The 44,292-nt window shown below is 71.0% G+C and carries 33 protein-coding genes; 10 read left to right on the top strand and 23 right to left on the bottom strand.

Translation table 11 applies throughout. The features are described from left to right. The 4 genes from GV126_RS24890 to GV126_RS24875 form a co-directional block, all read right to left on the bottom strand. Positions 1-944: hypothetical protein (locus GV126_RS24890; protein ID WP_201299871.1), on the bottom strand; the 944-nt coding region annotated here is incomplete at its 3' end. A 13-nt stretch (positions 945-957) separates the two neighbouring features. Beyond that, positions 958-1,254, bottom strand: coding sequence for a DUF4193 domain-containing protein (locus GV126_RS24885; protein ID WP_003997302.1), 297 nt, complete (start codon positions 1,252-1,254; stop codon positions 958-960). A 418-nt stretch (positions 1,255-1,672) separates the two neighbouring features. After that, positions 1,673-2,905 (bottom strand): sensor histidine kinase, encoded by a 1,233-nt coding sequence (locus tag GV126_RS24880; RefSeq protein ID WP_159670791.1) that lies wholly within the window; start codon positions 2,903-2,905, stop codon positions 1,673-1,675. Positions 2,906-2,911: 6 nt separating this feature from the next. Then, on the bottom strand, positions 2,912-3,565 hold the full coding sequence (locus GV126_RS24875; protein ID WP_028424348.1) for a response regulator transcription factor: 654 nt from the start codon (positions 3,563-3,565) through the stop codon (positions 2,912-2,914). Between the two features lie 463 nt (positions 3,566-4,028). On the opposite strand from GV126_RS24875, the gene GV126_RS35890 reads away from it, so the two are divergent. Further along, entirely contained in the window at positions 4,029-4,202 is a 174-nt protein-coding gene (locus GV126_RS35890; protein WP_185948182.1) for a hypothetical protein, read from the top strand. 96 nt (positions 4,203-4,298) lie between these two features. On the opposite strand, the gene GV126_RS24870 is transcribed toward GV126_RS35890, so the two are convergent. Together GV126_RS24870 and GV126_RS24865 are read right to left on the bottom strand one after the other, a co-directional pair. Continuing rightward, the gene (locus tag GV126_RS24870; protein WP_159670788.1) at positions 4,299-5,105 is read right to left on the bottom strand and encodes an inositol monophosphatase family protein; all 807 of its coding nucleotides are present in this window, start codon (positions 5,103-5,105) and stop codon (positions 4,299-4,301) included. 8 nt (positions 5,106-5,113) lie between these two features. Continuing rightward, positions 5,114-6,241, bottom strand: coding sequence for a ferrochelatase (locus GV126_RS24865; protein WP_159670785.1), 1,128 nt, complete (start codon positions 6,239-6,241; stop codon positions 5,114-5,116). 126 nt (positions 6,242-6,367) lie between these two features. Between GV126_RS24865 and GV126_RS24860 the strand changes: the two genes are divergently transcribed. Then, positions 6,368-7,606: an MFS transporter gene (locus GV126_RS24860; protein WP_159670782.1), complete on the top strand. Its 1,239-nt coding sequence runs from the start codon at positions 6,368-6,370 to the stop codon at positions 7,604-7,606. Beyond that, a complete protein-coding gene (locus GV126_RS24855) occupies positions 7,566-8,885 on the top strand; it encodes a D-arabinono-1,4-lactone oxidase (RefSeq protein ID WP_159670779.1) in 1,320 nt (439 codons plus the stop codon). Before GV126_RS24860 ends, GV126_RS24855 begins: the two co-directional genes overlap by 41 nt. Here the strand turns inward: GV126_RS24855 and GV126_RS24850 are convergent. Then, positions 8,809-9,786: a hypothetical protein gene (locus GV126_RS24850; RefSeq protein WP_236570096.1), complete on the bottom strand. Its 978-nt coding sequence runs from the start codon at positions 9,784-9,786 to the stop codon at positions 8,809-8,811. The genes GV126_RS24855 and GV126_RS24850 overlap by 77 nt on opposite strands. 491 nt (positions 9,787-10,277) lie before the next feature. On the opposite strand from GV126_RS24850, the gene sepH reads away from it, so the two are divergent. Continuing rightward, positions 10,278-11,300 carry a septation protein SepH gene (gene sepH / locus GV126_RS24845; protein ID WP_159670776.1) on the top strand — a complete coding sequence of 341 codons (1,023 nt, stop codon included), beginning with the start codon at positions 10,278-10,280 and terminating at the stop codon, positions 11,298-11,300. 304 nt (positions 11,301-11,604) lie between these two features. Here the strand turns inward: sepH and GV126_RS24840 are convergent, their stop codons facing one another. Next, positions 11,605-12,456: a sulfurtransferase gene (locus GV126_RS24840; RefSeq protein WP_159670774.1), complete on the bottom strand. Its 852-nt coding sequence runs from the start codon at positions 12,454-12,456 to the stop codon at positions 11,605-11,607. A gap of 331 nt (positions 12,457-12,787) precedes the next feature. Here GV126_RS24840 and GV126_RS24835 point away from each other — a divergent pair, with 331 nt between their 5' ends. Together GV126_RS24835 and GV126_RS24830 are read left to right on the top strand one after the other, a co-directional pair. Then, complete coding sequence (locus GV126_RS24835) at positions 12,788-13,624, top strand: VOC family protein (protein WP_159670771.1); 837 nt, start codon at positions 12,788-12,790, stop codon at positions 13,622-13,624. Between the two features lie 244 nt (positions 13,625-13,868). Next, complete coding sequence (locus GV126_RS24830) at positions 13,869-16,604, top strand: TIR domain-containing protein (protein WP_159670769.1); 2,736 nt, start codon at positions 13,869-13,871, stop codon at positions 16,602-16,604. 39 nt (positions 16,605-16,643) lie between these two features. Here the strand turns inward: GV126_RS24830 and GV126_RS24825 are convergent, their stop codons facing one another. The 5 genes from GV126_RS24825 to GV126_RS24805 all read right to left on the bottom strand — a co-directional run bounded on the left by GV126_RS24825 (position 16,644) and on the right by GV126_RS24805 (position 24,373). Continuing rightward, the gene (locus GV126_RS24825) at positions 16,644-20,159 is read right to left on the bottom strand and encodes a HelD family protein (RefSeq protein WP_159670766.1); all 3,516 of its coding nucleotides are present in this window, start codon (positions 20,157-20,159) and stop codon (positions 16,644-16,646) included. A gap of 162 nt (positions 20,160-20,321) precedes the next feature. Further along, on the bottom strand, positions 20,322-20,750 hold the full coding sequence (locus tag GV126_RS24820) for a hypothetical protein (protein WP_185948185.1): 429 nt from the start codon (positions 20,748-20,750) through the stop codon (positions 20,322-20,324). Beyond that, positions 20,750-23,179, bottom strand: coding sequence for an AAA family ATPase (locus GV126_RS24815; RefSeq protein WP_159670764.1), 2,430 nt, complete (start codon positions 23,177-23,179; stop codon positions 20,750-20,752). The genes GV126_RS24820 and GV126_RS24815 overlap by 1 nt, the downstream gene beginning before the upstream one ends. A 315-nt stretch (positions 23,180-23,494) precedes the next feature. Further along, complete coding sequence (locus GV126_RS24810) at positions 23,495-23,752, bottom strand: hypothetical protein (protein ID WP_159670761.1); 258 nt, start codon at positions 23,750-23,752, stop codon at positions 23,495-23,497. 69 nt (positions 23,753-23,821) lie between these two features. After that, positions 23,822-24,373, bottom strand: a complete 552-nt coding sequence (locus GV126_RS24805) for an ATP-binding protein (RefSeq protein ID WP_159670759.1) — start codon at positions 24,371-24,373, stop codon at positions 23,822-23,824. Positions 24,374-24,521: 148 nt separating this feature from the next. Between GV126_RS24805 and GV126_RS24800 the strand changes: the two genes are divergently transcribed. Then, positions 24,522-25,397, top strand: a complete 876-nt coding sequence (locus GV126_RS24800; protein WP_159674065.1) for a helix-turn-helix domain-containing protein — start codon at positions 24,522-24,524, stop codon at positions 25,395-25,397. Further along, on the top strand, positions 25,394-25,609 hold the full coding sequence (locus tag GV126_RS24795; protein ID WP_159670756.1) for a DUF397 domain-containing protein: 216 nt from the start codon (positions 25,394-25,396) through the stop codon (positions 25,607-25,609). Before GV126_RS24800 ends, GV126_RS24795 begins: the two co-directional genes overlap by 4 nt. Before the next feature lie 125 nt (positions 25,610-25,734). Here the strand turns inward: GV126_RS24795 and GV126_RS24790 are convergent, their stop codons facing one another. From GV126_RS24790 to GV126_RS24770, 5 genes are all read right to left on the bottom strand, one after another. Then, complete coding sequence (locus GV126_RS24790; RefSeq protein ID WP_159670753.1) at positions 25,735-26,574, bottom strand: hypothetical protein; 840 nt, start codon at positions 26,572-26,574, stop codon at positions 25,735-25,737. A gap of 130 nt (positions 26,575-26,704) precedes the next feature. Beyond that, positions 26,705-29,980: a type I restriction endonuclease subunit R gene (locus tag GV126_RS24785; protein ID WP_159670751.1), complete on the bottom strand. Its 3,276-nt coding sequence runs from the start codon at positions 29,978-29,980 to the stop codon at positions 26,705-26,707. Further along, positions 29,977-31,209, bottom strand: coding sequence for a restriction endonuclease subunit S (locus GV126_RS24780; RefSeq protein ID WP_159670748.1), 1,233 nt, complete (start codon positions 31,207-31,209; stop codon positions 29,977-29,979). Before GV126_RS24780 ends, GV126_RS24785 begins: the two co-directional genes overlap by 4 nt. After that, positions 31,202-32,824, bottom strand: a complete 1,623-nt coding sequence (locus GV126_RS24775; protein ID WP_159670746.1) for a class I SAM-dependent DNA methyltransferase — start codon at positions 32,822-32,824, stop codon at positions 31,202-31,204. Before GV126_RS24775 ends, GV126_RS24780 begins: the two co-directional genes overlap by 8 nt. Positions 32,825-32,841: 17 nt before the next feature. Then, positions 32,842-34,983: a hypothetical protein gene (locus GV126_RS24770; RefSeq protein WP_159670743.1), complete on the bottom strand. Its 2,142-nt coding sequence runs from the start codon at positions 34,981-34,983 to the stop codon at positions 32,842-32,844. Positions 34,984-35,217: 234 nt separating this feature from the next. Between GV126_RS24770 and GV126_RS24765 the strand changes: the two genes are divergently transcribed. Next, positions 35,218-35,838: an Rv1352/Rv1906c domain-containing protein gene (locus GV126_RS24765; RefSeq protein WP_236570095.1), complete on the top strand. Its 621-nt coding sequence runs from the start codon at positions 35,218-35,220 to the stop codon at positions 35,836-35,838. A gap of 190 nt (positions 35,839-36,028) precedes the next feature. Next, entirely contained in the window at positions 36,029-36,604 is a 576-nt protein-coding gene (locus tag GV126_RS24760; protein WP_159670741.1) for a ribonuclease H family protein, read from the top strand. Between the two features lie 38 nt (positions 36,605-36,642). On the opposite strand, the gene GV126_RS24755 is transcribed toward GV126_RS24760, so the two are convergent. The 5 genes from GV126_RS24755 to GV126_RS36645 form a co-directional block, all read right to left on the bottom strand. Next, complete coding sequence (locus tag GV126_RS24755) at positions 36,643-40,458, bottom strand: AAA family ATPase (protein ID WP_159670738.1); 3,816 nt, start codon at positions 40,456-40,458, stop codon at positions 36,643-36,645. A gap of 132 nt (positions 40,459-40,590) precedes the next feature. Next, the gene (locus GV126_RS24750; RefSeq protein ID WP_159670736.1) at positions 40,591-41,241 is read right to left on the bottom strand and encodes a thymidine kinase; all 651 of its coding nucleotides are present in this window, start codon (positions 41,239-41,241) and stop codon (positions 40,591-40,593) included. Positions 41,242-41,331: 90 nt separating this feature from the next. Next, positions 41,332-42,522, bottom strand: a complete 1,191-nt coding sequence (locus GV126_RS24745) for an alkaline phosphatase family protein (RefSeq protein ID WP_159670733.1) — start codon at positions 42,520-42,522, stop codon at positions 41,332-41,334. Further along, complete coding sequence (locus tag GV126_RS24740; protein ID WP_159674061.1) at positions 42,522-43,118, bottom strand: DUF5998 family protein; 597 nt, start codon at positions 43,116-43,118, stop codon at positions 42,522-42,524. Before GV126_RS24740 ends, GV126_RS24745 begins: the two co-directional genes overlap by 1 nt. Positions 43,119-43,307: 189 nt before the next feature. Further along, positions 43,308-44,292: acetate--CoA ligase family protein (locus GV126_RS36645; RefSeq protein ID WP_236570094.1), on the bottom strand; the 985-nt coding region annotated here is incomplete at its 5' end.

The raw sequence follows: 44,292 nt of genomic DNA, 5'->3' as shown, positions 1-44,292 counted from the left end.
GGGGTGCCGGGCTCCGGCAGCGGCAGCGGGTTCTCGGGGGTCTCCAGGGCGGGCAGCTCGGGCAGCCTGTCCCAGGGCACCTGGATCTTGCGCAGGTCCTCGCGGACGCGCGCGGCGAGCTTCTTGGTGTCGCGCCGGTTGACGACGGCGCCGACGGCGGCGCCCACCAGGAACGGCATCAGGTGCGGCAGGTCCCGCACCATGCGTTTCATGATCTGCTGGCGCAGCCGGCGTTTCATCTGGCCGCCGAGGGCCGTGTCGAAGGTCGTCGGTTTCAGCCCGTCGATGCCGCGCTCCCCCGACCAGGAGGACAGGGACGCGGCGCTGCGGGCCGCCCGATTCCCGGGGGGCCGTACCCCGTAGACCTCGTGCAGCTCGGCGATCAGTTTCAGTTCGATCGCCGCGATACCGGTGATCTCCGCGGCGAGTTCGGTCGGCATCGCGGGCGGCACGGGCAGCATCGCCGCCGCGCCGACGCCCGCTCCGACGGTGGACGAACCGGCGGCCGCGCCCGCGACGAGCTTGTCCGCGAGTTCCTCGGGGCCCAGGCCCGGGAACTGCCGACGCAGCGTGGCGAGGTCCCGTACGGGGACCCGGGGGGCGATGTCGATGATCCGGTCGGTGAGGTGCCCCAGCGCGGCCCTGGCGCGGCTGGGGGTGCGGTGGACGCCGCTGCGGGTGGCCTCGGCCGCCCGGCTGCGGATCGCCGCCGCTCTGCGCCGGGCTGCGGGCGCGGGCCGTACCGCCGGGGCGGTCGGTTCACCGCGCCCGGGCACCTGGTCGAGCGGGGCCGGTCCCGGCGTTGCTTGCGCATCCGTCCCTTCGGACGGCCGGGACGGTCCCCGCTCGCGGTCACGCGCGCCGTGAGAGCCGTCGAGCGACTCCGGGTGGTCCGCTCCCCTGCGGGGGAAGCGGCGCTTCCAAGGAGGGGTCGAGCCGGTCACGGCCGACCCTGCCTCAGTCGCAGTCGCGGCAGATCGGCTGGCCGTTCTTCTCACGGGCCAGCTGACTGCGGTGGTGCACCAGGAAGCAGCTCATGCAGGTGAACTCGTCCTGCTGCTTGGGCAGCACCCGGACGGCCAGTTCCTCGTTGGAAAGGTCGGCGCCGGGCAGCTCCAGGCCCTCGGCGGCCTCGAACTCGTCGACGTCCACCGAGGAGGTCGACTTGTCGTTGCGCCGGGCCTTCAGCTCTTCAAGGCTGTCCGAGTCGACGTCGTCGTCGGTCTTGCGTGGAGTGTCGTAATCGGTTGCCATGTCGCTCTCCCCCTCTGGGTGTCTGCGGTGTCTCCAGCGCACGTAACGCGTGAGAGGCCGGTCTTGTGCCCGACCCGAGGCGGAGATTTTGCCTCACATCAAGGTCTGTTACTCAATCGACACCCAACCGGACTCCTCAAGAGTGATCGGCTTGGATGGCGATGGGGACCGTACACGGTGCGAACACCGCACTTCAAAGCGGTCTCACCGTGTACTTCCCGTGATCTCGACCCCTGAAAACCCGGACTTTCCCGTCATTTCTCCACGTCTCACGATGACGCAGAGTAGATGGCCGGAAATCCGTGCATGTGATCGATCACACAGGAAGTGGTCGCGACGTCCCACCGGAAATTCCGCGCAGAGCGAACATTCCGGTGCGTCGCCCCCCATGATCTCAGACCGGGCCGGGTGCCCGCGGTCAGACGGGCAGCGTGACGCGCATCACCAGCCCACCGCCCTCGCGGGGTTGGGCCGAGATGTGCCCGCCGTGCGCACGGGCCACCGAGCGCGCGATGGACAGCCCCAGGCCCACGCCCTTGTCGCTGCCCGTGCGCTCGGTGCGCAGCCGCCGGAACGGCTCGAAGAGGTTGTCGATCTCGTACGCCGGCACCACCGGCCCGGTGTTGGTGACCACCAGGACCGCCTGACCGTGCTGCACGTCCGTCGTGACCTCCACCCAGCCCTTCTCCGGCACGTTGTACCGCACCGCGTTCTGGACCAGGTTGAGCGCGATCCGCTCCAGCAGCACGCCGTTGCCCTGGACCACGGCGGGCTTGCGCGTGCCGCGGATCGTCACGTCCTTGGCCTCCGCCTCCGCGTGCACCTGGTCGATGGCCTGGGAGGCCACCTCCGCCAGGTCCACGGGCTTGCGCTCGACGATCTGGTTGTCGCTGCGGGCGAGCAGCAGCAGGCCCTCGACGAGTTGCTCACTGCGCTCGTTGGTGGCCAGCAGCGTCTTGCCGAGCTGCTGCAGCTCCACGGGGGCGTTCGGATCGGACAACTGCACCTCCAGCAGCGTCCGGTTGATCGCCAGCGGGGTGCGCAGCTCGTGGGAGGCGTTGCCGACGAAGCGCTGCTGGGCGGTGAAGGCCCGCTGCAGCCGCTCCAGCATGTCGTCGAAGGTGTCCGCCAGCTCCTTCAGCTCGTCGTCCGGCCCGTCCAGCTCGATGCGCCGGGACAGATCGGAACCGGCCACCGCGCGGGCGGTGCGGGTGATGCGGCCCAGCGGCGACAGGACCCGGCCGGCCATCGCATAGCCGAAGGCGAAGGCGATCACGGCCAGGCCCAGCAGGGCCAGCAGCGATCGGCTCAGCAGGTCGTCCAGGGCGTGCTGGCGCTGCTGGTTCACGCACGCGTTCATCGCGTTGTTGAACTCGCTGGGCGAGGCCTGGTCCGGCAGATTGCAGATGGTGCTGGTGACCTTGCCCTCGACGATCTTGAACGGCAGGTCGCTGCCGGCGTTCAGCGCCTGCGCGGCCAGCAGGTAGATGATCGACAGCAGCAGGATGCCCGCGATCAGGAACATGCCGCCGTACAGCAGCGTCAGCCGTATCCGGATGGTCGGGCGCAGCCACGGGAAGGGCGGCTCCGGCCGGCGCGGATCCCAGGTGGGCTTCGGGGGCGCCTGAGGCGGCGCGGGAGTGGCGGCCACCGGGCATCAGATCCGGTAGCCGGAGCCCGGCACGGTGACGATCACCGGAGGCTCGCCCAGCTTGCGCCGCAGGGTCATCACGGTGACGCGCACCACGTTCGTGAACGGGTCCGTGTTCTCGTCCCAGGCCTTCTCCAGCAGCTGCTCGGCGGAGACCACCGCGCCCTCGCTGCGCATCAGGACCTCCAGCACGGCGAACTCCTTCGGCGCGAGCTGGACCTCCCGGCCGTCGCGGAACACCTCGCGGCGGTTGGGGTCGAGCTTGATCCCGGCACGCTCCAGCACGGGCGGCAGCGGCACGCTGGTGCGCCGGCCCAGGGCCCGCACGCGGGCCGTCAGCTCACTGAACGCGAACGGTTTGGGCAGATAGTCGTCGGCGCCGATCTCCAGTCCCTCGACCCGGTCGCTGACGTCGCCCGAGGCCGTGAGCATCAGCACGCGGGTCGGCATGCCCAGCTCGACGATCTTGCGGCAGACGTCGTCGCCGTGCACCAGCGGGAGGTCGCGGTCGAGGACGACCACGTCGTAGTCGTTGACGCCGATGCGCTCCAGGGCGGCCGCACCGTCGTACACGACGTCGACGGCCATGGCCTCCCGGCGCAGTCCGGTGGCCACCGCATCGGCGAGCAGCTGCTCGTCCTCGACGACGAGTACGCGCACGTCGCTTGTCCTTCCTGTGTCCGCCCGGCGCGGCGCCTTCAGGGCGCACGCGGGCAGGGGTCTGCATGGGTGTGTGTCTTCCATCCTGCCCTTTTCGGCCATAAGTCGGCAGTAAGGCGGGGGGCGGGCGGCCCGCGGGAGCGGCCCCGGACGTTCCCCGCGTCCCCGCCCCGGACGGGAGACCGCCGGGGCGGGGACGCGGGGAATGCCGAATTTTCTCGTGCGGTTGAGGTTTCCGCGGGAGGGAGTGTGGGGAGGACGGCTTTACACCCCGCGATCACGCTCTGCATGTGCCGCACGACCATGCGGTACCCCGCGATCACCCGCAGAGTGGGCGTGGGTGTCCGGCACCGTCGCCGCCCGGCCAGGGCAGCGGCTGGGCACCTACTGGAGACGTGATCGCCCCTTCCGAACGGCACACCCCCGTGCCACCGACCCACGACCCAGGACGAGGGGGCGCAGCATGGACGCATTCACCGCAGGACTTCTGCAGCGCATAAAGGCGACCGAGTCCGACCTGACCCGGGCTCGTGACGAGGGCGACGACTTCCTCGTGGAGGTGGAGCTGGGCGAACTCGACGACCTGCGCCGCCTCGCCGCCGAACACGGTGTGGAAGTCGGCGCGTCCGGCGTCTGACCAGCCTGTGCGGCCGCGCGCACGCGAAACCCCGGCAGATCCAGCTGCCGGGGTTTCGCACGTCCAGGGACCGGCCCGGCGGCCCGGGCGGTCGCCTCAGGCCCCGAAGTCCGCCAGGAGCCGCTGGAGGGGCTCGAAGACGCCGGGGGTGGCCGCGAGCGTCAGCTCCGGGGAGACCGGCCGGCCCGGGTGGCCGCCGGTCAGGGCGCCCGCCTCGCGGGCGATGAGGTCGCCCGCGGTGTAGTCCCAGGGGTTCAGGCCGCGCTCGTAGTAGCCGTCGAGGCGGCCCGCGGCCACGTCGCACAGCTCGATCGCGGCCGATCCGCCGCGCCGGATGTCGCGCACCAGCGGGAGCAGGCGGCGGGCCACCTCGGCCTGCTCGGTGCGGACCTCGGCCACGTAGCTGAAGCCGGTGGCGACGAGGGCCTGGTCCAGGGGCGCGGTGGGGCGGCAGCTCAGCTTGCGCTCGCCGGCCCAGGCGCCGGTGGCCCAGGCGCCGCGGCCGCGCACCGCGTGGAAGGTCTCGCCGCGCATGGGGGCGGCGACGACGCCGACGACGGCCTGGCCGTCCTGCTCGGCGGCGATGGAGACGGCCCAGGTGGGCAGGCCGTACAGGTAGTTCACCGTGCCGTCGAGCGGGTCGATCACCCAGCGGATGCCGCTGGTGCCCTCGAAGGAGGAGCCCTCCTCGCCGAGGAAGCCGTCGTCGGGGCGGCGGTCGGCGATCAGGTCGGTGATCGCCTTCTCGGCGGCGAGGTCCATCTCGGTGACGACATCGACCGGGCTGGACTTGGTGGCGGCCACCGCGAGGTCGGCGGGGCGGCCGTCGCGGAGCAGGTCGCCGGCCCGGCGGGCGGCCTGCAGGGCGAGCTGGAGCAGTTCCGTGTGCAGAGCGTCGGTCACGGGATTCCTCAGGCGTAGGGGCTGTCGGCGCCCGCGGCGGCGGGACGGGGGGCACGGGCCGGGCAGCAGCCGGCCGGGCAGACGTGGTGGCTCGCGCCGAGGGCGCCCAGGGCGCAGGGGGTGACCTGCTGCCCGCGCTCGACGGCGGCGCGCTCCACGATCAGGTCGCGGATGGCGGCGGCGAAGCGGGGGTCGTCGCCGACGGTGGCCGAGCGGCGCACCGGCAGCCCCAGCTCCTCGGCCTTGGCCTTGGCCTCGGTGTCGAGGTCGTAGAGGACCTCCATGTGGTCGGAGACGAAGCCGATGGGCGCCATGACCACCGCGGGGACGCCGGCGGCGTGCCGCTCCTCGAGGTGGTCGCAGATGTCGGGTTCCAGCCAGGGGATGTGCGGGGCGCCGGAGCGGGACTGGTAGACGAGCTGCCAGGGGTGGTCCACGCCCGTGCGCTCGCGGACGGCGTCCGCGATCAGCCGCGCCACGTCCAGGTGCTGGCGGACGTAGGCGCCGCCGTCGCCGTGCTCCTCCACGGGGCCGGAGGTGTCGGCGGCGGAGGTCGGGATGGAGTGGGTGGTGAAGGCGATGTGGGCGCCGTCGCGGACGTCGGCCGGCAGGTCGGCGAGGGAGGCGAGCACACCGTCGATCATGGGCTCGACGAAGCCGGGGTGGTTGAAGTAGTGGCGCAGCTTGTCGATCCGCGGCAGCTCGAGCCCTTCGGCCTCGAGGGTGGCGAGGGCGTCGGCGAGGTTCTCGCGGTACTGGCGGCAGCCCGAGTAGGAGGCGTAGGCGCTGGTGGCCAGGACCAGGATGCGGCGGTGGCCGTCGCGGACCATCTCCCGCAGGGTGTCGGTGAGGTACGGCGCCCAGTTGCGGTTGCCCCAGTAGACCGGCAGGTCCAGGCCGTGGTCGGCGAAGTCCTTGCGCAGGGCGTCCAGCAGGGCGCGGTTCTGGGCGTTGATCGGGCTGACCCCGCCGAACAGGAAGTAGTGCTGCCCCACCTCTTTGAGGCGTTCCTTGGGGATGCCGCGCCCGCGCGTCACGTTCTCCAGGAACGGGACCACGTCGTCCGGCCCCTCCGGGCCGCCGAAGGAGAGCAGGAGCAGGGCGTCGTACGGGGTGACATCGAGCGCGTCTGGCATGTCTCGATCCTGCCATCCGGCACTGACGGGCGAGATCCCGACCCGCATGGGCACGTGCGTCGGGGTCACCTCGGTCGTAAGCTGTATCGGCCCTGTTAGCGCCTTACCGCCCCTCCCGGAGACCCTGTGCCCAGCCCCTACCGCGCCCTGTTCGCCGCCCCCGGCTCCAAGGGCTTCTCCGCCGCGGGGTTCCTCGGCCGGATGCCGCTGTCGATGATGGGCATCGGCGTGGTCACGATGATCTCCCAGCTCACCGGGCGCTACGGGCTGGCGGGCGCGCTGTCGGCGACCATCGCGCTGGCCGCGGCCGCGCTGGGCCCGCAGATATCCCGGCTGGTCGACCAGTACGGGCAGCGCCGGGTGCTGCGGCCGGCCACGCTGGTCGCCCTGGCCGCGGCGGCGGGGCTGCTGCTGGCGGCCTACTTCCACTGGCCGGACTGGGTGCTGTTCGTGTGCGCGGCCGGGATCGGCTCGGTGCCGTCGCTGGGCGCGATGGTCCGGGCCCGCTGGGCGGCGCTGTACCGGGGCACCCCGCAGCTGCACACCGCCTACTCGTTCGAGTCGGTGGTGGACGAGGTCTGCTTCATCTTCGGCCCGATCGTCTCCATCGGGCTGTCCACGGCCTGGTTCCCGGAGGCCGGTCCGCTGCTGGCCGCGTGCTTCCTGGCGGTGGGCGTCTTCTGGCTGACCGCGCAGCGGGCCACCGAGCCCGCGCCGCATCCGCGCGAGCACCACGGCGGCGGCTCGGCGCTGCGAGCGCGCGGGCTGCAGGTGCTGGTGGCCACCTTCGTGGCGACCGGATCGATCTTCGGAGCGGTCGACGTGGTGACGGTGGCCTTCGCCGACGAGCGGGGGCACAAGGGCGCCGCGAGCGTCGTGCTCGCTCTGTACGCGGCGGGGTCGTGCACCGCGGGCGTGCTGTTCGGGCTGCTGCGGCCCCCCGGGCCGCCCGCCCGCCGCTGGCTGCTGGGCATCTGTGCGATGGCCGTGAGTATGATCCCCCTCCTACTGGTCGGAACCCTGCCGTTTCTGGCCGTGGCGCTGTTCGTCGCGGGCCTGTCCGTCGCTCCCACCATGATCACGACGATGGCCCTCGTCGAGGAGCACGTACCACGCGCGCACCTGACCGAGGGCATGACCTGGGTGAGCACCGGGCTCGCGGTCGGGGTGGCGCTGGGGTCGTCGGTGGCCGGATCGGTGATCGACGCGGCCGGCGCGCGGGCCGGGTATGGGGTCCCGGCGGTGTCCGGGGCGGTCGCGGTCGTGGTCGGTTTCCTCGGTTACCGCCGGCTCGGCAGGCCGGCTCCGGGTCGGGGAGGCACCGTTGGGCAGCACAGCGAGCGGGAACAGCGGCACGTGGCGTAACTGGGGCGGGAACGTCACCGCGCGTCCCGCGCGGGAGGTGACACCGGCCTCGGTGGAGGAACTGGCGGCGGCGGTACGCCGCGCCGCCGAGGACGGACTGCGGGTGAAGGCCGTCGGCACGGGCCACTCCTTCACGTCCATAGCCGCCACGGACGGCATGGTGATCCGCCCTCATCTGTTGACCGGGATCCGCGGCATCGACCGCGCGAACATGACGGTCACCGTTGAGGCCGGGACCCCGCTCAAGAGGCTCAACATGGCCTTGGCGCGCGAGGGTCTGTCCCTGACGAACATGGGCGACATCATGGAGCAGACGGTGTCCGGGGCGATCAGCACCGGCACCCACGGCACCGGCCGCGACTCCGCCTCGATCGCCGCCCAGATCAAGGGCCTGGAACTGGTCACGGCGGACGGCTCGGTCCTGACCTGTTCCGAGAAGGAGAACCCGGACGTCTTCGCGGCGGCCCGCATCGGCCTCGGCGCGCTGGGCGTCGTCACGGCGGTCACCTTCGCCGTGGAGCCGGTGTTCCTGCTCACCGCCCGTGAGGAGCCGATGCCGCTGGAGAAGGTGCTCGCGGAGTTCGACGAGCTGTGGGCGGAGAACGAGCACTTCGAGTTCTACTGGTTCCCGCACACCGGCAACACCAACACCAAGCGCAACAACCGCAGCGCCGGCCCGGAGAACCCGGTGGGCCGGTGGGCCGGCTGGTTCGAGGACGAGTTCCTGTCCAACGGCGTGTTCCAGGTGGCCAACTGGGTCGGCCGCGCGGTGCCCGCCACCGTTCCGGCGATCGCCCGGATCTCCAGCCGGGCGCTGTCCGCCCGGACCTACACCGACATCCCGTACAAGGTCTTCACCTCCCCGCGCCGGGTGCGGTTCGTGGAGATGGAGTACGCCGTCCCGCGCGCGGCGCTGCCCGAGGTCCTGCGCGAGCTGAAGGCGATGGTCGACCGTTCCGGGGTGCGGGTGAGCTTCCCGGTGGAGGTGCGCACCGCGCCCGCCGACGACATCACCCTGTCCACCGCCTCCGGCCGCGACAGCGCCTACGTCGCGGTCCACATGTTCCGCGGCACCCCCTACCAGCGGTACTTCACCGCCGCCGAGCGCGTCTTCACCGCGCACGAGGGCCGCCCGCACTGGGGCAAGATCCACACGCGGGACGCGGCGTACTTCTCCGGGATCTATCCGCGCTTCGGCGAGTTCACCGCGCTGCGGGACCGGCTGGACCCTGAGCGCCGCTTCCAGAACGACTACTTGCGGAGGGTGCTGGGGTCGTAGCGGGCGGGACGGGCGCCGGCGTCGTCGGGCCGGTTCCGGTGCCGTCCGTGCCCGCGGTGCCGTCCGTGGCACCGCTGCCGTCCGTCCCCGGTGTCCCGCCGTCGCCGCTCGGGGATCCGTCGCCGCTGGGGTCGGGGGTGGGCGTGGGAGTGGCCGTCGCACCGCCGTCGCGGCCGGCGTCCGGGCTCCGACCCGAGTCCGTGCCCCCGCCCGGTGTGGCCGTCCCGCCCGCGCCGGGGCCGGTCGTGGAACCGTCCGACGGCTGCGGGGTGTCGTCCCCGGAGGGCGTGGAGGACGTGTGGTGGCCGGTCACGACGTTGCCGACGGTGGTGCCGTGGCCGCCGCTGAAGCTGTCGCCCGAGACCAGTTCGTAGACGGTGATGCCGCCCATGGTGACCCCGAAGACCAGGGCCGCCGCGACGACCGGCCGCTTCCAGGCGCGCCTGCGCGTGCGGTACACGGTGGGCTCCGTGTACTCACCCGGTGCCGGCCGGGTCCCGCCGTCGGGGGCCTGGACGAGCGTGGGGGCCTGGGTGGGCGCCTGGGTCGTGGCCGCGGTGCGCCTCATGGTGGCCGTGGGGGTGGGAGCGACGGCGGGCCGCGAGGCCGTCACGGTGCGCAACTGCTCCCCGGTACGCCGGAAGAAGTGCTGGAAGACCGGGCCGCCGCAGGTGGCGATCACACTGACGACGCCGGCCCCGAGGATCGTGCCGTACACACCGAAGTACGAGGCCAGCTTCGCGGCCACCACCGCCGCCAGGGCACTGCCGGCGACCTGGGGCACGTTCAGGTCGATGCGCCGCTTGCGCACCTCCTGTCCTGCGCCCGGCCGTCCCGCGTCCGGCTGTCCCGTGTCCGGCACCGTGCTCGGTGCGTCACCGGTGTCGGGTCTTCCTCGCATTCCCGGACCTTGCCTGCCTTTCTCGTACATGACCATGATCTTCAGGACGTGACCGTCCGACTGCACGAGAAGGGGACGTACGGACGAAACCGTTAGTTCCGTTTCTGGCGATTACGTGAAGTACGCCACGTTCATGATCGAGAAAACGGGTCAGGGACGGCCAAGTCCCACCCCTTGCCAGAAGTTGGGCGGCGCGCCAATCCACGCACGTGGTCCAAATGGAGTACTGTTGCGAGCCCTGGGCCCGGTCTCCCGCCAGGGTGCACGGGACCATGCTGGACCGCTGGGAGGGGGCTGGTTGCACAGGGTGACGGAGTTGGTCACTGAGCGTGGTGAACAGGTAACCGTGCCATAACGGCGATCCAGGGCCCGCGCCCGACACGCCGGGCAACTCGGCAAGGTTGTGGCAGGCTGCACCCGGGCAGGCCACACTCGACAGAGCGGAAGCAGCGACGCACGTGACGTCGGCAGGCACCACCCGGGAGGTCCCCATGCCCGAACTGCGTGTCGTGGCCGTCTCCAATGACGGCACACGGCTGGTGCTGAAGGCTGCGGACTCGACGGAGTACACGCTTCCGATCGACGAACGCCTGCGCGCCGCCGTGCGCGGCGACCGTCCCCGCCTCGGCCAGATCGAGATCGAGGTCGAGAGCCATCTGCGCCCGCGCGACATCCAGGCGCGGATACGAGCAGGCGCGACCGCGGAAGAAGTCGCCCAGATGGCCGGCATCCCCGTGGATCGCGTACGCCGCTTCGAGGGCCCCGTGCTCGCCGAACGCGCCTTCATGGCCGAGCGCGCCCGCAAGACCCCCGTCCGCCGCCCCGGTGAGAACTCCGGTCCGCTGCTCGGCGAGGCCGTCCAGGAACGGCTGATGCTGCGCGGCGCCGAGCGGGACACCGTCCAGTGGGACTCCTGGCGCCGCGACGACGGCACCTGGGAGGTGCTGCTGGTCTACCGGGTCGCGGGCGAACCGCACTCGGCGAGCTGGACCTACGACCCGCCGCGCCGCCTGGTGCAGGCGGTGGACGACGAGGCGCGCGCCCTGATCGGCGAGTCCGACGACCTCGGGGTGCCCGAGCCGACGTTCCCGTTCGTGCCGCGCATCGCCCGGCTGCCGCGCGAACGCACCTTCGATCGGGACCGGGAGCGTCCGTCGCTGCCCTCGCCGGTGTCCGAGCCGTCCGAGGACGGCGCCGGTGAGCGCGACTCGCTGACCAGCCTGCTGGAGGCGGTGCCGAGCTTCCGCGGTGACCTGGTGGTGCCCGAGCGCACGGAGTCCCCGGAGGAGCCCGAGGAGGAAGCGGCGGTGGAGGAGCCGCCGGCCCCCGCGGCCTCGGCCGGGTCGGCCTACGCGGACGTCCTCATGCCCCGTTCCGTCGGCGGGCACCGCGACCGCCTCATCGGGGCCACCGACCGCCAGGCCGAGGCCGACGGCGTCCGCCCCGGCCGCCGGGCCGCGGTCCCGAGCTGGGACGAGATCGTCTTCGGCACCCGGCGCAAGAAGCAGGAGTAGAAGCGGGAGCAGGGCACGAGCGGGAGCAGAGGCGGTACGGCCGTTGCCGTCGTCCGCGGGCCGCTCCCGTCGCTGTCCCACGGGAGCGGCCCGCGTGCCGGCGCGGACCACCGCCCGGACACTGCGGGCCCGGACCGACCGGGACCCGGCTACTGCGGGTGCGGGCCGTCCGCCGTCCGACTACCGCGGATCCGGACGGACCACCTCCCGACTATCGCGGATCCGGACGGAACGCCTTCCAACTACTGCGGGGCCGGACCGTCCACCGCCCGACTACTGCGGGGCCGGACCGACCACCGCCCGACTACTGCGGGTCCGGACCGACCGCCACCGGCCGGGACGGGTCCGAGGACCACTCCGACCAGGAACCGGCGTACAGCGCCGCCGGGATGCCCGCCACGGCCAGGGCCAGCACCTCGTGCGCCGCGGACACGCCCGAGCCGCAGTAGACGCCCACCTGCGCGCCGTCGGTGGCGCCCAGCGCCTTGAACCGCGCCTGCAGTTCGGCCGCGGGCAGGAGCCGGCCGTCCGCGCCGACGTTGTCGGTCGTCGGCGCGGAAACGGCCCCCGGGATGTGGCCGCCGACCCGGTCGATCGGCTCCACCTCTCCGCGGTAGCGCTCCCCCGCGCGCGCGTCGAGCAGCAGCCCCGAGCGCGCCAGCGCGGCGGCCCCGTCGGCGTCCAGCAGCGGCAGTGCGCCCGGTGCCGGGGAGAAGTCGCCCTCGGCGGGCCGGGGCACCTCGGTCTCCAGCGGTCCGTCCCAGGCCGCCAGGCCGCCGTCCAGCACCCGTACGTCGGGGTGCCCCGCCCAGCGCAGCAGCCACCAGGCGCGGGCCGCCGCCCACCCGTGCCCGCCGTCGTAGGTGACGACCGGCCGGGTCGCGCTCACGCCCGCACGGCGCATCGCGGCACCGAACTCCTCGACGTCGGGCAGCGGATGGCGGCCCCTCACGCCCGGTGCCGCGGCCAGCTCCCGGTCGAGGTCGACGAAGACGGCGCCGGGGATGTGCCCGGACGCGTAGGCGGCGCGCCCGTCGAAGGGCGGCTCGCCCGCCGCCTTGGCCACGCTGAGCTGCCAGCGCACGTCGAGCAGCACCGGCGGGTTCGGCCCCGCGAGCGCGCTCGCGAGTTCGGATGCGGAGATGATGGCGTTCATGGCCCCCATCCTTGCGCACGGGGTGGCCGCCGCGTCCAGGTCCGACTACTCTGCTCGGCCGGGCAGCTCCGATCACGACGTGTACGGGATCGGACACGTGCTGTACAGCCGATCGCCATCGATCGGCAAGGGGACCGAAACGGACAGGAAACCGCACACCGGGCATCCTCCGGTCGGACGGCGCTCTGGGCGGCGCGGGCGGGACGGAGACCGCCGGACCGCGGGTTCGGGGCCCGGGGAGCGGAACCGAGGCGGCCACCACGCGGGGCCGGGACGAGCACATGCGGCCGAGAAGGCCGGGACGAGCACAAGGGGCCGAAAGACAGTGACGATGACCGAGGCACCGCAGCCGGCGGACGACAGCGGCGAGGCACACGCGCGGTACACGCCCGGCACACCCTGCTGGGTGAGCCTGATGGTGCACGACGTGGCCGCGGCCCTCGACTTCTACGGGGAGCTGTTCGGCTGGGAGTTCGCACCCGGCCCCGTTCGACTCGGCCCCTACGTACGGGCCCGGCTGGACGGCCGGGAGGTGGCGGGCATCGGCGCCCTGCCGCCGGACCGTCACCTGCCCGTGGCGTGGACGCCGTATCTGGCCTGCGACGACGTGGACCTGGCGGCCGAGGCGGTGCGGCTGAGCGGCGGCACGGTCGGCGTGGGTCCGCTGGACGCGGACGCGGCCGGGCGGCTGGCGATCGGCTCCGACCCCTCGGGCGCGGTCTTCGGCCTGTGGCAGGCCGCGGCGCACCTCGGCACCGCGGTCAGGGGCGTGCCGGGCACCCCGGCCTGGAACGAGCTGCGCACGTTCGAGACGGCGAACGTCGCGAAGTTCTACGCCGGCCTGTTCCGGTACGAGGAACGGCGCTCCGAGGCCGGCGCGGCGGACCGCGTGCCCGGCTCGTCCAGCTCGTCCGGGGATCACGTGACCCTGTGCCTCGACGGCCGCCCGGTCGCCGGCATCCGCGGCCTCGGCTCCACCCTGCCGCGCGAGCGGGGCCCGCACTGGATGACGTACTTCGACGTCACCGACGTAGACGGCACGCTCGACCGCCTGGCGGGCCTCGGCGGCCAGGTCCTCGCCCCGGCCCGGGACACCGAGCGCGGCCGGGTCGCCGTGGTCGCGGACCCGGAGGGGGCCCGGTTCGCCCTGCTGGAGCGGGCGGGCTGACCGGGCGAGCCGACGGGAGCACGGGGCAGCGGCGGCTCGTGGTCGAGCAGGTGCACCCGCTGGTCGTAGCCATGTCGGGTGTGCTGTCGAGCGGCGGTTGCCCCGGCCGGTGGGACACCCTCCGGAGGGCACCGCTTGACCGCTATGCTCAGGCGCGTCGTGACCCGGTTCCGAGGTGGGTGGGCCGCCTCCGCGGAAGCGCTCGGTCCTGGGCGTCGGCGGGAAGAGGACGGGGGCTCACACCGTGGTCGACGTATTCGTCAACTACCGTACGCTCGACAGCGCGTACGTGGCGGCGACCTGTTACGAGTTGCTGAGCGCCGAATTCGGCCCTGAGCGCGTGTTCCGCGACTGCGTCTCCATCCGGCCCGGTGACAGGTACCCCGACGCCATCAGGCAGGCGCTGGAGGAGGCCCGGGTCCTGCTGGTGCTGATCGGCCCCCAGTGGCTCGCCCCCGATCCCTCGGCGCAGGACGGACGGCGTCTGATCGACGACGAGCAGGACTGGGTCCGGCGCGAGATCCGCCGTGCACTGGCCCGCGACATCCCCGTGATCCCCGTGCTGCTCGACGGTGCGCGACTGCCCGGTGAGGAGCAATTGCCGTCGGACATCAGGAAGTTGTTCTGGCATCAGGCGCTGACCGTCGGGCACCGCACGCTCGGTGACGACGTACGGCGGCTCGCGCGACGCATCGAGGAACTGGTACCGGAACTCGGCCGGTCGCTGCCGCCGTCCGGCATCGACGCGGACCCGCGTCCGCAGGCCGGCGCGATCGTGGACGAGGCCGCCCACACCCTGCGGACGCAGGTCCGGGACCGTATCCGCGCCGAGATCGGACGGCGCGAGCTGGAGCGCCCCGTACCCATCCCCGTTCGTTGGTCCGTCACCGAACGCCCCGTACGCACCCGTGCGGCCGCTCTGGACAGCAGTGGCCTGCCCCATGAGGGTGACCTCGCGCACCTCGCCCCGTTGACACAATACTTCCGCGGAGCGGGCCGTCGACAGCTCGTCGTGCTGGGCGCGCCCGGATCGGGCAAGAGTGTCCTCGTTCTGCTGCTCACCGGGGCGCTGCTCGACACGTGGCAGCCCGGCGATCCCGTTCCGGTCCTGCTGCCGCTGTCGACCTGGCGACCGGCGGTCGACCTGCCGGAGTGGATGGCCCAGCGCATCGTTGAACTGAGCCCGCAGCTGCGGCGCCGGTTCGGCAGGTCCATGGCGGCACGGCTGATCAGCGAGCGCAGAGTGCTGGCCGTGCTCGACGGCCTGGACGAGTTGCCGGCCTCCCTGCACGCCAGGGCCGTCAAGGCGATCGAGGCGGCAGCGGCGAAGGACATGCCCCTGGTGCTGACCTGCCGCGCCGACGAGTACGAGACGACGGGGACGCGGACCGGTGAGCGGCTCACCAAGGCCGATGTGGTGGAACTCGCACCGGTGGAGCCGGACGACGCGCTGGACTACCTCACGGCTGCGAGCGCGTCGGGCGACGACCGCTGGGACGAGGTCTTCGCCGTCCTGCGTGACGACCCCCGGCAGGTGCTGGCCGAGGTCCTGTCCTCTCCGCTGATGCTGCATCTGGCGCGAACGGCTTACCAGGCGCAGACCTCAACGCCCCGCAGGTTGCTGGAGTTCCGGACGCGGGCGGCGGTCGAGGCGCATCTGCTGGAGCGCTACCTCCCCACGGTCTACGGTGAGCCGTCCGCGCGCCGTTACGGGGCGGACCGGGCCGCTCGGTACCTGCGCCTCATCGCACGCCAGATGCAACGAGACGGCACGTTCGACTTCGCCTGGTGGCAGATCAATTCCTGGGTCACCGGACCGCTGGTGGGCCTTGCCTTCGGTTGCGTGTGGGGCTGGTTCTTCCACCGGTTGCTCGGTGCGCCGGCGGGCGTGCTGGCCGGAGTCGTGACGGGGCTGGTGACCTTCGGCGCCCATGCGAATGTCCGGTCGGAGCTGAGACAGGTCTACGTCGCGGAGGACGCCCGGTACGGGCCGAGGGCCACGCTTCCCCGCTATCTCGTCATCGGCGTGCTCACCAGCGTCGTGGTGGCCTGTGTGACGGGGTCTTATACACACCTTCCCCCGCCGACCCCCCGCCTGGCACTACGGGGGGATCGTCGGAGTGTCGGCCGGCTTCGCCACGATGCTGGGGTCGGCGTGGGGGTCCTACCAGGTGTCCCGTACGTGGTTCTGGCTCACCCGCCGGCTTCCGCCTCGGCCGATGGCGTTCCTCGACGACGCCCACCGGCGTGGGGTGCTGCGTCAGACCGGGGTGACCCACCAGTTCTTTCACGCCCGGCTCCAGGAACAGCTCAGCGGTGCGGTCCAGCCGTCCACACGGTCGGTCCACGAGGCGTGGAAGGGAACCGGAGCACTGAAGTTCGTCCTCCCCCTCGTGACGAGCGTCAGCCAGATCGTAGTCGCCGCGTTTGGACTCGTGGGGACGGTCGTGTTCTACGTGCATCAAACGACCCAGGTGGAGCTCTACGTGCGCGCCGGGGATCAGCCCGGGATCCGCAGCCACGTGCCGTACTGCCAGAGCCCCGACACGCCGTGCGCCCTCCCCGTCGCTGTCGATACCTGGGTGTGGAACGTCCCGACAGGAGCGACCAGGCACGCGACTCTTGGCCCGGTGGGCGCCGGCAGCGGCCCCGTCGTCCGGTGGGACGGCGAGGTCGGGGCCAGTGGCTGTGCCCAGGCCGCCGTCGAGGTGACGCTACGGATAGGGAACGACGCGACGGCGACGTTCACGCTGCGCGACAGGGGCTCCTGGAAGGTGCCGCTGGACGAAAAGGCGCCTCTGACGCATCCGATCCGGCTGAAGCACCAGACGGTCTCCGTTTCCTTGCGCAGACTGGACGAGCAGCCGTGCGACCTCGCTGTCGAGTGGTCACTGCCCGGAATGGTCAAGGACAGCTTGGAGCCCGTACGCAACCGGCTCGGCATCCCTGTGCCCTCGGCCGCCTCATGAACGCCTCGTGACCGCCTCGGCCGCCGCCGCCCCGGCGGCTCGGCCGGCCGTCACCCCGCCCCGAGGGCCGCCTCCGCCTCGCTGCCTTCCCAGCCGTCCGTGGTGCGCCAGACGACATCGACCGTGAAGACGTCACGGAGGCAGTCGGCGGACCAGGGCTGGGCCGGGGGCTCGCAGAGCACGAGGTAAAGGCGCTCCGCCTTGGTCGGCAGGGTGTGGCCGATCTCCAGAAGCCGGGCGGCACCGGCACGAAGGTCGGCGTGGGAGGTCCGGCCGGAGCCGAGGACCTCGTAGAGGGCGAGGCCGGCGCCGGTGACGCAGCTGACGTCGACGATCGGCGTGGTCTCGGGCTGCAGGTCCGCACGCAGGAGTGCCGCCATCAGCTCATGCCGCACCGCCTCGTGGGTCTTGCAGGTGCGGTCGGCGACGGCGGCGGTTTCCAGGTGCCGGGCGAGGTCCGCGGCCGACTGGACCGTGTGCGGGGTGGGGGACATGCTGTCGGGCTCCTCGGGCTGCGGGCGCTGCGGCTGCTGTTCGGTGGGCTGGGACGGCTCGGGGTCTTGAGGCTGCTCGGTCGACTGGGCCTGTTCGATGCGCTCGTCGTCCTCCGGAAGCGCATCGGCGTGCGCGGGCCGGTGCTCGGGGGCCGGCTCCTCCACCCCGGTCTCCTGCTTCGGCTGCTCCGCGCCGGTGGCGAGTCGCTGGGCCAGCGTCCGCCGTGCTTCCTCCAGGGCGTCGGCCCAGCCGCTGCGGGCCAGCTCGGCACGGAACACCTCCGGATGGAAGGTGGCGGACTTCAGGGCGTGGTTGGTGCTCACCGCCAGGTTCTGCAGTCGGCTGAGGGCCGCATGGTCGGGGCAGCCGAGGACACGCCACACGTCCAGCCAGTCGTGCTGGTCGAGTGTGAGGCAGCGGGTGGCCATGCCCTTCAGTTCCGAGATCCTAGCTCGGCTGGTGCCAAAGATGTCACCCCGGCTCAGTTCCTCGATCACCTCAAGAGCGTCCCGATAACGCCTGAGCATGGTCGGGGACATGGGCAGACGGCCGAAGTCGTCGGCGGTGACGAACGTGGCGTTCGCTGTGTGCCGCAGCACCCACACGTCCAGCTCTGTTCCGACGGCGGGTGCGACGGCATCCTTGCGCACGGCCAGGTAGAGCGGGCGGTCGGCGGCGTGCTCGACGAGGGCCTCGGCCTTGTAGCGGCCGCCGTTGACGGAGACCACCCGCACCCGGAGGTCCGTGCCGATCGCGAGGGGGCGGGCCTTCTCCGGGTCATGGCGATCGCGGGTCATGGTCGGCTCGGTGTGGCCGTCGGTGCCGATCAGGGCTGGCGGCAGAGGAGTGGAGTGCACGATGGTCAGGCTTTGGGTGCTGCGGGTCAGGGCGATGTAGAGCAGGCGTAGTCCAGCCGGTTCGTCACCGGCGATGGCGGACGGTTCGACCACGAGAACATGGTCGAATTCCAGGCCTTTGGCGTGCGAGGCCGGGAGCACCGTGATGGCCTGACGCTCGTCGGCTGCGATGTCGTCCGCCTCGGCGAGCCGGCGGGTGATCTCGTCCGCGGCTTCGAACACATCGGGGACGATGACGGCCACGGACCGCAGACTCTGTCCGTCGGTGGTGCCGATCAGGTCGCGGACGCGGGCGACCGTCTCGCGGGCGAGTGCGTCGGGTCCGGTCTCGACCAGCTGAACGGCCTTGTCACCTGCTGCGCGGACTGCCTGGGGGTAGGGCAGCGTGGGAGCGACCGCTCGGGCCAGCGGCGCGGCGAACCGCATGATCTCGGCCGGCACTCGATAGCTCGTGTTCAACTCGGCCAGGCGGCAGTCCCCGTTGTCGGCGAGCAGCATGCCGAGGCGGTCCCAGTCGGTGTAGGCATGCGGGCCGGTGGCCTGGGCCAGGTCGCCGAGAACGGTCATGGAACCACTCGCCGCGAGACGACGCCGGAGCGACCGCGCCTGCATGGGCGTCAGGTCCTGGGCCTCGTCGATGATGATGTGCCCGTAGTGACGGGGCGTCTCTCCGGTGATGAGGTAGCGGAGTTCTTCCAGGCAGACCCGATCGTCCAGTGTCCACGGTTCCTCGTCCGCCTTGGCCGCGCGGGGGCGGTGCAAGGCCGCCTGCTCGGCCTCGTCGAGGACACCCCCGGCGCAGGCTCGCAGCAGCTGCGGCGAGTCATAAAGGGTGCGCAGGGCTTCCGCTGGGCTGGGGGACGGCCAGATGCGCTCCACCAGGCGTTCGACGCGCCGATTGCGCTCCAGTTCACGGCGGATCGTGTGGTCGCGGCTGCGGCGCGGAGCGACGGCAACGAGTTCCCGCAGCAGCAGGTCGACGACCCGGCCCCGGAACCGGTCGCGGCGCTCGCGGTACGATCCGCCGCCCTGCCGAACCTCCTCCAGGACGGCGGTGATCTCCGAGCGGGCCACCCGCAGGGTCGTGCCGGCGGCCGTGACAGCGAACGCGGGCTCGTCCCCCTCGAAGGAAGGGGCCGTGGTGAGGTCGTCGAGGGCGGCCGGGCGGTAGTCGCCCTCGACGCGCCGCCGCAGCACGGCGGCCATGCGCTCGTCGGACTTCACCAGCCGGGTACGGGCGCTGTCGGTGCCTCGGACGTCGCCGTCCCACAGGCGGGACAGCTGCACGGCGTTGACGTCCCGGGTGCCGAGGGTGGGCAGGACCTGGCCCACGTAATCGAGGAACCTTTGGTGGGGACCGATGACCAGGATGTCCCGCGCATGGAAGTGGTCGTTGTTCACCAGCCATGTCACGCGGTGCAGACCGACCGCGGACTTACCGGTTCCCGGACCGCCCTGGATGACCAGGATCTCGGAGGGAGCGCCGGTGACCAGGGCCATCTGGTCGCGCTGGATCGTCTCGACGATGTCCCGCATGCGGCCGCTGCGCGAGCGCAGGAGGTCCCGCAGAAGCAGCTCGTCGGGCCGCTGGGGCTTGCGCCGCTGGATGTCCGCGATGTCGCCGGGAGTGGGAACCGGTCGACCGGCCGTGTGGCGCCCGGCGTTCTCACCCCGCGTGATCGGTTCGGGCACGTTGGCCGGCTGCTGCGCCGTCCGCGCTCCGGTGCGCGGTCCGGGCACGGTGTTCCGCGCACCGGGCGCGGCCGGGGCCGCAGCGGCGAGCGCGATGTCGTCGGTGTAGTCCTGCACCACACGCTGCGAGCAGATCAGGCGACGCCGCAGCACCACCTCGCCCGGTGCTTCCGGTGACGCGTCGAACCACTTCTTGGCCAGCTCGTTCGTCCAGTTCACGACCACCTGGTCGTGGGCCTCGTCCCAGACCGTGCGCCGCCCGACGTACCAGGTCGCGATCCCTTCGCGCGGATCGCGGGCGTCGACGCGGCCGATGACCAGGCTTTCGCCGCCCAGGCCGTCGTAGGCGGCGGCCTGTTCCTCGGCCTTGATGCGGTTGGCAACGCCGTCCTTTCCGCTGGCCGACGCCTTGGCCACGGATGTGCCGCTCATCCGGGCCAGCCGGGCTTCGTAGCAGTGGTAGGCGAAATCCACCTTCTCCTGCTCGTAGGCGATGACTTCATCGTGCGCGGGCACGCCCATGTGTGGTCCCCTCCCTCGCGGCCCCGGGCCGCATCGGACGCTGCACGTCCGATCTGTTCACAGAATTACCACGCCGTGTGCGTTGCGGGTGGGCGCGGTAGGGCTCTCGCGGTCCCGTGATGCCCGCCCTCACCGCCCACCCGTGTCGCTCCACCGGCCTGCCTACAGGCCCCTTCGCCGGGGGAAACCCCGGACCGCTCCGGGCGCGGCGAGCTCCGTGACCACCGCTTCGACCGCGGTCTGCCAGGCGCGCACCTGAGCGTGGCTCGGCCCGAGTTCGTCGTGGTGGTACTTGCAGCCGGTGCTGAGGCGGTTCCAGAGCGAGCCGGCTCGACGGGCCAGGTCCGGGCCTGCGTAGTGGCGCAGGCAGATCAGCTTCGCCCGCATGCTGCGGACCTGACGGAATCCGGCTTCCTCCGTCGTGAGGGCCGCGTCGACGGCCGCTTCCAGAGCGATCCGCAGAGCGTAGACCGCGCCCCGGTCGTGGCCGGCCGGGGTCGACGGGCCGCCGTCGTCGGCCCGGGTGAGGAGGTGCTCCGCTGTCGCCAGGAGCCCTGCGATCGTGTCGGCGTTCGCGCGGGTGGCGGGCATCAGACGTGTACCTCCGGCTTGCGGATCCGGTCGGCGAGGGCCTCGACCCTCCGGACGAAGGAGACCGGGTCGTCCGGAAGGAACCCGCCGGGGTGGGCGCCCTGCTGGCACTGGTGGATGAGGGTCGTGCTCTCCCTGCCGTACAGGGTGCGCAGACGGTCCCTGACCTCCTCGTCGTCGCGGTCGTCCCCGTCGTCGAAGAGAGCGAGGCCCGCCAGCGGGAGGAGCCGTTCGGTGGCATCGAGGGTGGCCTGCAGCCTCTCGGCGGACCGACCGGTCCGGTTCCTGCGGAGCCAGGCCGCCTCGACGAACGCCGCCGCAAGGGTCTCCCGGCACAGCGCGGGCAGGACGTGACGCAACGCGGTCTCGGGGCAGTCGTCGGTCTTCGCGAGAGCCATGGCCTCGCCGATGGCCTCCTTGACCGGGTCCCTGTCGGACACCACCCTCACCCGGGACTTCTCGCCCCGCTCCACCCTCAGCACGGTCACCGGCAGCCCCTGGCTGCGGAAGGCGCGCGGGAGGCGGGTGTCGTGGGTGAAGACGACCACCTGCCGCTCGCGACCGAGTTCGTCCAGCACCTGGGCCAGTCCGTCGACCTTCGCCGGGTCCATGGACTGCACGGGGTCGTCGATGACGACGAAGCCGAAGGGACTGTCGGCCGCTGCAACGCGAGGCAGGAACAGGGCCAGCGCGAGCGAGTGCAGTTCGCCCTGGCTCATGACGCCGAGCGCGGGAGCCTCGGTGTCGTCGACGGTGACGTCCATGATCAGCTTGCGTACGGTGGCCTTCTCCGTGCCGTGCAGCTTCACGTCCTTCAGGTCGACGCTGCTCTGCTGGCGCAGCTTCTCCCAGATCCGCTGGGTGTGGCCCGCGAAGGCGTCCAGCCTGAGGTCACGGATCTCGGTCGTGAGCTTCTTGATCCAGGTGTGGGCGGCGTTGACGTCCTTCTTGAGCGACGTGACGGCGTCGGCTTCCCGGGAGAGCCGGGTCCACTCGGCCAGCAGGCCGGCGGCCTCACGCCAGCGTTCGTCCATGGCCGCCAGTTCCTCACGCGCGGCCCTGGCCACGGTGTCGCACGCGTCGGTCAGCGTGACCGCCGCCCGGAGTGCGCGGTCGGCAAGGTCGGCCGGGTCGGCGAGGCGCCGGCAGGCGCCCCACTCCCGCCAGGGCTCCGCGAGAACGGCCGGGACCTCCGCCGGCATGTGCACCAGGTCCTGCAGGGTGCGCATCGCGTCCCGCACGTCGGTCTGTGCCTTGCGTACCGCCTCGGCCTCCTGCAGGAGTGCGGTGATCTCCGCCTCGGCGCGCCGGGCCCACTCCTGGTCCAGCACCTGCTGCGCCCCGCAGACCGGGCAGGCCGTGTCGTCGGCGTGGCGGTCACTGTGCGCCAGTGCGGCCTGGAGCAGTTCGGCCCTGCTGTGCGCGTCGGCGGCCGCCGATCCCCTCAGGTCCTCGGCGTCGGCGACGGCCCGCCGCAGCCGGTCCACGGCGATACCGACCCGTTCGAGGTCGGGGCCCTGGGCGTCGGCCTCCAGACGGGCCTGACGCAACCGGCCCGCGTCCGCCGTGGGCACACCGGTGATCAGGGCGTCGAGTACGCCGTAGTCGGGACCGCCCTTGGCTTCCATGGCCACAAGGGCCTTGATCGCCCGGTCGTCGTGACCGACCGCCTCCAGGGCCGCGTGCAGCAGCGGCTTCTTCTCCTTCTCGGCGTTCTGGACCGCCTCCAGTTCCCTCTTCTTGTCCGCCAGGCGTCGCGCGGCGGCGTTGAGGTACTCCAGGCCCAGGATCGCGGCGACGTTGTCGTACATCTCGGTGGGCTTGCCGTTGAGCATGGTGCCCAGATCGACGTACGACAGGAACGGGCGGTAGCTGCGCATCGCCTGCTCCCACCCGGCCTGCTCCAAGGGAACGGTGCCCTGTCCGGGCCGCTTGAGCACGGCCTGCGTGTCGGCGAAGGTGTCACCGGTCCAGGTGCGGGTGAGGGTGCTCGGGGACGGGTCCCCGTCGACGGCCAGCTTGGCCTCGACCACCGTCCGGTCGCCGTGGTGCAGGTTGCGCCAGCGGACGGCGCGGTTCGGGCGCTGCCCGGAGCAGTGGGCGTTGGTTCCGGTGAACAGGGTCTCGACGGCCTCGGCGATGCTCGACTTGCCGGAGCCGTTGCGCCCGATGACGAGGGTGACCCCCGGCTTGGGCCGCAGGTTCAGCCGCGCTTCGGATCCGACGCCGCGGAAGCCGGTGACGGTGACCTTGCCCAGGTAGACGGGTCCCTCGGCGGCGCAGGCGCCCGTCGCGGTGCCGGAGGCGCCGAGTGCCTCACGGATGAGGGCCTTCGCGGGCTCGCTGAGCTTCGTGTCTCCGGCGAGCCGGGCCTCGACGAGCTCGGGCAACGCCAGTGCGTCGCCGGAGGGCTGGTCCATCGCGTCCATGTGGTGTCTCCCGTGGTTCCCGTGATGGTGCGGAAAGGGCGAGCACCGACAGGCTTCGGAGAGCGGCGATGCCGCCGCCGGAGTGCCGCCTGTCGACGGGATGGACCGTAGGAGCCTACGAGAGGGCGGCAGGAAAGAAAGGCCGATAACCCGTGTTATCAGCCCTCCGTTGCTGCCGTTAGATCCGTGCGAGCCGCGGAGCGGGGTGGCCGGGCCGTCGCGTGCCCTGGCGATGACTCGAACCTCAGCTCAGGGATGGAGGTCGATGACGCGCAGAGGTAGCCGTCTCGTCGAGGACGGTGTGCAGCTCGTCGGTCACCGTACCCCCGCCTCACCGAGCCGCCGGTCCAACTCGGCGTCCAGCTCCCCCTGTTCGCTCGCGCTCGGGTCGTAGCCGTTCCACGCCCGCAGAGCGGCGCGTGCCTCCTGGGCGCGGGCCACGCGCTCCTTCGGGGTGAGCAAGGTCTCGGCGAGATGGGAGAGGTAACCCCGCAAGGACATGCCTTCGGAGGCCGCTGTCCGGGCGAGCCGGTCACGGGCTTCGGCGGGGATGCGGGTGGTGGCGTCGGGCATACGGACCTCCTCAGTCGACCCCCGAGGGGACGGCCCCGTCCAGCCGGGGGGCGCGGCGCTTGGGCGAGCTCACGACGGGGACCCGGGCGGGAACGTGTACTCGGCCCACACGGTCTTGCCCGGCCCGTTCGAGCGCGGGTGCCAGTCCCAGCGGGCGGCCAGGTGAGCGACGAGGAGCAGCCCGCGGCCGGTCTCCTCCGCGTCAGCGGGGTCGCACGGCGTGGCGCGTCGGCGAGGCGGGCGTTCGGCGCGGGTGTCGGTGACCTCGACACGGACGGTACGGCCTCCTGGTGCGGTGGGGAGGTCGTGAAGGCGCAGGTGGAAGTCACGGCCGGGGACATGGCCGTGGCGCACGGCGTTCGCCGCGAGCTCGGCGGTGATCAGCACGATCGCCTCGTGCGGGTCGGTGCCGTACGGGATCCCCCAGGCGTCCAGCCGGACGGCGGTCAGACGGCGGGCGAGGCGGGCGCCTCGCGGTGTGGAGGTGAAGCGCATGGCGAAGGTGTGAGCCGGCGGGGCCTGGGTGAGGAAGGCCGAGAGGGCGGCGTCCGTGGCGTTCCTGGTGCTCATGGAGGCGGTGGGATCGACGGGTTGGAAGGGATGCGCGGGTTTCGTCGTCATGCCGACCACGGTCCTGCCGGTCGCGTAGCGTGACCAGTGGTGACGCTACGACAGGGGGCGGCTGTACGCGCGCTGTCGGCGAGTGTAGGAGGCGCGGGCCGTGACGGTTCCCTTGCGGGGGCGTTGCGCCAAGGAGGCGGTGATGCACATGACGGAGCGCGAGGGCGTGGCCCGGGACGGCCGGGAGAACGACGACCGGGTTGCGGGGCGGCGTCCTGAGGACGACGCGGGGCGGGGTGTTGTGGTGGCGTTCGGCCAGACCATGAAGATGCTCCGGCTGCGGGCGGGACTGGACCGTGAGGAGTTCGGCAGGAGGCTCGGGTACTCGGCTTCCACGATCGCCTCGTTCGAGCAGGGGCGACGGATCCCGTCTCTCAGGACGATCGACCAGGCCGATGAGGTGCTGGGGGCGGAGGGGTTGCTGTGCCTGTGGAAGGAGGAGGTGGAGCGGGCTCAGTATCCGGTGTTCTTTCAGGGGATGGCCGCCTTGGAAAAGGAGTGTCTGGAACTGTTGATGTACGACACCCACGTCGTCAACGGCCTGCTCCAGACAGAGGAGTACATGCGGGCTCTGCTCGCCATGCGACGTCCGCCGCTCAATCCTGAGACGGTCGAGCAGCGCGTGACGGCTCGCCTGGCCCGGCAGGACATCTTCGACCGACGCCCTGTGCCCTTGCTGAGCTTCGTCATGGACGAGGCGGTGCTGCGGCATCGGTACGGCGGCAGGAGCGTGGTCAAGGGGCAGTTGGAGTTCATCCTCCTGGCAGGGCAAAGAGACAACGTCGAGATCCAGGTCATGCCAACCGATTGCGAGGAGAACGCGGGCGTCAACGGTCCGTTCACGGTCGTCACTCGCCGAGACGGAAAGAAGTTCGTCTACACCGAGACCCACACGACCAGTGCGCTTGAGACCGATGTGGAACAGGCGGCTCTCGCTGCCGCGCGCTATGGGATTATCCGAGCGCAGGCTCTCAGCCCACGAGAGTCGCTGAACTTCATCGAAGGGTTGTTGGGATCGCTATGAACAACGCTGAGTCCTCGACCGCCGCGTCCGGCCTCGCCTGGTTCAAGAGCAGCTACAGCGGAACCGAAGGCGGCCAGTGTGTGGAGGTTGCGGCAGGAACCACCGCCGTACATGTCCGGGACTCCAAGGTCGCGCCCGGACCAGTTCTGGTCGTGTCCCGTCAGGCATGGGCGGGGTTCGTCGGGCTGGCCGCGTCGGAGCCGCGCGTCTGACGCTCGTGTGCACGAAGGACCCTGCCGGTTGCCGCCTGATGCACCGCTGAGGCATCCGGGCCCACGAGGTCCGGATGCTCAGAGAGTGGCAGTCGGCCGGTGGCCATGGTCCAACGGAGGATCACCTACTGGGAGGCAGACTCGTCCGCGTCAGGCTGCTCGGTGTAATCCGTGGCGACGGGCTCCTGCGCTTCCACGACCTCGGCATCGGTGACCCCGATCGTCGGCTTCGTCATTTCCAGGCCGGCGAGGTGCTTCTTCAGCCTTTTCGCCATAGGCAGGAAGGTCGCGAGAGTGAGCCCGCCGGAAAGGACGGCACCGACCACAGGGATAGCCTTGGAGACGGCCCTCGCGAAGGTCTTCTTCGTCATCTCGACGCCGAGCTGTTTGGCGACCTTCTTCACCATCGGGTAGACGACGCCCTGGGTGAGCGCCTTCTGCGGCAGCTTCTTGGCGACCTGCTTCGACATCGCCTCCGCGACCTTGCCGACGGCAGCGTTCGCCGACTGGGTGCCGAACATCACGCCGAAGAAGAGGGTGAGCACTCCCTTGGTCGCGTCATCGACGTCATCGCCGTCACCGGAGAACAGATCGGGCCAGCTGTAGAGGTAGGCGAGCTTCTGCGCGATGCGCAGCATGTGGCCGAAGTACTGGGCCAGGTCGGTGGGCACGGTGGCGGGAAGGAAGACCAAGCCAGGCAGCCCGGCAGCCGCGGAAAGAGCACTGACCTTCGCGGCCTCGTAGTTGATGGAGTCGTTGGCCGCCTTGTCCAAGATGTCGATCGAGATACCCGCTGCTGCGGGGGTTTTTTCAATTGCTGCTCGGATGTCGTCGTCGGAGCAACAGCGGGCCAGCGCCTTGCGGAGGTACGCCTCCCTGTTGATACGCACGCCCGGAAGTTTCGCCGCGGCCACCAGCACTGCGGAGAAGCGCGACTCGGGGTCCTCGATCTCTTTACCCGCCATGGCAAGAACCTGCCCTTCTGGGAGGAACTACTCCCCTGTATCAGTCTGTTGGGCCGCTGGGCGGGGCCGCTCACGCCGGCATCCGCCGGCCGGTGAGCAGCCCATGCCCCTGTGCGTCGTTACGGGCAGCTCAGTCGTCCGGAGCCCCGTGCACGGACCACTCGTTGGCGAAGTGCTCCATCTGGCGCAGAACCAGGTCGATGGCTTCCTTCTGCTGGTCCGGCGGGTAGTTGTTGCGGGCCAGGAGCCGCTTGATCGTGCTGCGCAGTCGGGCGCGGACGGACTCGCGGGAGATCCAGTCCGGCTTGAGCTGGCGGCGGACCTCGGCGACGAGTTCGCGGGCGATACCGGCCAGCACCTCGTCGCCCATCACGGCGCGGGCCGTGCCGTGGTCGGCGACGGCGTCGTAGAAGGCGAGCTCGCGCCAGTTGAGCGGCGGTTCGAACTTCTCGCCGCGGCGGGCGTCGGCAGCGACCTCCTTGGCCAACTCGACCAATTTGGCGATGAGTTCGGCGCTGGTGTACTGCTGGCGCATGTAGCGCACCATCAGATCCTGCAGCCGCTGGGAGAAGGTGGTCTGCCGGACGATGTTGTGCCGGGTGACCTCGCGCATCTTGCGCTCGACGAGCCGCCGCAGCGCTTCGGCCGCCAGGTGCGGCGTGTCGCTCTTCTGGAGCTGGGCGACGAGCGCGTCGTTGAGATGGGTCAGGTCGGCGGTCTCCAGCCCGGCCTCGGCGAAGAGGTCGGTCACTCCCCCGGTCTCCACGACCGAGGAGGTCAGCTGGGCGAGGTACAACTCCACGTCGCGGGCCACCGGCAGGCCGCGCGCCTCCCGCTCCATCGCGTCCAGCTTGGCCATGTAGGCGCGGACCTCGACGAAGAACTGGATGTGCCGCTTCCAGGCCGGCTTGTCCCCGCACCGGTCCCCCACGTCCTTCGAACTGCCCGCGAGCGCCCAGAAACGCTCCAGCCGGTGGGCGTGGTCGCGGAAGCGGCGGCCCAGGGTCTGACGCGGGTCGTCCAGCAGGTCGGGGTTGTTGCCGGGGGTGCGGGGGTCGCGCAGGTGGTTGGCGGTCTTCAGGGCAGCGTCGACGAAGGCGCGGGGGCCGGGCTTGTCGAGCAGGGGTTCCCAGGCGAAGCCGCGCAGGATGCCGGTGAGGACGTCGTACTCGTTGCGGAGTTCGTCCAGGGCGCGCTCGACGTCCTGGCCCAGGGTGCGGTCGCGCTGGTCGGCGTCCGTGTACTCGGCGATGGCCTTCTGGAGGTTCTCCGTCAGGGGCGCGTAGCCGACGAGGAGGCCGTCCTCCTTGCCGCGGAAACGCCGGTTGACGCGGGCCAGGGCCTGCATGAGGTTCGCGCCCTTGAGCGGCCGGTCCAGGTACATGGTGTGGATCGGCGGGGCGTCGAAGCCGGTCAGCAGCATGTTGTTGACGATGAGCAGTTCCAGCTCGTCGTCGGGGTCCTTGGCCCGGTTGATGACGGCCTTGCGGCGGCTGTCGGTGAGGGCGTGGGCGAGGAGTTCCTGGGGGTCCTTGCGGGAGTTCGAGGAGAAGACGATCTTCATGACGCCCTTGTCGAACTCGTCGCTGTGCCACTCGGGCCGCAGCTCGCGCAGGGCGTCGTACACGCGGACGCAGATCTCTCGCGTCGCGCAGACGACCATCGCCTTGCCGGGCGCCCCGCCGGTCTCGGAGACGCCGACGAACGGCTGCATGCGCTCGCGGCGCGCCTCCCAGTGCTCCACGAGGTCGGCGGCGAGGTCGCGTATCCGGGCCGGCGCGCCGTACATGGCGTTCATGGTCGCCACGGCCTGTTCGACGCGGCGGCGCTCGGTGTCGTCGAGGCCGTCGGTGATGCGGTCGGCCTCCTCGTCGATCCGGGTGGGATCCACGTCCTCGTCCAGGACGAGCTGGATCACGCGGCTCTCGTGGTAGACCTTCACGGTCGCGCCGTCGTCGGCGGCCCGCTTGAGGTCGTAGATGTCGATGTAGTCGCCGAAGACCTCGCGGGTGTTGCGGTCGGCCTCCGAGATCGGGGTGCCGGTGAAGGCGAGCAGCGTGGCGTGCGGGAGCGCGTCGCGCAGGTGGCGGGCGAGACCGTTGAGGTCGTCGTAGTGGCTGCGGTGGGCCTCGTCGACGATCACGACGATGTTCCGGCGGTCGGAGAGCATCGGGTGGTCGGCGCCCGACTCCCGCTCCTCCTTCGTCTTGCCGAACTTCTGGAGCGTGGTGAAGAGGATCCCTCCCGTCCTCTTCGCCGCCAGCTCCTCACGGAGTTCGGCGCGGGTGACGACCTGCTTGGGCGCTTCCGGGAGGATTTCGCTCTCCTGGAACGTCGTGTACAGCTGGTCGTCGAGGTCCGTGCGGTCGGTGACGACCACGACGGTGGGGTTGAGCAGGGCCGGGTCACGCATCACCAGGGTGGTGGTGAGGACCATCTCCTCCGACTTGCCCGAACCCTGGGTATGCCAGACGACGCCCGCCTTGCCGTCGGTCGCGGAGGCGGTACGGACGGCCTCGGCGGCGCGGGTGACGGCGTGGTACTGGTGCGGCTTCGCGATCCGCTTCATCCGCTTCGACGGGACGAAGTTGATGAAGGAGCTGACGAGAGCGAGGAAGCGGGGCTGGGTGAACAGACCGTGGATCGCCAGGTTCTGCCCCGACTCCGCGAAGCCCTCGGCGGTGAGCGGGTCGACGCGGGCGCCGAACTCGTCCGTGTTCCAGGGCGCGAAATGCTCGTACGGCGTGAACGGGGTGCCGTACTTGGCGGTGATGCCGTCGGAGAGGAGCACGACCGTGTTGAAGCGGAAGGCGGTCGGCAGCTCCTCGACGTAGCGGGCGACCTGGGCGTGCGCCGTCTGGAGCGTGGCGTCCTCGTCGCCGGCACGCTTGAGCTCGATGACGGCGAGGGGCAGGCCGTTGACGTACAGGACGACGTCGAAACGGCGGTTCTTCTCGCCGTCGATGACGGTGACCTGGTTGAGGGCGCGGTAGGTGTTCGCGTCCGGGTCGGTGAGGTCGACCAGGCGAATGGTCGGGTTGTGCTCTGCGCCGAAGGAGTCGGTGTAGGTGACCGAACGGATGCCGGTGGTGAGGAGGCGGTGGGCGGTCCGGTTCTCCTCGTAGGTGTCCTGCGAGCCGGGGGTGGCGGCGGTCGTCACGGCGTCCCGGACGACGTCCGGGGGAAGATCGGGGTTCAGCCGCTCGATCGCCTCGTGGAGGTCCGGGTACAGGATCAGGTCGTCCCAGGACTTCCGGTGCCCCGAGCCGGGCGCGAACTCGTTACCGGAGGCCGGCAGCCAGGCCAACTCGGCGAGCTCGTCGAGGGCGAGGACTTCCCAGTCGGCTTCGGTGGGGCGACGGTCGCTTCTGCCGTCGTGGTCGTTTCCGTTGTCGTGTGTCGTCATGTGGCGTCCTCGACAATCTTCTCGGCGTCCTTGACGCGGAGTCGGCCGGACATGAGCTGGGGGAGGAGGGTGTCGCGGAGGGTGGCGAGGGCCTGCGACTCGCGCAAAGCCTGGTCAGCTCGTGCTTCCAGTGCATCAAGCTTGGGACGAAGCGCTTGCTGCCGCTCCTTGCTAGGGAGAGTGATCGCGAGTTCACCCAGCTGAGTGCGTCGAAGCTCCGTCTGGCCGGTGCTGCCCTCGCCCATTTCCTCGATCTCGGGCTGCGCGCGAAGGATGGCGAATCCTGCGCACACGGGGTCGACCTGAGCCTCATCAAACCGCACAATCGTGATATGCGAGTCGACTGTCGCGGCCTCATCAAGCGTCCACCGCGCAACGCGACCGAGCGTGCCGACGCCTGTTGAGTTCACGAGAACATCGTTCTTCATCAGCAGCTTCGGGGCCTTCACTCTTTCTCGCTGCGTACGACGCGAGGGGGCGAGGCTCACCCTCCCATCTCGAATGCACTTCTGGTTCAGCACCAAAAGATCATCCGGGGATTCGGAGTATTTCGGGGCGATACCTCGGGTGAGAGCACACGCTACAGATTCAACGCCGACCTCCATGTCGGCATCCTCTGCAATCGCCTGAATAAATAGGGCAAGCGCGAGCTCACGCGAGGTGGCAGCAATGCGCTCGTTAACGGCGATCTTGTCATCCAATACTCCCAGGACGGCCGCCACAGCCGCCTGCTCGGACAAAGGCGGCTTCGGTACTACGAGTCCGCGGATGCTCTGGAGGGAGTTCGCAAGGCTGGGCACGCCGGTAGTGACGGCATGCGCAAGAATGCTGTGCTGGCCGGCAGGGGACCGAAACCAGTAGTAGTAGAACTCGGCTACAGCACGGCGTTCGTCAAGGCGAGCCTTCACCTGACTTCCCGAAATAGCGTACTTCTCATAGCGCGGAGCGCGCGGAATCATCGAGACCTGACCAACAGTCCCCTTGCGGGTGAACACGATGTCCCCGGGCTTTACAAGCGCCGACGCGATCTCTTTAGCTTTTTCTTCCGAGATGAAGACAAAGTCATCATCCAGAAAAACACCCTGCGACAGATTTACGCCGCGGATGAAGGGAACCCCGTCTTCGCAGTAGTCACTGGTCGTAACCTTCGACCCGAACGGCCCGATGGAGAATGCCCACCGCTCCGATGAGGCGAGCTGGTCAAAGCGCACCCTCTCCCACTCAGACATCGACCCTCCCCAACTGCACCCGCACCGTCTTCTCCAGCTCCGCCGACTTGTCGAACAGCTCGTACAGCTCCTCCGTCAGCTTGCTGATCCGCTCGGCGACAGCCTCCGCGTCCTCTTCCTCCGCCTCCACGGCCCCCACGTACCGCCCCGGCGTCAGCACGTACCCGTGCTCCCGGACCGTCTCCAGGTCGGCCGAGTAGCAGAAGCCCGGCTCGTCCTCGTACGTCAGCCCGGCCTCGCGCGCCGATGCCGTTCCCCGCCACGCGTGGTAGGTGTCCGCGATCTTCCTGAGGTCCGCCTCCGGCAGGATGCGCTCCGTGCGGTCGGCCATCTCGCCCATCCCCCGGGCGTCGATGAACAGGATCTCGCCCCGCCGGTCGTCCAACCGCCGTGCGCCCTGCGGCGACTTGTCCTTGGCCAGGAACCAGAGGCACGCCGGAATCTGCGTCGTGCGGAACAGCTGCGGAGGTAGCGCCACCATGCACGCCACCAGGTCGGCCTCGACCAGCGCCTGCCTGATCTCGCCCTCGCCGCTGGACTGTGAGCTCATCGAGCCGTTCGCCAGGACGATGCCGGCCGTGCCCCTCTCCCCCAGCTTGGAGATCATGTGCTGGAGCCAGGCGTAGTTGGCGTTGTTCTTCGGCGGAACCCCGTACTTCCAGCGCGGGTCGCTCTCGTCCCTCGCCCAGTCCTTGATGTTGAAGGGCGGGTTGGCCATCACGAAGTCGGCCTTGAGGTCCGGGTGTTTGTCGTCGGCGAAGGTGTCGCCCCAGCGGGCGGCGAGGTTGCCGTCGATGCCGTGGATGGCCAGGTTCATCTTGGCGAGCCGCCAGGTGCGCTCGTTCAGTTCCTGGCCGTAGATCGAGATGTCGGCCTTGTGTCCCTTGCCCCGGTGGGCCTCGATGAACTTGGCCGCCTGCACGAACATGCCGCCCGAGCCGCACGCCGGGTCGTACACCCGCCCCTCGTACGGCTCCAGGATCTCCACGATCAGCTGGACCACCGAGCGCGGCGTGTAGAACTCGCCGCCCCGCTTGCCCTCCGCCCGTGCGAAGTTGCCGAGGAAGTACTCGTACACCTCGCCCAGCAGGTCCTGGGCCGGCCGGTCCTCGCTGCCGCCGAAGCGGGCGTCGCTGATCAGGTCGACGAGTTCGGCGAGCCGCTTCTGGTCGACGCGGTCCTGGTTGAAGATCTTGGGGAGGACACCGGTGAGGGAGGCGTTCTCCCGCATGATCGCGTCCATCGCGTCGTCCAGGAGCTTGCCGACGCCCTGGGCCTTGGCGTTGGCGGCGATCCAGGACCAGCGGGCGTTCTCCGGGACCCAGAAGACATGGGCGCCGGTGTACTCGTCGCGGTCCTCCAGGAAGTCGTCGAGGCGGTCCTCGGAGATGCCGTCCTCGGCGAGTTCCTTCGCCAGTTCCGTACGACGCTCCTCGAAGGCGTCCGAGACGTACTTCAGGAAGATCAGACCGAGGACGAACTCCTTGTACTGGGCGGCGTCGATGGAGCCGCGCAGCTTGTCGGCCGCCCTCCAGAGGATGTCCTGGATCTCCTTGGCGGTGGAGGCGCTGAACAGCTCCGTCTGGTCGGCGGGCTTCTTCTTGCGTGGAGGCATCGGGTGAACCGTCTCCCTCAATGAGTGTCGGTGTGCGGTACGGGCTGGATGGTCAGCGTGCCGTCGGCCATGCCGGCGGCCATCAGCCGGGACAGGTCGTCGAGCGCGGCGGTCTGCTCGCGCAGCAGGGCCGCCCGGGACTCGATGTCGGCGAGGACCGCCTCGTACAGGTCGGCCTCGGCGCGGCCGAGGTCGGGGATGACGAGGTCTTCGATGCGGCGCGGCGCGCGTACGGCGCCCCCGACGCGGGCGTGTTCGGCGGCCGCCGCGCGCAGCAGCGCGGCCAGCACCCGGGGCCGCAGCGGCGGGTCCGCGTCGGGATGGACGCGCAGGATGCGGGCCGGGGCGGCGACCAGGGACAGGCCCGCCGTGTCGACGTGGACGCCGAAACGCGGGTGGGCGGTGACGACGAGGTCGCCGGGCTCGGTGAACTGCGCGTGCTCGTAGGCGGTGAGGAGGATGCCCCGGTCGATGCGGCGGGTGCCGATGCGGGCGGTCCCCAGGATCTCCTCGGGGGTGAGGACCGGGTAGTGGCCGTCGGCGGTCAGGTGTTCGGGGGCGAAACGGTGGCCGGGGCGGCGGCGCAGGCGGCGGGTGCGCAGCAGTCGGGCGACGCTGGTGCGGCGCACCGGCCGGCTCTCGGGGCGCGGCTCCGCACGGGCGTTCAGGTGGAGGCCGGTCGCGGCGGACCGCGCGTGGAGGTCGGCCAGGTGGCGTTCCAAGTCCGCGATGCGGGCGGGGCGTTCGGCGACCGTACGGGTGTAGCGGGCGGTGCGGGTGCGCTGCTGCGGGGTGAACGGGGCGCCAGGACGGTCGTCGAGGTCGGTGCCGCGGACGATGGCGGCGTGGCGGGGTTCGTGGCGCGGGTCGTGCCGCCAGCCGGAGGTGCGCCAGATGGCGATGTCCTCGGCGAGCGTGGCGAGGACGGGTTCGGTGAGCGGCTGGGCGGAGTAGTCGGCGAGGAGGACCAGGCCCGTGCGCTGCTCCTCGGGGACGCGCGCGAGGAGCCAGGCCGCCGTGCGGTAGCCGGGGCGGTAGGCGTAGGCGCCGTCGGGCAGGCTGATCGCGGCCTTGAGCAGGCCCGGCGCGAGGAAGGAGCGGCGCAGGCGGTCGGCGTCGCCGTGCCGGGCGAGCGGGCCGGTCAGGGCGTCGGCGGGGCCGAGGACGAGGGCACCGGCGCCGGTGTCGAGGTAGTCGGTGAGGGCGGCGACCTGCTCCAGGACCGCCTTCGGGTCGCGGGTCTCGGCGGGCTCGTAGGGGAGGGCGCAGACGAGCAGGTCCGGGTCGCCCCATTCATCGACGGACACCTCCTCGCCCTGGACCACGTCGAGCCGGAACTCGTACACCCCGCGCACCAGCATCCGGCGGCGTACGAGGCGCACCCGGGCCAGGTCGGGGTCGGCGGCCAGGTAGGTGTGGGCGGAGTCCTCGGCGGCGCGGTCGTGCAAGGCCGCCGGCAGGTCACCGGAGCCGGCGTACGGGACCGCGATCACCGACCCTTCGCCGAGGGTGTCGACGCCGGAGAGGGCGGCGAGGGCACGCGTCACCTCCGGGGTGGGCTCGTCGGCGGCCGGCTCTCGGGAGCCGAGGCGGTGGCGGGCCTGGAGGATCCAGTCGAAGGCTTCGGCGGGGTTGTAGGCGGCGTCGATCAGTTCGTCGGCGAGGTGGGCGAGGGCGGGGCCGGTGCGGTCGGGGTCGGGCAGGGCGCGCAGTTCGGAGACGAGGACGTCGTCGTCCGGGTCGATGGCCGCCGCCCGTTCCAGGAGGGAGGGCCAGGGCCGGCCGTCGGCGACGGGCGCGTCCAGCTGCTGGTGCAGGCAGACCAGTGAGGTCAGCGCGCCGATCAGGACGGACGCCGGCAGCAACGGCGTGCGCCAGGCGGCCAGGGTGTGCAGGGCCAGCTCGGCGCGCAGGCGGCGGGGGTCGGTGTTGCCGCGGCCGGTCGAGGCGAGCCAGTCGACGACGGCACGGGCGTCGAACAGGGGACGTCCGTCGTCGTGGGCGACGGGTGCCGGGAAGTCGGGGTGACGGCGGGCCCAGGTGGTGGGGACCGGGCGTTTGACCTGGGCGAGGGCGGCGATCTCGGCGTATGTGATCCGCCAGGCCGGGGTTTCGGGCAGGATGGGCGTGGGGGTCGTCGAAGCCGTGTGTGTCGTCATCGGACGTATTCCCCCCTTCTTCCCTGCAGTCTTCGAGGCCGGCGTCCCCGCCTTCGGGCCTCGTGGTCCGCCCCTCTTCAGTGGGGCAGGCGTCAGCAATCTACCGGGACCTCGGAAGGTACAGCGAAACCCGCTTGATAATAGGGGTTATCAGAGAGTTGCGGGCCTTCGAGCCGGAACAGTGAGCACCTTGTGAGGGCCACATCACAGGACACCGCTTGGAGGCTGACCGCGATGCGTCACACGCCCTCGATACTGCCCGGAAACCCGCAGCCCCACGGCGCCGGCGCCGCACCGAGCTGGAGCGCCGAACCGCCGGTCCCGCCGCCCGGTGACGGCCGGTTTCCGACCGCGCAGCCGTCAAGACCGAAGCCGTCACGTCGCAGGACGTGGCTGACGCATGGCGCGACCGCGATCGTCGCGCTTCTGGTCGGCGTCGGCATCGGCGGCAACGGGGACTCCGGTGGCAAGAGCGACTCCGCCGCCCCCGCCCCGGCGGTCACCGTCACCAAGACCGCTGCCGCCCGTGGCGGTGACCCCAAGCCCGCCGCCACCGTCACGGAGAAGGTGACGGTCACGCCGAAGCCGGCCAAGAAGCCTGGGGCGGCCACCACGGTCGGGGGCGAAGGCCAGTACCTGGTCGGGGAGGACATGCAGCCGGGCACCTACAAGACCGCCGGGCCGAACCACGACAGCGTCATCGAGAACTGCTACTGGGCGCGTACCAAGGACGCCTCCGGGGAGCTCGGCGCGATCATCGCCAACGAGAACCTGCAGGGTCAGGGGCGCGTGACGGTCAACAAGGGCGAGTACTTCGAGACCAAGGGCTGCCAGGAGTGGACCAAGGTCGGCTGACCGGCCGCCGCATACGCCGCCGCGCTCGTGGGGGGACGCGGCGGACGAGGGACGGGCGGTCCGAGACCGCACCGCCCGTCCCTCTCTTCCTCCCTCCGCCACCGTCTGATGCGAACAGGAGGATCCCTCGATGGGCCGCCGTTCCCCACTCGCTCGCGCACCCCGCCCCACCCTCAGGGGCCGTGCGCAAGTGCACTTCGACGGCGCGGTCAAGGCCGTCGCCGGGACACCGATCGTCCTCGCCACGGACGCCTCCGTCAGCGGTGACAAGGTCGGCACCGGCTACCTCGCCACCACCGGCGAGACCGGACTGCGCGCCCATGCCTACCCGCAGTACCTCACCGCACCCAGCGTCCGTGTCGTCGTCACCGAGCTCCGCGCCGTGTACTGGGGACTGAGGCGGATCTTCGCGGCGCACCCCGGGCGGCCCGTCGAGGTGCGCGTCGACAACCTCGATGCCCTGAAACTCCTGCACGAGTGGCAGGGCGGCGGTGACCGGATGCCGGACGGGTACGAGACCCGGCTGCGTTCGCAGGGCCGTCGGCCCAGCCTCGTCCAGCTGCAGTCGTACGCCGAGTACACGCCTGGCCTGACCTTCGTCCATGAGAAGGCCCACGTCGGCAACCCGCTCAACGAGGCCGCCGACTCCCTCGCCAAGCTCGGCCTGCGATGCCTGCGTGGCAGGGTGCCGATGGCCGAGATACCCCGGCTGGTCCCACTCTGGGCGAGCGGGGCGCTGGCCGAATACCGGAGCGGCCGACGGTGACGGCGTCGTGGACGGTGACGGCGTGACCGAACCCCTGATCAGGCGCTCGGTCGCCGCCCCGCCGTCTTCTTGGCGACCCTGCGGGCCTGCCCTGGCAGCCTCGTGCCCGGGACATCCGGGTCAGCGGGCGTCACTCCGAGCACCTCGGACGCCAGCTTCAGCCAGGCGCGTGCGTCGGCTCCTTCGAGGTCATCCGTCCACATCAGGGTGCCTCTCGGTCCGCCACCTTCACTGTGCGGCAGCACTCCGTTCTCCGCGTACCAGGCCTTCTTGAGTTCCCACTTCCGGGCATAGTCAGGCAGGTCGAGCATGCCGGCATGCTCCCAGTAGACCGTGCGCCCGTCGTCGGCGGCGATGGTGAAGTCGGGGTGGACGACCCGCCCGTCGCTGCCGGTGAAGGGCAGCTCGTACTGCCACTTGCCCGCGGCGAGCCGGTCCAGCAGGCCGGCGATGATGACCTCGTTCTTCGAGGCCATCGGAATGCCGTTCGCCGACACGTGGATCAGTTTCCGGTCGAAGCGGTGAGCGGTGCCCCGGATCTCCAGCGCCACCGGCCGCGGGGCGTCGAACAGGTCGGTGAGCCGCCTTGCCGTCTCCGAGCGCCATGGCTGTGCAAGGTCCCGCAGGTCGGCGAGCGTGCCCTCGTGGAGGATCACCACCTTGGTCTTCTGCCTGGTGAGGGCCGTGTACATGAGTTCCCGGGAGACGTTCGCTCGCGCGGGCAGGACCAGGAACGTCGTGCCGAACTCCGATCCCTGCGCCTTGTGCACCGTTACCGCCCAGGCCAGTTCTAGCAGCGCGTCGTCCGCGTCGGTCGGCCAGTAGGAGTACTGGAATCCGGGCTGGGAGGAGAACTCGACGTTGAGCGGCAACCGGGACTTCGGCACCTTGCTCGCCGGCGTGACGCGGCCGATGGCGACACCGATCTCGCCGTTGGCGACGTAGTTCAACGCATCCTGGTCGCGCGGCCACGCGGTGGAACGTTTGTTGGTGGTCTGCATGACCTTGTCGCCGCGGACGATCAGTTCGGGACCGATGGGCTTGGGGATGTTGCTGCGCAGGTTCCTCTGAGCCCAGGCTGTGTCATCTGCCCGATAGGTGCGCTTGATGTGGCGGTTCAGTTCCACCGTGCCGAAGGCCCGGGAACGGGTCGGAGAGAGAATCTGCCACTCCTCGGCCCCCTTTCCCGAGCCGATCTCCCAGTTGAGATAGGGGCCGTTGATGACCCCGCCGTAGGTACGCGCGAAGGCCCGGGCCGAGTCCGGATCCGCGTCGAGCGCGAAGTTGTGCCGGAGTTCGTCGGTCAGCGCCTCGACCGCGGTCCTGCCGCCCCACGGCACATAGCGAACGGTGGGCAGGTCCGGATCGGCGTCGAGTTCTGCCCAGATCGACTCGTCGCCCGCGCCCCGCGTGTTGTCCCCGAACCAAGCCGCCAGTTCCAGGTCGTGGCGGGCACCGTGACTGCCGTCGGGAAGCTGTCGCCGATGAATCTGAAGCTCGACGTAGCCGGGAGCCACCCGTGTCCAGTCGCGGAAACCCTCGGGCCGCAGCTTGTTCACCAGGTCCACGAACGGACGGCCGGGACCGATCGGCGGAAGCTGCCGCGGGTCACCGACCAGAATGAGCCGTTTCACTCCGGTGACGGAGTCCAAGGCGGCGGCGAGCATCTCCTCGGTGAGCATCGAAGCCTCGTCGATGACCACCAGGCCGTACTGGTGCCGGGGTTTCCGGTCTCCCTCCACGAGGTACCTGCCGGACTCCCCGTCGTACCGGCCCGTGGCGCTCAGATGCGAGGCCAGGGTCCGGGCGGGCAGCCCGACCTTCGTCTCCAGCTGCACCCTCGCCTTGCCGGTCGGCGCGAGGAGCAGCACGTCGCCCGTCGCGACACCGGGATACTCGACCAGGGCGCGCAGCAGCGTGGTCTTTCCTGTGCCGGCCGGGCCGATGAGCACCGAGAGCGGGGCGTCGTGGAGGGCCGAGAGACCTGCCGCCTTCTCGGCGCGGGCTCGCTCCTCCAGCTCGTCGAGGTCTCCTGCGACGTTCCGGTTCCGGTCGAGCGCCCGGTCCAGCACCTTCCTGGCGTCCGGAATCGGCCCGAGCCGCACCCGCGCCTCCTGTGTCCGGATCCAGTCCCTGATGACCTCGGAGGTCCGCTCGAAGCGTGTGAGTTTGTACGCGGACGTACCGTCCGCGAGCGACACGCTGGTCAACGGCGACCAATAGTCCGGCGACTGCTCCAGCTCACCGATCGCTTCGTGGTGGAGGTCGAGGCCGGTCAGGATCGTCCTGCTGAGAGTCGGCGGCTGGGAGAGGGGAACCTCATGCGCCAGGGCAAGGGCCTCCGCTTCCGGGACCACGGTGTCGCCCTGGCGTCCCTGCCGTTCCAGCACGTCGGTCAGCAGCGCCTCGATACGGCGCCGGTCCAGGTGGCCCTCCAGATCGATCTCGTCCGGGACGGGGGGCTTCCAGGTCACATGAGCGGGAGGAAACAGAGAGCGGTCAACAGTGGCGAAGGGCACATGCTCCGCCATGGTGTAGGTGCACGTGGCGGCGAAATAGGGATTCTCCAGCAACTCCTCGGCCGACAGCTCGACTTCCGTGTCCCCGTTGAGCAGCATCCGAACCTGGGCGGCGGAGATGTCGAAGCCCGAGAGCAGGCGGAGCACGGCCCGGCGCTCGGCCGCCGTCTTCCGCCAGATCCTGGCCTGGACGGGACCGATGTGGGCAGCGATCGCTTTCGGCGCCTGGGACGGCTCCGCGAAGACCGACTCCAGGAGATCCCAGGGGTCGGTGTCGTCACCGGCCTCAGTGACCACCGCGCGCGCCGCAACGTACGGTTGCTGCACGCCAAGGTCCTCAAGGACACCTGGGAGGCCAGGCACGGGGCCACGCAGCTGCCAGAGCCGGTCGAGCTGGGCCTGAAGCCACTCCAGGCCCGCCTCCGGCATCTCCACACCCAGTTGCCGCATGCCCTCGGCGGCGGACCGCAGCGACGTCAGGGCCTCGATGGCGGCGTCGTCGGACAGATGCTCGGTCACGTACGAGAACTCGGTGACACGCCCTTCCGGTGCCCACGCGAGCGCTTTGTCGACATCGTGGCCCTCGTCCATCAGCGGAATCAACCGCTGGTAAGGCAAGAGGAACCCGTCGGCCATGTCGGGGCGGAGCGAGTGCTCGACGATCGTCTCCCACATGGAGGAATGAAAAGGCGGGTCACCCGACTGGTTCCACATGGGCGGAGGGGTGAGGCGCGTGACGCGCGCGGCACCCACCAACAGCCGGTCCGTGCGTTGGTCCTGGAACGGCGAGTGCTTGAGATAGGTGAAAACGAGCGAGTCGCCCGGCACCACGACGTCGAAGAAGGCGTCGATGATCGCACGCTGGTTGGTCCCGTCCATCACCCAGGGCGGGGAGTAGTTCAGAGCGGCGTCCGCGGCGTCCTCCGCGGCCTGATCAAACGTGGGGACGCGTTCGTGCCCGATCTCCCGGGCGAAGGAGTCACGGTTCAACCAGCGGAAGGGCACGGCTTCGAACGCGTACCCCGGAACCATGACGGGCGTCTCGTGCAGCTTTCCCTTGAGCGCACGGTTGGAGCGATACGGATGGCTTTTCAGGACGGTGTACCCGACGCGGGACATGAACGTCGCTCGCTCGCTGAGGCAAGGGAGCCGGTCCTGATCAAGGCTGTCGATCTCGATGCCCGCATGCTCCGACTCGAAGGGGTCGTCCCGCCCCTTACCGATCGCCGCTAGCAGCGTGCAGGACGAGTTCCCCAGGGGATCCTCACAAAGGAACTGATCCCAGGGGCGATCCCGCCACGGGACCCTCATCGACAGATGCTGGATACCGGCCATGCAAGAGGTGTACCACTCAGGACCGGCGCAGACCGGAAGATCGCCGGATCAAAGCCCCGCGGGGGACTCAACGGACCCCGCACGCAATCGTCAAGTACGGGTACCGTCGCTGACAAGCCTGGCGAAGCTCGGTCAGTTTGCGTAGACCGGCAGGACGTCCGGCGACAGGGCCGCCGCGCGGGCCGCCGCCGCTGTCATGCGGCGGCGGTGGTGGCGGCGGCACAGCACCTCGTAGCCGACCTCCGCGCCCGGGCCGTTGACGTCGCCGACGACGACCTGCTCGCCCTCCACCACCATCCGGCCGCCCACGGTGCGGGCGTTGTGGGTGGCGCGGGCGCCGCACCAGCACATGGCCTCCACCTGGAGGGTTTCGATCCGGTCCGCCAGTTCGATCAGCCGCTGCGAGCCGGGGAACAGCTTCGTGCGGAAGTCGGTGGTGATGCCGAAGGCGAAGACGTCCAGTTCGAGGTCGTCCACGACCCGCGCCAGTTGGTCTATCTGCTCGGCGGCGAGGAACTGCGCCTCGTCCACGATGACGTAGTCGACCTTCCCGCCCTGGGACAGCTCGGCCACGACGTAGGCGTACAGGTCCATCTCCGGCCTGGCCTCGACGGCCTCCGTCACCAGGCCGAGCCGGGAGGAGAGTTTGCCCTCCCCGGCACGGTCGTCCCGGGTGAAGATCAGGCCCTGCAGGCCGCGCGCCGAGCGGTTGTGGCCGATCTGCAGAGCCAGGGTGGACTTCCCGCAGTCCATCGTCCCGGAGAAGAACACCAGCTCGGGCATGGGAGGTCGTGCTGCCTTTCGGTGAGGGCGGTGGGGGTGGTGCGCGGCGGTGGAGGTGGTGAGGGCCGCCGCGGTGTGCGGGAGGAGGCGTCAGGTGCGTACTTCGAGCAGCGGGACCAGCTGCTCGGCGGGGGTCATCGAACCGTGGTTGCCGACCATCGACGACTCCTTCGGCTCCCGCTCGGAGGCGATGAGCAGGACGTCGTCGCGGGCGGCGGCGACCACGTCGCCGATCCGGGCGTACACCCGGTCGTCGATGTGCGGTCCGAACCAGCCCGCCGCCACCGCCTCCTCGCGGGAGGCGACCCAGAACTGCTCGCCGAGCACTTCCCGCCAGCAGGTCAGCACATCGCCCTCGGCGCCCGGCACGGCGTACACGTGCCGGGCACGGCCCTCGCCGCCGAGCAGGGCGACGCCGGCGCGCAGCTCCCAGTCCTCGTCGAAGTCGATGCGGTGCTGCTCGTCGAACGGGATGTCCACCATGCCGTGGTCGGCGGTGACGTACAGCGCGCTGCGCGGCGGCAGCTGCTCGGCCAGGCGCTGGGCGAGCCGGTCGACGGTCATGAGCTGGCCGCGCCAGGTGTCGGAGTCCACGCCGTAGCGGTGGCCCGCGCCGTCCAGTTCGGAGTAGTACGTGTAGACCAGGGCGCGGTCGCCGGCGGCGAGCTGCTCGGCGGCGACATCCATGCGGTCCTCGCCGGTCAGGCGCCCCAGGAACGTTCCGCCGCTGAGGGCGACCCGGGTCAGCGGGGTGTTCTCGAAGGTGGGCGAGGACACCTGGGCGGCGTGCACACCGGCCTGCTGGGCGAGCTGGAAGACGGTGGGGTAGGGCTGCCAGGCGCCCGGCTCGGTGTAGGGCTGCCAGCGCAGCTGGTTCATCAGTTCGCCGGTGTCGGGGTTGCGCACCGTGTAGCCGGGCAGGCCGTGCGCGCCCGGGGGCAGACCGGTGCCGACGGAGGCGAGGGAGGTCGCGGTGGTGGCCGGGTAGCCGGCGGTGAGGGGCCGGCCGGTGCCGCCGCGGGAGCTGCCGAGCAGGGAGGTGAGGAAGGGCGCGTCCTCGGGGTGCGCCGTCAGCTGCTCCCAGCCGAGGCCGTCGATCAGGAACACGCAGGCGCGATCCGCCGGGGTCAGCTCGGGGATCACCGGCGTCATGCCCGGCACGCCCATGCCCGCCGCCAGCGTGGGCAGCAGGTCGGCGAGCGAGCCGGAGCCGTACTCGGGAACGGGCGCGGAGGCGACGGCCAGGGGCTCCGGGTGGTCCCAGGCGGTGGACTGGGTCATCAGCGGGTCAGGTCCGCGGTGGCCTCGGAAATCGCCTGCGCGAAGGCCATCGCCTCGCGCACCGTCTCCGGGCCGTCTCCGGCCTCGCTGACGCGCAGGCTGAGGTCGTCCGCCGTGGAGTTGCCGGTGTAGCCGTGGTCGGCCTCGCAGTTCGGGTCGCCGCAGGCGGCGGGCTCCAGGTCGATGCGGGAGACGGCGCCCCAGCCGATGGTCAGCACCACCTCGCGGGGCAGCGTGCCCGGCGTGTACTGCTCGGGGTTGGCCACCACCCTGCTGACCACGACCGACGAGATCCGGTCCAGCTTCACCGACTCCGTGGACGTCGTGGCGTACGGCGTCGGGGAGGTGCTGTCGGCGGCCTGCTCGTCGGTGTGGCTGACGATGAACCGGGTGCCGGTCAGGACGAGCACCGTCACGTGCCGGCGCACCTCGTTCTGGTCGAAGGTGGTCTCCTGATGGACCAGGTACGACCGGATGGGCTCGCCGCCCACGGCGGCCTCCACCGCTTCGGCCACGAGAGCCGGGTAGTAACCGCTGCGCTCGATCGCCGCCCGCAGCCCCTGGGTCGTCGTACTGGTCTTGGCCATGCCGTCCATCCTACGGGGGCGCGCCCACTGCGAGGCACCGCTGTGGACACCCGCTGTGGACACCTCTGCGGAACCTCTGTAAACACCGTTGTGGAGACCCCGCTGTGGTGACCGCTGTGGAGACTGCTGTGCACGGGCGAGGTCGCTCCGGGTGGGCGGAGCCGCCGCGCGCCGGCGGGCGCTCAGGCGCACGGGCGCTCAGCACGCCGGGAGCGTGCGCGGGCCGAGGGCGTCGCGCGCGGGCGGGGGCGCCAGGCGCACGCCCGCCCCCAGGACGCTCACGCCGCGCGGGGCGACGACGACCGGCTCCAGGGTGAGCGCGACGACCTCGGGGTGGTCGTCCACCAGTCGGGAGACACGCAGCAGCAGCTGCTCCAGGGCGCGGGTGTCGACGGGCGCCGACCCGCGCCAGCCGAACAGCAGCGGCGCCGTCCGGATGGACCGGATCATGGAGGTCGCCTCGCGGTCGGTGACGGGCCCCAGCCGGTGCGCCATGTCGTCGAGCAGCTGGGAGGGCGCTCCGGCCAGCCCGAAGGAGAGCACCGCGCCCGCCGCCGGGTCGATCACCGCCCGGACGACGGTGTCCACCCCTCGGGGCACCATCGCCTGCACCACCGGTCGCAGCTCCTCCGGCTTTCCGAACAGCTCGGTCAACTCGGCGTACGCCCGGCGCAGTTGCTCTTCGTCGGCCAGGTCGAGGCGGACGCCGCCCAGGTCGGCGCGGTGCCGCAGGTGCGGGGCGGTGGCCTTGAGGGCGACCGGGTAGCCGAGGGTGCGGGCGGCCTCGGCGGCGGCGTCGGGTGTGGGGGCGGCAAGGGCGCGCTGCACGTGGACGCCGTAGCGGCCCAGCAGCTCGCAGGTCTCGTCGGCGCCCAGGGTCAGGGCCTGCCCGTGCGCCAGCAGCCTGTCGATGAGCGCGGCGGCGCCCTTCTCGTCGATGTCGTCGTACTCGGGCACCTTGCCGGGGTCGGCGGCGTCCCGGCGCCACTGGCCGTACCGGACGGCCTCGGCGAGGGCCCGCACGGCGCGCTCGGCGGCGGGGTAGGCGGGGATGAGACGGGTGCCTGGGCGCGGGCCGGGACCGCGGCCTCGGTCCGATGTGTGTCCCCCACAGACTGCACCGCGCCGTTGTCGGACGCCAGCCGTACTCTGGGGCCCATGCAGACCTCGTCGGACCGGCATG

Origin of the sequence: Streptomyces mexicanus, assembly GCF_902506575.1 — a bacterium.
GTDB classification, from domain to species: domain Bacteria; phylum Actinomycetota; class Actinomycetes; order Streptomycetales; family Streptomycetaceae; genus Streptomyces; species Streptomyces mexicanus.
This window is presented reverse-complemented; position numbering and strand designations above follow the sequence as displayed.

What these genes read in the sequence shown, in the direction of transcription:
- GV126_RS24765 (WP_236570095.1), top strand. Translation starts at nt 35,218, where the DNA reads ATGCGTCACACGCCCTCGATACTGCCCGGAAACCCGCAGCCCCACGGC.
- GV126_RS24755 (WP_159670738.1), bottom strand. Translation starts at nt 40,458, where the DNA reads ATGGCCGGTATCCAGCATCTGTCGATGAGGGTCCCGTGGCGGGATCGC.
- GV126_RS24825 (WP_159670766.1), bottom strand. Translation starts at nt 20,159, where the DNA reads ATGGGCGTGCCCGCGCACGATGAAGTCATCGCCTACGAGCAGGAGAAG.
- GV126_RS24770 (WP_159670743.1), bottom strand. Translation starts at nt 34,983, where the DNA reads ATGACGACACACACGGCTTCGACGACCCCCACGCCCATCCTGCCCGAA.
- GV126_RS24740 (WP_159674061.1), bottom strand. Translation starts at nt 43,118, where the DNA reads ATGGACGGCATGGCCAAGACCAGTACGACGACCCAGGGGCTGCGGGCG.
- GV126_RS24815 (WP_159670764.1), bottom strand. Translation starts at nt 23,179, where the DNA reads ATGGACGCGATGGACCAGCCCTCCGGCGACGCACTGGCGTTGCCCGAG.
- GV126_RS24850 (WP_236570096.1), bottom strand. Translation starts at nt 9,786, where the DNA reads ATGCGAGGAAGACCCGACACCGGTGACGCACCGAGCACGGTGCCGGAC.
- GV126_RS24790 (WP_159670753.1), bottom strand. Translation starts at nt 26,574, where the DNA reads ATGGCGGGTAAAGAGATCGAGGACCCCGAGTCGCGCTTCTCCGCAGTG.
- GV126_RS24810 (WP_159670761.1), bottom strand. Translation starts at nt 23,752, where the DNA reads ATGCCCGACGCCACCACCCGCATCCCCGCCGAAGCCCGTGACCGGCTC.
- GV126_RS24840 (WP_159670774.1), bottom strand. Translation starts at nt 12,456, where the DNA reads ATGAACGCCATCATCTCCGCATCCGAACTCGCGAGCGCGCTCGCGGGG.
- GV126_RS24885 (WP_003997302.1), bottom strand. Translation starts at nt 1,254, where the DNA reads ATGGCAACCGATTACGACACTCCACGCAAGACCGACGACGACGTCGAC.
- GV126_RS35890 (WP_185948182.1), top strand. Translation starts at nt 4,029, where the DNA reads ATGGACGCATTCACCGCAGGACTTCTGCAGCGCATAAAGGCGACCGAG.
- sepH (WP_159670776.1), top strand. Translation starts at nt 10,278, where the DNA reads ATGCCCGAACTGCGTGTCGTGGCCGTCTCCAATGACGGCACACGGCTG.
- GV126_RS24805 (WP_159670759.1), bottom strand. Translation starts at nt 24,373, where the DNA reads ATGACGACGAAACCCGCGCATCCCTTCCAACCCGTCGATCCCACCGCC.
- GV126_RS24795 (WP_159670756.1), top strand. Translation starts at nt 25,394, where the DNA reads ATGAACAACGCTGAGTCCTCGACCGCCGCGTCCGGCCTCGCCTGGTTC.
- GV126_RS24865 (WP_159670785.1), bottom strand. Translation starts at nt 6,241, where the DNA reads ATGCCAGACGCGCTCGATGTCACCCCGTACGACGCCCTGCTCCTGCTC.
- GV126_RS24785 (WP_159670751.1), bottom strand. Translation starts at nt 29,980, where the DNA reads ATGACGACACACGACAACGGAAACGACCACGACGGCAGAAGCGACCGT.
- GV126_RS24775 (WP_159670746.1), bottom strand. Translation starts at nt 32,824, where the DNA reads ATGCCTCCACGCAAGAAGAAGCCCGCCGACCAGACGGAGCTGTTCAGC.
- GV126_RS24800 (WP_159674065.1), top strand. Translation starts at nt 24,522, where the DNA reads ATGACGGAGCGCGAGGGCGTGGCCCGGGACGGCCGGGAGAACGACGAC.
- GV126_RS24820 (WP_185948185.1), bottom strand. Translation starts at nt 20,750, where the DNA reads ATGCCCGCCACCCGCGCGAACGCCGACACGATCGCAGGGCTCCTGGCG.
- GV126_RS24745 (WP_159670733.1), bottom strand. Translation starts at nt 42,522, where the DNA reads ATGACCCAGTCCACCGCCTGGGACCACCCGGAGCCCCTGGCCGTCGCC.
- GV126_RS24780 (WP_159670748.1), bottom strand. Translation starts at nt 31,209, where the DNA reads ATGTCTGAGTGGGAGAGGGTGCGCTTTGACCAGCTCGCCTCATCGGAG.
- GV126_RS24835 (WP_159670771.1), top strand. Translation starts at nt 12,788, where the DNA reads ATGACCGAGGCACCGCAGCCGGCGGACGACAGCGGCGAGGCACACGCG.
- GV126_RS24750 (WP_159670736.1), bottom strand. Translation starts at nt 41,241, where the DNA reads ATGCCCGAGCTGGTGTTCTTCTCCGGGACGATGGACTGCGGGAAGTCC.